Annotated in this window: 33 protein-coding genes (1 of these 33 running past the window's edge); 19 read left to right on the top strand and 14 right to left on the bottom strand. The window is 69.2% G+C overall.

The window, feature by feature from the left end; genetic code table 11:
• The 4 genes in view from AB0M65_RS11300 to AB0M65_RS11285 are tightly spaced (at most 36 nt apart) and all read left to right on the top strand, a layout consistent with a single transcriptional unit that may run on beyond the window.
• Positions 1–10,465, top strand: partial view of a type I polyketide synthase gene (locus AB0M65_RS11300; protein ID WP_364025045.1) — the 3' portion only. Its footprint begins 4,394 nt before the window's first position; the window shows 10,465 of its 14,859 coding nt (coding positions 4,395–14,859); its start codon lies beyond the left edge, outside the window; its stop codon occupies positions 10,463–10,465.
• Entirely contained in the window at positions 10,462–15,564 is a 5,103-nt protein-coding gene (locus tag AB0M65_RS11295; protein WP_364025042.1) for a type I polyketide synthase, read from the top strand. Before AB0M65_RS11300 ends, AB0M65_RS11295 begins: the two co-directional genes overlap by 4 nt.
• A 15-nt stretch (positions 15,565–15,579) precedes the next feature.
• A complete protein-coding gene (locus tag AB0M65_RS11290) occupies positions 15,580–21,615 on the top strand; it encodes a type I polyketide synthase (RefSeq protein ID WP_364025039.1) in 6,036 nt (2,011 codons plus the stop codon).
• A 36-nt stretch (positions 21,616–21,651) separates the two neighbouring features.
• The gene (locus AB0M65_RS11285) at positions 21,652–23,073 is read left to right on the top strand and encodes a class I adenylate-forming enzyme family protein (protein WP_364025036.1); all 1,422 of its coding nucleotides are present in this window, start codon (positions 21,652–21,654) and stop codon (positions 23,071–23,073) included.
• 872 nt (positions 23,074–23,945) lie between these two features.
• Here AB0M65_RS11285 and AB0M65_RS11280 read toward each other — a convergent pair.
• Positions 23,946–24,284 (bottom strand): hypothetical protein, encoded by a 339-nt coding sequence (locus AB0M65_RS11280; protein ID WP_364025034.1) that lies wholly within the window; start codon positions 24,282–24,284, stop codon positions 23,946–23,948.
• A gap of 207 nt (positions 24,285–24,491) precedes the next feature.
• Here AB0M65_RS11280 and AB0M65_RS11275 point away from each other — a divergent pair, with 207 nt between their 5' ends.
• Positions 24,492–27,224, top strand: a complete 2,733-nt coding sequence (locus AB0M65_RS11275; RefSeq protein ID WP_364025032.1) for an AAA family ATPase — start codon at positions 24,492–24,494, stop codon at positions 27,222–27,224.
• 62 nt (positions 27,225–27,286) lie between these two features.
• Here the strand turns inward: AB0M65_RS11275 and AB0M65_RS11270 are convergent, their stop codons facing one another.
• The 6 genes from AB0M65_RS11270 to AB0M65_RS11245 all read right to left on the bottom strand — a co-directional run bounded on the left by AB0M65_RS11270 (position 27,287) and on the right by AB0M65_RS11245 (position 32,533).
• Entirely contained in the window at positions 27,287–29,008 is a 1,722-nt protein-coding gene (locus tag AB0M65_RS11270) for a fatty acyl-AMP ligase (RefSeq protein WP_364025030.1), read from the bottom strand.
• 326 nt (positions 29,009–29,334) lie between these two features.
• Positions 29,335–29,748, bottom strand: coding sequence for a hypothetical protein (locus tag AB0M65_RS11265; protein ID WP_364025027.1), 414 nt, complete (start codon positions 29,746–29,748; stop codon positions 29,335–29,337).
• Between the two features lie 5 nt (positions 29,749–29,753).
• Positions 29,754–30,326: a DUF1453 domain-containing protein gene (locus AB0M65_RS11260; protein ID WP_364025024.1), complete on the bottom strand. Its 573-nt coding sequence runs from the start codon at positions 30,324–30,326 to the stop codon at positions 29,754–29,756.
• A gap of 159 nt (positions 30,327–30,485) precedes the next feature.
• Positions 30,486–31,091: a response regulator transcription factor gene (locus tag AB0M65_RS11255; RefSeq protein ID WP_364025021.1), complete on the bottom strand. Its 606-nt coding sequence runs from the start codon at positions 31,089–31,091 to the stop codon at positions 30,486–30,488.
• 203 nt (positions 31,092–31,294) lie between these two features.
• Positions 31,295–31,735, bottom strand: a complete 441-nt coding sequence (locus AB0M65_RS11250; protein ID WP_364025018.1) for an enediyne antibiotic chromoprotein — start codon at positions 31,733–31,735, stop codon at positions 31,295–31,297.
• A 195-nt stretch (positions 31,736–31,930) separates the two neighbouring features.
• Positions 31,931–32,533 (bottom strand): TetR family transcriptional regulator, encoded by a 603-nt coding sequence (locus AB0M65_RS11245; RefSeq protein WP_364025015.1) that lies wholly within the window; start codon positions 32,531–32,533, stop codon positions 31,931–31,933.
• Between the two features lie 59 nt (positions 32,534–32,592).
• On the opposite strand from AB0M65_RS11245, the gene AB0M65_RS11240 reads away from it, so the two are divergent.
• From AB0M65_RS11240 to AB0M65_RS11225, 4 genes are all read left to right on the top strand, one after another.
• A complete protein-coding gene (locus tag AB0M65_RS11240; protein ID WP_364025013.1) occupies positions 32,593–33,801 on the top strand; it encodes a cytochrome P450 in 1,209 nt (402 codons plus the stop codon).
• A gap of 82 nt (positions 33,802–33,883) precedes the next feature.
• Complete coding sequence (locus AB0M65_RS11235; protein ID WP_364025010.1) at positions 33,884–34,405, top strand: DUF1453 domain-containing protein; 522 nt, start codon at positions 33,884–33,886, stop codon at positions 34,403–34,405.
• Between the two features lie 513 nt (positions 34,406–34,918).
• The gene (locus tag AB0M65_RS11230; RefSeq protein WP_364025007.1) at positions 34,919–35,605 is read left to right on the top strand and encodes a papain-like cysteine protease family protein; all 687 of its coding nucleotides are present in this window, start codon (positions 34,919–34,921) and stop codon (positions 35,603–35,605) included.
• Positions 35,606–35,614: 9 nt separating this feature from the next.
• A complete protein-coding gene (locus AB0M65_RS11225; RefSeq protein WP_364025004.1) occupies positions 35,615–36,388 on the top strand; it encodes a hypothetical protein in 774 nt (257 codons plus the stop codon).
• Here the strand turns inward: AB0M65_RS11225 and AB0M65_RS11220 are convergent.
• Both AB0M65_RS11220 and AB0M65_RS11215 read right to left on the bottom strand, forming a co-directional pair.
• Complete coding sequence (locus AB0M65_RS11220; protein ID WP_364025001.1) at positions 36,375–37,313, bottom strand: helix-turn-helix transcriptional regulator; 939 nt, start codon at positions 37,311–37,313, stop codon at positions 36,375–36,377. The genes AB0M65_RS11225 and AB0M65_RS11220 overlap by 14 nt on opposite strands.
• A 102-nt stretch (positions 37,314–37,415) precedes the next feature.
• Entirely contained in the window at positions 37,416–38,603 is a 1,188-nt protein-coding gene (locus AB0M65_RS11215) for a cytochrome P450 (protein ID WP_364024998.1), read from the bottom strand.
• 122 nt (positions 38,604–38,725) lie between these two features.
• Here AB0M65_RS11215 and AB0M65_RS11210 point away from each other — a divergent pair, with 122 nt between their 5' ends.
• The 7 genes from AB0M65_RS11210 (at position 38,726) to AB0M65_RS11180 (ending at position 46,590) form a co-directional block, all read left to right on the top strand.
• Positions 38,726–39,838, top strand: coding sequence for a M20 family metallopeptidase (locus AB0M65_RS11210; protein ID WP_364024995.1), 1,113 nt, complete (start codon positions 38,726–38,728; stop codon positions 39,836–39,838).
• 390 nt (positions 39,839–40,228) lie between these two features.
• Positions 40,229–40,501, top strand: coding sequence for a hypothetical protein (locus tag AB0M65_RS11205; RefSeq protein WP_364024992.1), 273 nt, complete (start codon positions 40,229–40,231; stop codon positions 40,499–40,501).
• Positions 40,502–40,542: 41 nt separating this feature from the next.
• On the top strand, positions 40,543–42,363 hold the full coding sequence (gene glmS / locus AB0M65_RS11200; protein ID WP_364024989.1) for a glutamine--fructose-6-phosphate transaminase (isomerizing): 1,821 nt from the start codon (positions 40,543–40,545) through the stop codon (positions 42,361–42,363).
• A 67-nt stretch (positions 42,364–42,430) separates the two neighbouring features.
• On the top strand, positions 42,431–43,570 hold the full coding sequence (locus AB0M65_RS11195; RefSeq protein ID WP_364024987.1) for a serine hydrolase domain-containing protein: 1,140 nt from the start codon (positions 42,431–42,433) through the stop codon (positions 43,568–43,570).
• 538 nt (positions 43,571–44,108) lie between these two features.
• A complete protein-coding gene (locus tag AB0M65_RS11190) occupies positions 44,109–44,870 on the top strand; it encodes a DeoR/GlpR family DNA-binding transcription regulator (protein WP_364024984.1) in 762 nt (253 codons plus the stop codon).
• A complete protein-coding gene (locus AB0M65_RS11185) occupies positions 44,867–45,760 on the top strand; it encodes a sugar ABC transporter permease (RefSeq protein ID WP_364024981.1) in 894 nt (297 codons plus the stop codon). Before AB0M65_RS11190 ends, AB0M65_RS11185 begins: the two co-directional genes overlap by 4 nt.
• Entirely contained in the window at positions 45,757–46,590 is an 834-nt protein-coding gene (locus AB0M65_RS11180; protein WP_364024978.1) for a carbohydrate ABC transporter permease, read from the top strand. The genes AB0M65_RS11185 and AB0M65_RS11180 overlap by 4 nt, the downstream gene beginning before the upstream one ends.
• A 130-nt stretch (positions 46,591–46,720) precedes the next feature.
• Here AB0M65_RS11180 and AB0M65_RS11175 read toward each other — a convergent pair whose 3' ends face one another.
• Positions 46,721–47,182 carry a MarR family transcriptional regulator gene (locus AB0M65_RS11175; protein ID WP_364024975.1) on the bottom strand — a complete coding sequence of 154 codons (462 nt, stop codon included), beginning with the start codon at positions 47,180–47,182 and terminating at the stop codon, positions 46,721–46,723.
• Between the two features lie 60 nt (positions 47,183–47,242).
• Here AB0M65_RS11175 and AB0M65_RS11170 point away from each other — a divergent pair, with 60 nt between their 5' ends.
• Positions 47,243–47,611: a VOC family protein gene (locus AB0M65_RS11170; protein WP_364024972.1), complete on the top strand. Its 369-nt coding sequence runs from the start codon at positions 47,243–47,245 to the stop codon at positions 47,609–47,611.
• 101 nt (positions 47,612–47,712) lie between these two features.
• Here AB0M65_RS11170 and AB0M65_RS11165 read toward each other — a convergent pair whose 3' ends face one another.
• The 4 genes from AB0M65_RS11165 to AB0M65_RS11150 all read right to left on the bottom strand — a co-directional run bounded on the left by AB0M65_RS11165 (position 47,713) and on the right by AB0M65_RS11150 (position 56,158).
• A complete protein-coding gene (locus AB0M65_RS11165; protein WP_364024969.1) occupies positions 47,713–49,077 on the bottom strand; it encodes a GH1 family beta-glucosidase in 1,365 nt (454 codons plus the stop codon).
• 11 nt (positions 49,078–49,088) lie between these two features.
• Positions 49,089–50,366, bottom strand: a complete 1,278-nt coding sequence (locus tag AB0M65_RS11160) for an ABC transporter substrate-binding protein (protein ID WP_364024966.1) — start codon at positions 50,364–50,366, stop codon at positions 49,089–49,091.
• 30 nt (positions 50,367–50,396) lie between these two features.
• A complete protein-coding gene (locus AB0M65_RS11155) occupies positions 50,397–54,047 on the bottom strand; it encodes a BTAD domain-containing putative transcriptional regulator (RefSeq protein ID WP_364024963.1) in 3,651 nt (1,216 codons plus the stop codon).
• Between the two features lie 98 nt (positions 54,048–54,145).
• Positions 54,146–56,158, bottom strand: a complete 2,013-nt coding sequence (locus AB0M65_RS11150; protein WP_364024960.1) for a BTAD domain-containing putative transcriptional regulator — start codon at positions 56,156–56,158, stop codon at positions 54,146–54,148.
• 360 nt (positions 56,159–56,518) lie between these two features.
• Between AB0M65_RS11150 and AB0M65_RS11145 the strand changes: the two genes are divergently transcribed.
• Both AB0M65_RS11145 and AB0M65_RS11140 read left to right on the top strand, forming a co-directional pair.
• Positions 56,519–56,770, top strand: a complete 252-nt coding sequence (locus AB0M65_RS11145; protein ID WP_364024957.1) for a hypothetical protein — start codon at positions 56,519–56,521, stop codon at positions 56,768–56,770.
• An 83-nt stretch (positions 56,771–56,853) separates the two neighbouring features.
• Positions 56,854–57,489 carry a response regulator transcription factor gene (locus AB0M65_RS11140; protein WP_364024954.1) on the top strand — a complete coding sequence of 212 codons (636 nt, stop codon included), beginning with the start codon at positions 56,854–56,856 and terminating at the stop codon, positions 57,487–57,489.
• Positions 57,490–57,671: the final 182 nt, after the last annotated feature.

Raw genomic sequence — 57,671 nt, 5'->3', positions numbered from 1 at the left:
ACGTCAGCGCCGTGCCGACGGGCAGCACGCGGTGTCGATGGCTTGGGGCGCTTGGGAAACCGGGATGGCGGGGGAGACCGACCTCGACCGGATGGCACGCGGCGGCGTACTCGCGTTGAGCACCGAACACGCGCTCGCCCTGTTCGACTGGATGCTGACCCAGCCGGACGGCCATTTCGTACCCGCCCGCCTCGATCTGTCCACTGTGTCCGATGACGTGCCGCTCCTGCGTGGTCTGGTCCGCAGGCCGGTTCGCCGCACGGCGAACGCGCGGGGCTCGGTCGCCGAACGGCTGGCCGCGATGCCGTCGGACGAACGCCGCGCGAAGCTGCGTGAGCTGGTGTCCGGTGAGGCCGCCGCCGTCCTGGGCCTCGCCGTCCTGGACGCGACGGACGCCCGTAAGGCGTTCCGCGACCTGGGTTTCGACTCCTTGACGGCCGTCGAGCTGCGCAACCGCATCGGCACCCTGACCGGGCTGCGGCTGCCCGCGTCCCTGGTTTTCGACTACCCGACCGTGGCGGCGGTGGCCGATCACCTCGACGGGGAACTGTCGGGCACGCGAGCCGTCATCCTCGACCAGCGGACGGCGGCCTCGGACGGCGAGCCGATCGCGATTGTCGCGATGAGCTGCCGCTATCCCGGCGGCGTGACCACGCCGGAGGAGCTTTGGCAGCTGCTCGCGGCCGGGGGTGACGGGATCTCGGCGTATCCCGCCGACCGCGGCTGGGAGATCGGCGGCTTGCTCGAAGACGGCTATGCCCGCGAGGGTGGTTTCCTTTACGACGCCGCGGAATTCGACCCCGCCTTCTTCGGGATTTCGCCGCGTGAGGCGCTGGCGATGGATCCGCAGCAGCGGCTGCTGCTGGAGGCGTCGTGGGAGGCCCTGGAGCGGGCGGGGATCGACCCTGCCTCATTGCGGGGCAGCCGGACCGGCGTGTTCGCCGGGCTGATGTACCACAACTACGCCGCCCGGCTGACCGAGATCCCGGACGAACTGTCCGGCTTCATCGGCAACGGCAGTTCCAGCAGCATCGCGTCCGGCCGGGTCTCGTACGCGCTCGGGCTGGAAGGCCCCGCGCTCACCGTCGACACGGCGTGTTCGTCGTCCTTGGTCGCCTTGCATCTGGCGGTGCAGTCGTTGCGGCGCGGGGAAAGCTCGCTGGCACTGGCGGGCGGTGTGACCGTGATGGCTGGTCCGGACACGTTCGTCGGGTTCGCCCAGCAAGGTGGCCTCGCCCGTGACGGCCGGTGCAAACCGTTCGCCGACACGGCCGACGGGACCGGCTGGTCGGAAGGTGTCGGCCTGGTCCTGCTCGAACGCCTCTCGGACGCGCGGGCCAACGGTCACCAGGTGCTCGCCGTCGTGCGGGGTTCCGCGGTGAACTCCGATGGCGCGTCGAACGGCCTCACGGCGCCGAACGGCCCTTCGCAGCAACGCGTCATCCGGCAGGCACTCGCCGACGCCGGTGTCGCCGCCGCGGACGTCGATGTGGTGGAGGGGCACGGAACGGGCACTCGGCTCGGGGACCCGATCGAGGTGCAAGCGCTGCTGGCGACCTACGGCCAGGACCGTCCGGCCGAGCGGCCGTTGCTGCTGGGTTCGCTGAAGTCGAACCTCGGCCACACGCAGGCCGCCGCCGGTGTCGCCGGGATCATCAAGATGGTGCTCGCGATGCGTGCGGGTGTGGTTCCGAAGTCGCTGTACTCCGACGTCCCGAGCACGCAGGTCGATTGGTCGGCAGGCGCGATCTCGCTGCTGACCGAATCCGCTTCACTGCCCGAGTTGGATCGTCCGTGGCGCGCCGGGGTGTCGTCGTTCGGGATCAGCGGGACGAACGCGCACGTGATCCTCGAACAGGCCGGACCGGAACAGTCCATTTCGGACTCCCCGGTCGTGGCGACGGACGTCGTTCCGTGGGTCCTGTCGGCGAAGTCCGGGGAGGCGCTGCGAGCACAAGCCGCGCGGCTGAGTTCGGTCACCGACCTGGATCCGGTCGATGCCGGCCTTTCCCTGGCGTTGTCCCGGTCCCGCTTCGACCATCGCGCCGTGCTCACCGGGGATCTGCCCGGCGGGCTGGCGGCTTTGGCGGCGGGGAAGAACCCTTCCGCGCCTGTCACAGGGGGCAAGCTAGCCGTGGTCTTCACCGGCCAGGGCGCGCAGCGGCTCGGGATGGGGCGCGAGCTGTACGAGGCGTTCCCGGTGTTCCGGGAGGCTTTCGACGCGGCTTGTGCGGAACTGGACCGGCATCTTCCGGAGCCGATCAAGGACGTGGTCTTCGCGCAAGGCGACCTGCTGGACCGGACGATGTTCACCCAGGCCGGGTTGTTCGCTGTCGAGACCGCGTTGTTCCGGCTGGCTGAATCCTGGGGCCTGAAGCCGGACTTCCTGGCGGGCCACTCCATCGGGGAGCTGGTGGCCGCGCACGTCGCCGGAGTGTTGTCGCTGCCGGACGCCGCGAAGCTGGTGGCCACGCGAGGTGGGTTGATGCAGGCCCTGCCCGCAGGCGGCGCGATGCTCGCCGTGGAGGCGTCCGAGGCCGAGGTCGCCGAGGTGTTGGTGTCCGGGGTGGACATCGCCGCGGTCAACGGCCCGACGTCGGTGGTCGTCTCCGGTGACGAGGCCGCGGTCGCCGAACTGGAGAAGGTCTTCGCCGAGCGCAGGACCAAACGCCTTCAGGTCAGTCACGCGTTCCATTCGCACTTGATGGAGCCGATGCTCGACGAGTTCCTTGCGGTGGTGCGGGAACTGACGTTCCATGACCCGAAGACGCCGGTAGTGTCGACCGGCGATGTCCGCGACCCGGGTTATTGGGTTTCCCAGGTGCGCCAAGCGGTCCGGTTCGCCGACAGCATCACGGCGATGGTGGCCGACGGCGTCACCACGGTGATCGAGCTCGGCCCCGGCGGCGTGCTGTCGGGGATGGGCCAGTCGTGCACGGACGCCGCGGTCTTCTTGCCCGCACTCAGGTCTGACCGGTCCGAGGCGGCGACGTTCACCAAGGCCTTGGGTGACGCCCACGTGCGCGGTGCCGAACTCGACTGGACCGGGGTCTTCGCGGGCCGCGGCGGACGGCGGATCGACCTGCCGACCTACGCGTTCCAACGCGAACGCTACTGGCTGGCGCCGACCGCCCTTGCGGGTGAACCCGGCGGGCTGGGGCTGCTCGCCAGCCCGCATCCGCTGGTCGGCGCCGTCGTCGAACTGCCGGACAGCGGCGGCGTCGTGCTGACCGGCCGGATCTCGACGCGGCTCCATCCCTGGCTCGCCGGGCACCGGGTGCGGGGAGCGGTGCTGCTGCCCGGCGCCGCGTTCGTCGAACTCGCCGTCGTGGCAGGCGACCACCTTGGCTACGACATCCTTGACGAACTCACGCTGGAAGCTCCGCTCGTGCTGGCGGAAGAAGACGTGGACCTCCGCGTGACGGTGGAAGCCGACGGCGGGGTCTCCGTCCATTCGCGGCACGGCGGGGACTGGACCCGGCACGCGCGGGGCACGATGAGCGGCGGCATCATCACTCCGCCGCGTGAGGAGCCTTGGCCGCCGGCCGACGCGGACGCCGTCGTCCTCGACGGTCTCTACGCGGGGCTCGCCGAAGCCGGTCTTGAGTACGGTCCGCTGTTCGCCGGTCTGGGTGCCGCGTGGCGCCGTGGGCTGGACGTCTTCGCCGAGGTCTCACTGCCTTCCGGTACCGCTGTCGACGGGTTCGCACTGCATCCGGCCCTGCTGGACGCCTGCCTGCACGCCATCGCGCTCTCCGACGCGGCGGGTGAGGGGGTCGCCCTGCCGTTCGCCTGGTCCGGAGTACGGCTCTACGCCACCGGTGCGACCGAACTGCGGGTCCGGATCTCCGCACAGGGCGAAGGAACGGTCGCCCTGCTGGTGACCGACCCCGATGGCGCGCCCGTGCTGTCGGTCGGCTCCCTGGTCCTGCGTCCCCTCGCCACCGAGGTCTTCACCACGCACGCGGACTCGCTGTACCGCGTCGAATGGCAGGAAGTCGCCGCGGGAGAAGGCACCGACGTCGCGATGGAGCGGTTGGTGGTCGAGCCCGGGCAGGACCCGGAAGCGGCTGTCTGCGCGGTGTTGTCCCGGTTGCAGGAGGGTGTGCCGCTGGTCGTGGTGACTCGGCGTGCGGCCGGTCTGCCCGGTGAAAGCGTCGATCTCGGTGGTGCGGCCGTACGGGGTCTGGTGCGGTCGGCGCAGTCGGAGAACCCCGGCCTGTACGTGCTCGTCGACACCGACGGCGCGGACCTGCCCGAAGGCGTGCTGAGTCTCGGTGAGCCGGAAGTCGTGCTCCGAGACGGGAAGATCCTCGTGCCGCGCCTGGCCCGGCACTCCGGCGAGGCGGGTGAGTTCCCGCTGGGTGCCGCCGATCGGGTCTTGATCACCGGCGGGACCGGTGGTCTCGGCGCGGTGGTGGCCCGGCATCTGGTGGCCGGGCATGGTGTCCGCGATCTCGTGCTGGTGTCACGCCGGGGACCCGAGGCGCCGGGCGCGGAGGAACTCCGGGCGGACTTGACCGCGCTGGGGTCCATTGTGGACGTCGTGGCGTGCGACGTCGCCGACGAGGACGAGCTGGCCGCGGTGCTGGACGGCGTGACCGCGGTGATCCATACGGCGGGGGTGCTCGACGACGGCGTGATCGGATCGCTCGACCCGGCGAAGGTGGCCACTGTGTTCGGCCCCAAGGTGCGGGCCGCGCTGAACCTGGACCAGCTCCTCCCCGAAGACGTCAAACTGGTGTTCTTCTCGTCCGCGGCCGGGATGTTCGGCAACGCCGGGCAGGGCAACTACGCGGCCGCGAACGCTTGCTTGGACGGAATCGCCCGCGATCGGCGGTCGAGTGGGCTCCCCGCGGTGTCCCTGGCCTGGGGTGCTTGGTCGGAGACCGGGATGGCGGCCGGACAGGACGGGTTGTCCACTGTGGACGCCCTGACCTTGTTCGACACCGCGCTCGCCCAGGACGAACCGCATCTGGTCCCGATCCGGCTCGACCTCGGCGGAGAGCTTCCGCCCTTGCTGCGGGGCCTCACGCGGGGTCCGAGCAGGCGGGTGGTCACCGGACGGCAGCCGTCGCCGAAGACGTTCGCCGGGCGGCTGGCCGCTTCGCCCGCCGCGGACCGCCGTGTGGTGCTGCTGGAACTGGTGCGGGCCGAGGTCGCCGAGGTGCTCGGTTTCGACGGCCCCGCCGCGGTACAGAAGGACGGCGTGTTCCGGGATCTGGGTATCGATTCGCTGACCGCGGTCGAACTGCGGAACCGGATCGCCGAACGCACCGGGCTGACGCCGCCCACGACGCTGGCCTTCGACCATCCGTCGTCCTCGGCGGTGGCCGATTACCTCCACGCCGAGTTGTTCGGCGCCGAGATCGTCGAGAACGCGACCACCGCCGACGTCACCGACGAGGCGATCGCCATCATCGGTATGAGCTGCCGGTTCCCCGGCGGGGTGGGGAGTCCGGCCGAGTTCTGGGAGCTGCTGCTCAACGGGGGCGACGGGATCGCCGGGTTCCCGGCCGACCGCGGCTGGGACCTCGACGGGCTCTTCGACGACGATCCGGACAACCCCGGCACCTCCTACGTCCGCGAGGGTGGTTTCCTGACCGGTGCCGGGAACTTCGACGCCGGGTTCTTCGGGATCTCGCCGAACGAGGCACTCGCGATGGACCCGCAGCAGCGCTTGCTGCTGGAAACCGCGTGGGAGGCGTTCGAATCCGCGGGTATCGCGCCGGAATCGTTGCGTGGCAGCAAGACCGGCGTGTTCAGCGGCATGATGTACCACGAGTACGCCTCCAAACTGGTCGAGGTACCCGAAGGGGTGGAAGGCTTCCTCGGCACCGGGAACTCGGGCAGTGTGGTATCCGGCCGGGTCGCCTACACCTTCGGGCTGGAAGGCCCCGCCGTCACCGTGGACACGGCGTGCTCGTCGTCGCTGGTGGCCCTGCACTGGGCAATGCAGTCGCTCCGGCGCGGGGAATGCTCGCTGGCACTGGCTGGCGGCGTGACGGTGATGCCCAACGCGACCACGTTCACCGGGTTCTCCCGGCAGCGTGGCCTCGCGCCGGACGGGCGGTGCAAGCCGTTCGCGGAGGCGGCCGACGGCACGAACTGGTCCGAAGGCGTCGGGCTGCTGATGGTGGAACGGCTGTCGGACGCGCTGGCGAACGGACACCAGGTGCTGGCGGTGGTGCGGGGTTCCGCGGTGAACCAGGACGGCGCGTCGAATGGCCTGACGGCGCCGAACGGCCCTTCGCAGCAGCGGGTGATCCGGCAGGCGCTGGCCGACGCCGGATTGTCCGCCGCCGACGTCGACGTGGTCGAAGCGCATGGCACGGGTACGAAACTGGGTGACCCCATCGAGGCACAAGCCCTGCTGGCCACCTACGGACAAGGCCGCACCGGAAGCCCGCTCCTGGTCGGTTCGGTGAAGTCGAATATCGGGCACACCCAGGCCGCGGCCGGTGTCGCCGGGATCATCAAGATGGTGCAGGCCATGCGGCACGGGGTCGTGCCGAAGACACTGCACGTCGACAAGCCGTCGAGCCACGTCGACTGGTCGGCTGGCGCGGTCTCGCTGCTGACCGAAGCCACCCCCTTCCCCCGGGTGGACCGGCCATGGCGCGCGGCGGTCTCGTCGTTCGGGATCAGCGGGACGAACGCGCACGTGATCCTGGAGCAGGCGCCGGAACCGGCCGTCCAGCGGTCATCGATCGTCCTGGCCGACGTGGTGCCGTGGGTGCTGTCGGCGAAGTCCGAAACCGCGTTGCGGGCACAGGCGGGCAAGCTGCGTTCGGCCGTGGCCGGCCTGAACCCGGTGGACGTGGGGCTGTCGTCGGTGACGACTCGCGCCCGGTTCGAGCACCGTGCCGTGATCACCGGCGCGGGTGACGAACTGCTGTCCGGACTGGCCGCGCTGGCCGCGGGCGAACCGCATCCCGGCGTGACCACCGGGACGGCGATACCCGGAAAACTCGCGATCGTGTTCACCGGCCAGGGCGCCCAGCGCGCCGGGATGGGGCGTGAGCTGTACGCGGCCTTCCCGGTGTTCCGCGAAACCTTTGACGAGGTCTGCGCTGAATTGACTACGCACGTCGGCGCTTCCGTACGCGACGTCGTCTTCAACGGGGCGGACCGGCTGGACCGGACGCTGTTCACGCAGGCCGGGTTGTTCGCCGTCGAGGTGGCGTTGTTCCGGCTGGCCGAGTCGTGGGGCCTGAAGCCGGATCTGCTCGCCGGGCATTCGATCGGGGAACTGGTGGCCGCCCACGTGTCCGGGGTGTTGTCGCTGGCCGACGCCGCGGTACTGGTCGCCGCTCGCGGCCGGTTGATGGAGGAGCTGCCCGAAGGCGGCGCGATGCTGTCGATCGAGGCGACCGAAGCTGAGGTCGCCGAGGCACTGGTGTCCGATGTGGACATCGCGGCGGTCAACGGCCCGCGTTCGGTGGTGGTCTCCGGTGGCGAAGACGCTGTCGCGCGCCTGGAACAGACCTTCGCGGGCCTGGGCCGCAAGGTACGGCGGCTCCGCGTCAGCCACGCGTTCCACTCGCGGCTGATGGAGCCGATGCTGGACGACTTCCGCGCGGTGGCCAAGGGGCTGGTGTTCGGCGAACCCCGGATCCCGATCGTGTCCACGGTGACCGGACGAGTGGCGTCGGAAGAACTGCGTGACCCCGGCTACTGGGTCGCGCACGTCCGCCAGGCCGTCCGGTTCGCCGAAGGCGTCGCGACACTGGTCGCTGAAGGCGTCACCACGGTCGTCGAACTCGGTCCCGGCGCGGTCCTTTCCGCGATGGGGCAGGCGTGCACCGACGAGGCCGTGTTCCTCCCCGCGCTCAAACCCGAGCGGTCCGAACTGGCGACGTTCACCCAGGCACTCGGCGAGGCCCATATCCGCGGCGCGGAACTGGACTGGGAAGGCGTATTCGCCGAACGCGGCGGCAAACGGATCGAACTACCCACCTACGCCTTCCAGGGCAGGCATTTCTGGCTGACCGGCGGTCTCACGACCGGCGCGGCCGGACTGGGCCTGACCGGGACCGGACATCCGCTCGTGGGCGCCGTGGTGGAACTTCCCGGGTCCGAAGGTGTCGTCCTGACCGCCCGCGTCTCCCCGCGGAGCACGCCGTGGCTGGCGGAGCACCGGGTGCGGGACGCGATCCTGTTCCCCGGCACGGCGTTCGTCGAACTGGCGAGCACCGCGGGCGGGCACGTCGGCTGCGGGGTCGTCGGCGAACTGGCCATGGAGGCGCCGCTGGTCGTCCCGGACGCCGGGGCGGACCTGCGGGTCACCGTCGGCGCGCCGGACGAGGACGGCAAACGGGAAGTGCGGATCCATTCCCGCACGGACGACGAGCCGTGGACCCAGCACGCGGCGGGCACGGTTGCCGAGAGCGTCGAGGAGCCCGCACTCGTGGACTGGTCGATCGCCGACGCGGAACCCCTTGCGCTGGAAGGCTTCTACGATGGTTTGGCGGTGGGGGGCCTCGACTACGGCCCGGTGTTCGCCGGACTGGACGCGGCCTGGCGGCTCGGCGACGACGTGCTCGCCGAGGTTTCCCTGCCGGACGGCACCGACGTCGCCGGATTCGCCCCGCACCCGGCCTTGTTCGACGCCGCACTGCACGCGATCGCCCTGTCGCCCGCCGTCGGCGGTGACGGCAAGGCCAGGCTGCCGTACGCGTGGTCCGGTGTGCGGCTGCACGCCACCGGGGCGACGGCCGCCCGGGTCCGGGTCACCCCGGCCGGCGTGGACACCGTGTCGCTGGCCTTGACCGCCGCGGACGGCACGCCGATCGCCACCGTGGCTTCCCTCGCGCTGCGGGCGATGTCGTCCGGCGCCGCCGACTCGCTGTACCGGGTCGGCTGGTCGGAACTCACCCCGGCCGGCGGGATCGACGCGACGGAGCGCCTGTTCGTCAAGCCGGGGCAGGACCCGGAAGCGGCTGTCTGCGCGGTGTTGTCCCGGTTGCAGGAGGGTGTGCCGCTGGTCGTGGTGACTCGGCGTGCGGCGGGTTTGCCTGGTGAGAGTGTCGATCTCGGTGGTGCTGCCGTACGGGGTCTGGTGCGGTCGGCGCAGTCGGAGAACCCCGGCGTGTACGTGCTGATCGACACCGACAACCCGGACCAGGTCGAAGGAGCGTTCGCCGAACCGGAAGTGGTTGTCCGCGAAGGAAAGGCGTTCGCGCCGAGGCTTCTGCGGCAGCGAGGCGCGACGAGTGGCGAGTTCCCGCTGGGGGCCGCCGATCGGGTCTTGATCACCGGCGGGACCGGTGGCCTCGGCGCGGAAGTCGCCCGGCATCTCGTGGCCGGGCACGGTGTCCGCGACGTCGTCCTCATGTCACGCCGTGGTGCCGAGGCGCCTGGTGCGCTGGAACTCGAGGCCGAACTGGTCGCGGCCGGGTCCACTGTGGACATCGTGGCCTGCGACGTCGCGGATCACGCCGGACTGGCCGAAGTGCTGGGTGGCCGAGGGGTGACCGCGGTGATCCACACGGCGGGGGTGCTGGACGACGGCGTCGTCGGTTCGCTGGATCCCGAGCGGGTCGCGCGGGTGTTCGGGCCGAAGGTGCGAGGCGCGCTGAACCTGGACGACCTCCTCGGCGACGAAGTGAAGTTCGTGCTGTTCTCGTCGGCGGCCGGCGTCTTCGGCAATGCCGGACAGGGCAGTTACGCGGCCGCGAACGCCTGCCTCGACGGGCTGGCACGGGATCGGCGGGCACGCGGGCTGCCCGCGGTGTCGCTGTCCTGGGGTGCCTGGTCCGAGGCCGGTATGGCCGCCGGACAGGACGGGCTGTCCACTGTGGACGCCTTGGCCCTGTTCGACCTGGCGTTGATCCAGGACGAGGCCCACGCCGTGCCGATCCGGCTCGACCTGTCCGGCGAAACCTCGCCGTTGCTGCGCGAGCTGGTCCGCACACCGGCGCGGAAGGCACGCCGGGAGAGTGGATCGTCGTCCGCCGGACTGGTCGCGAGCCTGACCGGGCTCGACGTCGTCGCACGGCGGGAACTGGTGCTGGACGCGGTCCGCCGTCAGGTCGCCGCCGTCCTTGGCCACTCCGATCCCGCGGCGATCCCGGCGAACCGGGGATTCCTCGAACTCGGCGTCGACTCGCTCACCGCGCTGCAGATCCGCAACCAGCTCGGCGACCTGACCGGGCTGACGCTGCCGACGACGCTGATCTTCGACTACCCCACCAGCGACGTACTCGCCGAGCACCTGCTCGACGAGCTGGCGGGGGTGACCGGCGCCGACCCGGTCCGCGCCGCGCACACCGACCTCGACCGGCTCGAAGCCGCACTGTCCGCCGGGCAGCTCGGTGACGATCGGACGGTGCTGGTCGACCGGCTGCGGTCGATGGTGTCGAAGTGGGGCGCCGCCGATCGGACGGACACCGCGCAGGACCTGAGCTCCACCACCGCGGAAGAGCTTTTCGGTTTGCTCGACAACGAACTGGGGACCTCGTGACCAACGAAGAGAAGCTGCTGGACTACCTCAAACGGGCCACCGCGGATCTGCGTGAGGCGCGGGGGAAACTGGCCGAGGCGCAGGAGCGCGACCACGAGCCGATCGCGATCGTCGGGATGGGCTGCCGGTACCCGGGTGGCGTCGGTACGCCGGACGAGCTGTGGCGGCTGGTGGCGGACGGCCGCACCGGGATCACCGAGATCCCGGCGGACCGGGGCTGGGAGCTGGACGCGCGCGGCGGTTTCCTCGACCGGGCAGGCGAATTCGATCCGGACTTCTTCGGGCTGTCGCCCCGGGAAGCGGTCGCGATGGACCCGCAGCACCGGTTGCTCCTCGAAGTGTCTTGGGAGGCATTCGAGGCCGCCGGGATCGATCCGGCGACCCTGCGTGGCAGCCGGACCGGCGTGTTCACCGGGCTGATGAACAACACCGACTACGTCTCGCGGGTGGCCGTCGTCCCGAAAGGCGCCGAAGGCTTCCTCGGCACGGGGAGTTCCGGCAGCATCGCCTCCGGCCGGGTCGCGTTCACCTGGGGCCTGGAAGGACCGGCCGTCACAATCGACACGGCGTGTTCGTCGTCGCTGGTCGCCCTGCACTGGGCCATGCGGTCGCTGCGCGGCGGGGAAACCACGCTCGCGCTCGCGGGTGGCGCCACGGTGATGCCCACCCCCGGCACCATCCTGGAGTTCTCCCGGCAACGCGGGCTCGCGGCGGACGGCCTCTGCAAGGCGTTCGCGGACGCGGCGGACGGGACCGGGTTCTCCGAAGGCGTCGGAGTCCTGGTGCTGGAACGGCTTTCGGACGCCGAGCGCAACGGACGCCGGATACTGGCCGTGGTGCGTGGTTCGGCGATCAACTCCGACGGCGCGAGCAGCGGGCTGACCGCGCCGAACGGGCCGTCGCAGCAACGCGTGATCCGGGACGCCCTCGCCGACGCGCGGCTTTCGCCGTCGCAGCTGGACGTCGTCGAAGCCCACGGCACGGGTACGACGCTGGGCGACCCGATCGAGGCCCACGCCCTGATCGCCGCCTACCGGCGGGGCCGCGCGGCCGACCGTCCGCTGCTGGTGGGTTCGGTGAAGTCGAATATCGGGCATACGCAGGCCGCGGCCGGTGTCGCGGGGATCATCAAGATGGTGCAGGCGATGCGCCACGGTGTCGTGCCGCGGACACTGCATGTCGACCGGCCTTCATCCAAAGTGGACTGGTCCGAAGGCGTCGTCTCCCTGGTGACCGAGCAGCGGAAGTGGCCGGGGACCGGGCAGCCGTTCCGGGCCGCCGTGTCGTCGTTCGGCCTCAGCGGCACCAACGCCCACGTGATCCTCGAACAGGCTCCCGAACCCCGCGTCCCGGATCGGCCGGTGGTCTCGGCCGAGGTGGTGCCGTGGGTGCTGTCGGCCCGATCCGAACCGGCGTTGCGGGCGCAGGCCGCGAAGCTGAGGCCGGTCGCCGAGTCGGCGCCGGTCGACGTCGGGCTTTCGCTGGCGGTGTCGCGGTCCCGGTTCGAGCACCGCGCGGTGATCAGTGGCGACCTGACGGGTGGGCTCGCGGCTTTGGCGGCGGGAGAGAGCCATCCCGCGCTGGTGCGAGGGACGGTGACGGCGGGCAAACTCGCCGTGGTCTTCACCGGCCAGGGTGCGCAAAAGGCGGGCATGGGCCGCGAGCTGTACGAAGCGTTCCCGGTGTTCCGGGACGCTTTCGACGAGGTCTGCATGGAACTGGACCGGTATCTGCCCGAGCCGATCCGGCAGGTCGTGTTCGAGCGGCCGGATCTGGTGGATCGGACGGTGTTCACGCAGACCGGCTTGTTCGCCGTCGAAACCGCGTTGTTCCGGCTGGCCGAAGCGTGGGGCCTGAAGCCGGACTTCCTGGCGGGCCACTCGATCGGCGAGCTGGTGGCGGCGCATGTCTCCGGGGTGCTGTCGCTCCCGGACGCCGCGAAGCTGGTGGCCACCCGTGGCCGGTTGATGCAGGCCCTGCCCGAGGACGGGGCGATGCTGGCGGTCGAGGCGACCGAGGCCGAGGTCGTCGAGAGTCTCTTGCCCGGCGTGGACATCGCCGCGGTCAACGGCCCGCGTTCGGTGGTCGTCTCGGGAACCGACGACGGCGTGGCCGAGGTCGAAGCCGTCTGGGTCGCCCGCGGCCGCCGGGTCAAACTGCTGCAGGTCAGTCACGCGTTCCATTCGCACCTGATGGAACCGATACTGGACGAATTCCACGCGGTGGCGAAGGAACTGACGTTCCACGCGCCGAAGATCCCGGTCGTTTCGGACGGCGATGTCCGCGACCCGGAGCACTGGGTTTCCCATCTGCGCCGACCGGTCCGGTTCGCCGACGGCGTGACGGCGATGGTCACCGACGGCGTCGCGACGGTCCTCGAACTCGGGCCCGGTGGTGTCTTGAGCGCGATGGGCCAGGCGGTGACCGACGACGCGGCCTTCCTGCCCGCCCTGCGCACCGGCCGGTCCGAGGTCCTCACGTTCACCCAGGCATTGGGCGAGGCCCACACGCGTGGCGCCGAAATGGACTGGCACGGTGTGTTCGCGGGACGTGGCGGCCGGGTGATCGACCTGCCGACGTACGCGTTCCAGCGCGAGCACTTCTGGCTGACGGAAGCCGCGGGCACCGGCGATCCGGCGGGCCTCGGCCTCACCAGCGCGACGCATCCGCTGGCCGGTGCGGTGGTGGAGCAACCGGACTCCGACGGTGTCGTGCTGACCGGCCGTCTCTCCGACAAGACCCTCCCGTGGCTCGCCGACCATCGCGTTTTCGGTGCGGTCCTGGTGCCCGGCAGCGCACTCGTCGACCTGGCCTTCGCCGCTGGCGACCACGTCGGCTGCGACGTCCTCGACGACCTCACCCTCGAAGCACCCGTGGTCCTGACCGGCACCGGGGTGGATCTGCGGGTCACCGTCGGCGGCAAGGACGACGACGGGCGCAGGCCGCTGAGCGTCCACACGCGGGCGGCGGGTGCCTGGATCCGGCACGCGACCGGCCTGCTCGCCACCGGGGCGGACGTGCCCGCGGAGCAGGCGGACTGGCTGCCCGCCGACGCGGAACCCGTTGACCTGGAAGGTTTCTACCAGGGTTTGGCGGAGCTGGGCCTTGACTACGGCCCGGCGTTCGCCGGAATGCGCGCGGCCTGGCGATCCGGCGACGAGGTGTTCGCCGAGATCGCGTTGCCCGAGGACATCGAGACGGACGGGTTCGGGCTGCATCCGGCGTTGCTCGACGCGGCGTTGCACGGGGCCGCACTGGCCAAGGCGATCAGCGGGGACGGCGCCGTCCGGCTGCCGTTCGCGTGGTCCGGGGTCCGCCTGCACGCCACCGGCGCGGCGGCCGCCCGGGTCCGGCTCACCCCGGCCGGACCGGACACGGTGTCGCTCCGGCTGGCCGACGCGGCAGGCAACCCGGTCCTTTCGGTCGAGAGCCTGGTCTTGCGTGCTTCGAGCGCGAAAGACGTCGGCGGGACGACCGACTCGCTCTACCGCGTCGACTGGATCCCGGCCGAGTCCGGTTCGGCCGAGCCGTCGGAGGCAGAGTTCGTCGTCGTTCCTGCGGATCTCGCGCCGGACGAGGCCACCGAATGGGCACTCGACCGGATCCGGGATGGTTCGCGGCTGGCACTGGTCACGCGGAACGCCGCCGGACTGCCCGGTGAGCGGGTCGACCTGGGTGGTGCCGCGGTGCGCGGGCTGACGCGGTCGGCGCAAGCCGAGAATCCCGGCCGGTACGTGCTGATCGACACCGACGATCCCGGCGGAACCGTGCCGCGTGCGGTGCTGGGCTTGGACGATCCGGAAGTCGTGATCCGGGACGGGAAGTTCTTCGTGCCCCGGCTGGTCCGGGATTCCGGCGAAGCGGGCGAGTTCCCTTTGGGTGCCGCCGATCGGGTCTTGATCACCGGCGGGACCGGCGGGCTCGGTGCGGTGGTGGCCCGGCATCTGGTGGCCGGACACGGTGTCCGCGACGTCGTGCTGGTGTCACGCCGGGGCGCCGAGGCCCCCGGCGCGAAGGAACTGGCCGCCGACCTGACCGACCTCGGCGCGAAGGCCGACCTGGTCGCCTGCGACGTGGTGGACCGGGCCGGACTGGCCGCGGCGCTGGACGGCGTGACCGCGGTGATCCATACGGCGGGCGTGCTGGACGACGGCGTGCTCGGATCGCTCGACCCGGCGAAGGTGGCCAGGGTGTTCGGGCCGAAGGTGCGGGCCGCGCTGAATCTGGACGACCTTCTGGCCGACGACGTCAAGCTGGTGCTGTTCTCGTCGGCAGCCGGTGTGTTCGGTAACGCCGGACAGGGGAACTACGCTGCCGCAAACGCTTGCCTCGACGGTCTTGCCCGCGATCGGCATACGCGGGGGCTGCCAACGGTGTCGCTCTCCTGGGGTGCCTGGTCCGAGGTCGGCATGGCGGCCGGACAGGACGGACTGTCCACAGTGGACGCCCTGGCCCTGTTCGACACCGCACTCGGCCGCGGCGAGCCGCATCTCGTCCCGATCCGGCTCGACTTGTCCACAATGGACGCCGACGAGGCACCGCCGTTGCTGCGTGGCCTCGTCCGCCGATCGAGCCGCCGGGCGGCCGGGGTCCCGGCGCTGACCTTGGCGGGCAAGACCACCGAAGAGCGCCGGGAGATCCTGACCGACCTCGTACGCAGGCACGTCGCCGACGTACTCGGGCACGCCGATCTGGCGACGGTGGCACCCGGCCGGGTGTTCAAGGACCTCGGCTTCGACTCCCTGACCTCGGTCGAGCTGCGTAACCGGCTCAGCCGCGCGACGGGGATCCCGCTCCCGGCCACCGTGGTCTTCGACCATCCGAGCACCGAAGCGATGGTCGAGCATCTGCTGGACGTCGTCCCCGGCGACGAGCGGGGAGAGCCGTCGCTGCTCGACGTGCTCGGCACGGCCGAACGCCTGATGACGACAGCGACGCCGGATCCGCGGGAGCGCGCGAAGATCGGCGCCCGGCTGAAGCTGCTCGCCGCCGCCTGGGATCAGGACGACGAAGAAGACGCGGAACTGACCGGACGGCTCGACACCGCTTCGGACGACGAGATGTTCGAGTTCATCGGCCGAGAGTTCGGCATCAACTGATCTGGGGGAAGCCCGATGTCCAACGAGGAAAAGTTACGGCACTTCCTCAAGCAGCTCACCGCCGACCTGCACCAGACCAAGGGACGGCTGCGTGAGCTGGAAGCCCGTGCACGCGAACCGATCGCGATCATCGGCATGGGTGCCCGGTTCCCCGGCGGGATCACCGGCCCGGACGATCTGTGGCGGCTGGTCGCCGACGGCCGCTCCGCGTTCACCGAGGTGCCGGCGGAACGCGGCTGGGACGAGGCGCCGCACTGCGGCTTCCTGACCGGGGCAGGGGAATTCGATCCGGCGTTCTTCGGGATCTCGCCACGCGAGGCGGCGGCGATGGACCCGCAGCACCGGCTCCTGCTGGAGGTGTCGTGGGAGGCGTTCGAACGCGCCGGCCTCGATCTCGCCGCCCTGCGGGGCAGCCGGACCGGCGTCTTCGCCGGGCTGATGAACAACACCGACTACCTCTCGCTCGTCGGCGGTCTGCCGCCCGGCTCGGAATCCTTTCTCAGCACCGGGGTCACCGGCGCCATCGCCTCCGGCCGGGTGTCGTACACCTTCGGGCTGGAAGGCCCCGCCGTCACCGTCGACACGGCCTGCTCGTCGTCGCTGGTGGCACTGCACCTCGCCGTCCGGTCCCTGAGGGAGCAGGAATGTTCGCTCGCGCTCGCGGGTGGGGCGACCGTGATGTGCACACCCGGCGCGATCGGTGAACTCGACCGGCAGCGGGGCCTCGCGCCCGACGGCGTCTGCAAACCGTTCTCCGACGCCGCCGACGGGACGGTATTCGCCGAGGGCGCCGGAATGCTGGTGCTCGAACGGCTTTCCGACGCGCGACGGCTCGGCCATCCGGTGCTCGCCGTCGTGCGTGGCTCGGCGGTCAACCAGGACGGCGCCTCCAACGGCCTCACCGCGCCGAACGGACCCTCACAGCAGCGGGTGATCGAAGACGCGCTGGCCGACGCGGCGCTCACGGCGAGCCAGGTGGACCTGGTGGAGGCCCACGGCACCGGCACTTCGCTCGGGGACCCCATCGAAGCCCACGCGGTGCTGGCCACCTACGGACAGAACCGGTCGGCGGACGACCCGGTCCGGCTCGGCTCGTTCAAATCGAACGTCGGGCACGCGCAGGCCGCCGCCGGGGTCGGCGGGGTCATCAAGGCCGTGATGGCGATGCGGCACGGCGTACTGCCCAAGTCGGTCGGCGTCGACCGCCCGTCCACCAAGATCGACTGGTCGGCCGGGGCGGCCGAACTGCTGACCGAGCACCGGCCGTGGCCATCGGCCGACCGGCCGCGCCGGGCCGCGGTGTCCGCGTTCGGGCTCAGCGGGACCAACGCCCACGTGATCCTGGAACAGGCGGAACCGGCCGAGACCGAGGCGTCCGGCGGTCCCGTGATCGTGACCGATGCCGTGCCGTGGCTGCTTTCCGCGAAGTCGAGGACCGCACTCGGCGATCAGGCCGCGCGCTTCCGTGACCTGCTGCGGGAAACTCCGGACCTGGACCTTCGTGCCGCCGGGGCGACTCTCGCACTGCACCGGTCCACCTTCCCGTATCGCGCCGCCGTCGTGGCACCCGATCGGGAAGGGCTGCTCACCGGTCTGGACGACGTCGTCGCCGGACGGCCGCCGGTGGTCGCGGCGGGGCGGGGCAACGCCGTCTTCGTCTTCCCCGGCCACGGCTCGCAATGGATCGCGATGGGACGCGAGCTGATCGACGGCTCGCCGGTGTTCGCCGCCTCCGTCGCCCGCTGCGACGCCGAACTGAGCCACTACCTCGGCGGCTCGATCACCGACACACTTCGCGGGGTGGAAGGCGCGCCGTCACTCGACCGCCTGGACGTCGTGCAGCCGGCGCTGTTCACCATGATGGTGTCGCTGGCCGAACTCTGGCGTGCGCACGGCGTCGAACCGGCGGCGGTGATCGGGCACTCCCAGGGCGAGGTCGCCGCCGCGTATGTCGCGGGAGCACTCTCACTGCCGGACGCCGCGCGGATCGTGGCGTTGCGTAGCGAGGCACTGTCCACTTTGGTCGGTCACGGCGCCATGGTGTCGGTACTCGCCTCGGTGGATACCGTGTCGCGGCGCCTCGGGCGCTGGGGCGACCGGTTGTCCATCGCCGTGGTCAACGGGCCGGGAGCGTGTGTGGTCGCCGGTGAGTCCGAAGCGGTCGACGAGTTCATCGCCGACTGCGCCGCCGACGAGATCCGGGCACGCCGGATCCGCGGCGCGGACGGTGCCGGGCACTCGGCCCAGGTCGAGCCGCTGCGCGAACGCATCCTCGGCGATCTCGCCGAGGTGAAACCGCGGACCGGTGAGATCCCGTTCTACTCGGCACTCACCGGCACCCGCGTCGACACCGCCGGACTGGACGCGGATTACTGGTACCGCAACGCGCGGCACACCGTCCGGTTCGATCAGGCACTGCGCGCGGCCTTCGACGACAAGCACGATCTGGTCGTCGAGGTCAGCCCGCATCCGGTCCTCACGGTGCCGATGCAGGCCACCGTCGAGGACGGCTACGAGCAGGTGGCGATCGTCGCCACCCTGCGGCGTGACCACGACGGCCCGGCCGAATTCCTCAACGCGCTGGCACGCGCGCACGTCCACGGCGCCACCCCCGGCTGGCGCGAGGTGTTCCCCGGCGTCACCGCGATTCCCGGAGAACTGCCCACCTACGCCTTCGAGCGGGCGAACTACTGGCCGGATCCCGTGCGAGACGCCGGTGACCTGACGGCGGCGGGCCTGACCGTCGCCGGGCATCCGCTGCTCGCCGCCAGTGTCGTGCTCGCCGCTTCCGGCAGCGTGATCCTGACCGGCAGGCTGTCCCGGCGGACCCACGCGTGGCTTGCCGATCACGCGGCGTTCGGGACCGCACTGCTGCCCGGTACCGCGTTCGTCGAACTCGTGGCGCACGCGGGGGAGCAGGCCGGCTGCGGCCGGATCGAAGAACTGACCATCGAGGCACCCCTGGTCCTGCCCGACGACGAAGCCAGGGAGATCCAGGTCGTGGTCGGCGCCCCGGACGACGGGGGCGCGCGGCCGGTGACCGTCCACGCGCGACCGCGGTACCGCGACGAAGAGTCCGACTGGACTTCCCACGCCACCGCCACGGTTCTCCCGTCGACCACGGCACGGTCCGCCGACGCCGCCGTCTGGCCGCCCGACGGCGCCGAACGGATCGACGTCACCGGGCTCTACGACCGCCTGCGTGACACCGGCATCGAATACGGCCCGGCGTTCCAGGGACTGCGGGAACTCTGGGTGCGCGGGAACGAGGTCTTCGCTCACGTCGCCCTCCCGGAGGAGCACCGCTCCAGTGCGGCCGATTTCGGGCTGCACCCCGCGTTGCTCGACGCCGCCTTGCACTCGTTCGCCGCACTGGCCACGTCCGGTCGTGGCGCGGAGCCCGACGCCGGGTTCGTCGTACCGTTCTCGTGGAACGGCGTGACCCTGCACGCGACCGGGGCGGCCGCGCTGCGTGTGAGCTTCACGCCGTCCGGGCAGGACGGGCTGACCGTCGAGGTCACCGACGACGCCGGCTTCCCGGTGGCCACCGTGGACCGGCTGGTGGTCCGGCCGATCTCCCCGGACAAGCTGAGTGCCGCGGCGAGTGGTCACGTCGAGTCGTTGTTCGGTGTGGACTGGGTCCCGGTTCCCGTCGCCGGAACGGTCCCGCTCGGCGGACTGGTCACGGTCGGGACGGAGACGTTGCCGGGCGTGGCTTCCCATCCCGGGCTCGCGGAACTCGTCGAGACCGACGTCCCGGCCTTCGTGGTCGCGAAGCTCCCGCCCGCGCGATCCGGCGCCGGGGCGATCCGCGAGGACCTTGGCGACGTGCTGGACCTCGTCCGCGCGTTCCTCGCCGAGGAAAGGCTGTTCACCTCGGTGCTGGTCGTCGTGACGGAAAACGCCGTCGCCACGGGCACGGACGACGACGTGACCGGCCTCGGCCACGCCCCGGTCTGGGGTCTGCTCCGTTCGGCGCAGACCGAACACCCCGGCCGGTTCGTCCTCGCCGACCAGACGGTCGAGGGCGCCGAGCCGCTCGCGGCGGCGCTGGCCACCGGCGAACCGCAACTGGCCGTCCGCGCGGACGGCGTGTTCGTCCCGCGGCTGAGCCGGATACCGCGTCCCGAAGAGTCCACTGTGGACCTACATCCCGGTGGCACCGTCCTGGTGACCGGTGCGGCCGGCACGCTCGGCGCGCTGCTGGCCAGGCATCTGGTCGCCGAGCACGGGGTCCGGCAGCTGCTGCTGGCGAGCCGTCGAGGACTCGACGCCGAGGGCGCGCCCGAACTCGTCGCGGAACTACGCGCGGCGGGAGCGGAAGCGCGGTTCGAGGCCTGCGACGTCGCCGATCGCGACGCACTGGCCGCTTTGCTGGCAACCGTGCCCGACGAGCATCCGCTGACCGGCGTCGTGCACACGGCCGGAACCACCGACGACGGCGTCCTCGAATCCCTCGACCGCGGCCGTCTCGAATCCGTGCTGCGGCCGAAGCTCGACGCCGCGCTCGCGTTGCACGAGCTGACCCTGGAGCATGATCTCGCGTTGTTCGTCCTCTATTCCTCGGCCGCCGGGATCCTCGGCAACGCGGGACAGGGCAACTACGCGGCGGGCAACACCTTCCTCGACGCCCTCGCCCAGCATCGCCGGGCCGCCGGGCTGCCCGCGTCGTCGCTGGCGTGGGGTCTGTGGGAGTCCAGCATCGGCCAGGCGGGCCGGGTCGCCGACGACCCCGGTCGCCGGGAGACGGCGGGACTCATCGGCATGTCCGCGAAGGACGGCCTGGCGTTGTTCGACGTCGCCGTGCGGATCGAGCGCTCGACGCTGGTCCCGGTGCGGCTGAACCTCGCGGGCGCCGACCGCGACTCCGTGCCGTCCGTACTACGCGACCTGGTCCGGCCCTCCGGCCGCCGGGCGACGCCGAACGGGGACGCGCTGCGGCAGCGGGTACTGGCCGCGGCGCCGGAGGAACGGACGGAACTGGTGGCCGGGTTCATCCGGTCACAGGTCGAGGCCGTCCTCGGGCTGAGCGCGGACGCCGTCGAACCGGATCGCCGGTTCCTGGAACTGGGCTTCGACTCCCTGACCGCGCTCGAACTACGCAACCGGCTCGGCGCGGCGGCGGGGGTGCGCCTGCCCGCCACCGTGGTGTTCGAGAACCCCACTACGGCGGCGCTGGCCGGATTCCTGCGCGACGCGATCGAACAGGGCGCCTCGGGTCAGCCAGCCGACCGGCCCGCCGAGGCGGGTGCGTTCGGCACGATGATGCGCACCGCGGCGGAGACGGGCCGGATGGAGAAGTTCGTCCAGCTGCTCACCGCCGCTTCGGCGTTCCGGCCGGTGTTCGACGACGACGTCGAACTCGGCCTGGTCCGGCTGTCCACCGGGGAGAACGGCCCCAAGATCGTCTGCGTCCCTTCGGTACTGGCGATGTCCGGACCACACGAGTACGCGCGGTTCGCCGCGGCGTTCCGCGGGCAACGCGACCTCGTCGTGCTGCCCACGCCCGGATACCTTGCCGGAGAACGGCTTCCGGCGAGCGTGGACGTGCTCACCGCGGCGTTCGCGGACACGCTGCGGCGCGAACTCGGCGACGAGCCGTTCGTCCTCGCGGCGCATTCGTCGGGCGGGATGCCGGCGCACGCGCTGACGTCCCGGCTGGAAGCACTCGGGCGGCCGCCGTCGGCGCTGGTCCTGCTCGATCCCTATCCGCTGACCGGTTCGGTGTTCAGCGGCGTGGAAGGACGGCTGAGCGGCGAGACCGCTCAGGGGCGACCGGACGACGTCCTCGGCGACACGCGGCTGACCGCCATGGGTGGGTACTTCCGGCTCTTCCGGCCGTGGCGGCCGTCGCCGATCGCCACGCCGACCCTGCTCGTCCGCGCCACCGAGCCGTTGCCGGGGCTCGACACCTCCGGTGAGTGGCGCGCGGGCTGGGAGTTGCCCCACGACGTCGTGGACACTCCCGGCGACCATTTCTCGATGATGGAAGACCAGGCGCGCCGGACCGCCGAAGCCGTCGGGACATGGCTCACCGAACACGGCAGCTGAACCAGTTCACCAGACGATCACCTTGGGGGTAAGGCCATGGCGAAAATCTTCAGTCCGGACGCGGTGTGGACGCTGCCGGAGTTCGAACAGGCCGCACTCAACGTCGCCTACGAGCTACGGCTCAACGGGATCAACCCCGGCGACCGGGTGCTGCTCAAGGCGGGTAACTCGGCGGGCTACGTGTGCACGCTGCTCGCGCTCATGCACGTCGGCGCGTCGATCGTGCTCGTGGACCACAAGGAACGGCCCGACTCGACCGAACGAATCATTGTCCAGGCACAGGTCAAGACCTGCATCGTGGACGACGACGCGCCCATGCCCGCCGAGCCCGGTCCGGTGGTGAGCGTCTACCAGCTGCAGGTCGCGGCGACCGGCCGGGTGCCACTGGAACCGAAGCTGTCCATCGGCGACTGGTGCGAACGCCCGGACGGGCTGATCATGTGGTCGTCCGGCTCGCTGGGCAGCCCCAAGGGTGTGGTCAAATCCGGCGGCCGGTTCCTGCGCAACCTGGAGCGCAACCGGGAACAGGTCGGGCACCTGGCCGGTGACGTGCTCGTCCCGCTGCTGCCGTTCAACCACCAGTACGGATTGTCGATGGTGATGATCGCGTGGCTCGCGCGATGCTCGCTGGTCATCGCGCCGTACCGGCGGCTGGACCGCGCACTCCTGATGGCGACGCGCTGCGGCGGCACCGTTTACGACGCCACCCCGGCGACCTACCGGAGCCTGCTCAGCATCACCGCCTCCCGGCCCGAGCTGCGGGCCGGGCTCGACACCGTGCGGATGTTCTGCTCGGGAGCCGCCTCGCTGGACGACAACCTGTCCGTCCGGTACCTCGAGGAATTCGGCCTGCCCCTGCTCGACAGCTACGGCAGCACGGAGATGGGCAACGTCTCCTTCGCCACCCTGGACAACCCTGTCGCCACCGGGGTGGCGATGCGCGGGCTGGAGCTCGCCGTCACCGACGACGCGGGCGAGCGGGTGAAGGCTGGTGAGGTGGGGGAGATCCAGGTCCGTACGCCGGACCTGATGACCGGATACCTCGGCCAGGAAGGCGACGTCGAGCCGATCGCCGACGACTGGTACGCCAGCGGCGACCTCGGCTACCTCGACGAACAGGACAACCTCTTCGTCCTCGGCCGCAAACTCGCCGTCGACCGGATGGGGTACACCATCTATCCGGAGATCCTGGAGCGGAAGGTCTCCGGGGTGGGCGCGTCGGCCAAGGTCATCGCCGTCCCCGACGAACGCCGCGGCAACCAGCTGGTGTTCTTCGTCGAGGACGAACTCGGCCGGGAACCGGGCTTCTGGCGCGAGCGAATGGCCGGTGCGCTGGAACAGTGGGAACTGCCGAACCGGGTCGAGGTGCTCGACCGCTTCCCGCTCAACCGGAACGGCAAACCCGACCGAGGCCAGCTGCAGGACCTCGCGCTTGGCACGTCGCTCAAGTCCTCGTGAGTGTTTTGGGTCGTTCTAGCGACCCAAATCACTCACGAGACCCGACCCCCTCGGTACCGGCGCCCGTTGATCGCCTCGCCGGTTCTGGTGCCGTACGTCGCTCACGGGAAGCCGCCTCACTTTCGTGAGCCGTCCCGCGTTCGTGAGGCACCTCGCGTTGGTGTGACCGGTGGGTCTGGTGGCGCAGGTGAGGCGTGGTCGGGGTGATCGTGAGCGGTAAGTCGTGTTTGAACGCGACTTACGACTCACGAGGCGTTCGGTGGCTCGGGTACTGGCGCCCGTTGGTCGCCCCAAGTACAGGAAGGTCCCCTTCCTTGCGCCTAGGTACAGGAAGGGGGCCTTCCTGTACTTGGGAAGGTGTGAAGGTCGAGTTTCCTCGGCTCAGCCGAGGGAAGGAGTCCTTCACGCGCGACCACTGTGCCTGCTGGTGCGCCAGGGACCACAGCGGCGACCTGAAAGGCCCCCTTACTACCTTCAGGGTAGGCAAGACGGCGCCCGGAAGGCGCCCGAACCGCGCCCGGAAGGCACCGAAGATCAGCGGGGGTAACCCGCCCGGGTGGCCGCCACCCTCCCCCGCAGACCCGATAACCGGAGTGAAATCGTCCGATATACGGGGGCGTAACAGGTAATCGGTAACGCTGTGAATCCGTGCCGACCGCTTACGTGAGCCCGGGCGTACTTCCTTTCCGGGATTTGGCACGTTGATGCCAATGACGTGGACGTTGGTGTAGTGTCGCCTCCGGGGGATAGGCCGGGATGCTGGCCTACGTAATCGGTGGTACTGGGGATGAAATGACCGGCTTTCGTCAAGTGTGGAATTTGTGTAAAGACCGCGCGTATCGGTGAAACCCGAATTGGATCGACCGCGATAATCATTTGGGGTGATGGCGGCGGCGGCCGGGATCGATGGCGATCTCGGCGGCGGCTGCGGCAATGGTCGGCACAATGGGGGTGACAATGCGTGCTGTCGTATTATTGTTGGCCCTGCTCGTCGCCGGGCTGACGACGGCCGGCATGATCCGGCCGACAATGGTGACGGACCACGGGACGCCGGTTGCCGGCGCACCGTCGTCCTTACCGGAATGTTGCCATTCGGTAAATCGATTGTCCGTCCATCCGGATGCCTCCGACGGGGCTTCCGCCGGGACGGGCCTGGACTGCGCCGTCGTGCCCGCACTGGGCGGCGTCGTGTCGTCCGATCGGATCTGCACCGGCCGTTCGCTTTCCTGTCGTGCGAACGAAAGAGGCCCTCCAGGTTCGGTGCGCTGTCGCACCGCATGGGTGTGAAGCCGAGAGGACGGGTCTCGCCTGGGGATGTTCGGCAAAGCCGCCGGAAACCGGTGGGGTTCCGCCCTGCTCCGCGCACCGTGAACAGCGTGAAATGTTCGTCAACGGTTTAGCTGGGTCTTGGGGGATTCATGAGTTTTGTCAATGCCTTGTTGGAGAGAGCGCAGCCCATGGCGGCGCTGAGAAGCAAACTGGACGAGAACACGAAGAAGATTCGGGGAAGCACCGTCGTGCTCACCGGCCCACCAGGGAGCGGCAAGACGACATTGCTTCAGGACTTCGCCTATCAAGCCGCCGTCTCCGGCGCCGTCGTGCTGAGCGCGGTGGGGGCGAAGCTCGTGCAGGACGTCCCCTTCGGAATGATCCGGCAGCTCTGTGACGGCATGGCGATGCCCGAGCTCGAAGAAGTAACCCGGCTGACCGGCCATTCGGGTGAAATCGATTCGGAAGGGGCGACGGCAAACGTCGCGTACGATATCTGCGCGCGACTGCTGCAAGTTTCCGCGTGCACCCCGTTGCTCATCAGCATCGACGACGTGCAGTTCGCCGACGAGGCGTCCACGCTGTGCCTGCAGCTGCTCGACGGCAGGCTGCACACCGCGCAGATCATGCTGGTGGTCGCCGAATCGCCGCATGAGCGGGGCCGGAAGACCGACTGGCTGCGTCAGCCCCGGTCCCTGCGGCTGAAGGTGCCACTCCTGTCGCCGTCGGCCGTCGAGCAGCTGGTCACCGCCAGGTATCCGGATCCGGAGTTCGCGGCGGCCTGCCTGCGGGTCACCGGCGGCAATCCGCTGCTGCTGAACGTCCTGCTCGGCGAGGAGCAGCCCGGTACCGAGCCGATCGGGCGCAGTCCCGGTTACCGGCAGGCGGTGACCGCGGTACTGGGCCGGTACGGCGCCGTGACGGTGGCCGTCGCCAGGGCGATGGCGGTGCTCACCGAGTCCGCCGCACCCGCGCTCGTCGCGGACCTGCTCGGCCTGGACGAGAAGATCGTGAAGGCGCGCGTCCAGGAGCTGGAACAGGTCGGGCTCGCGGCGGGTGACCGGCTGCGGGACGAGGCGATCTGCGCCGCCGTCCTGGACGAGATGCCCGTCGACGAGCTGGGCCGGATGAACCTCCAGGCGGCGGAGCTGCTGTACCACGACGCGGCGAGGCCTGACCGGATCGCGAAGCTGCTGCTGGACGCGCAGGACGCGGAGGAGCCCTGGATCGTCGGCATCCTGACCGAGGCGGCCGCCGAGATCTCCACGCCGGAAGCGGCGGACTTCGCGCGGCGCTGCCTGGACATGGCAAGGCGGATCTGTGTCGACGACCGGCAGCGTGCCGACATCGCCGTCCGGCGTGCCGCGATCGAATGGCAGCAGCCCACCTTCAAGATCACCCGGCACACCCGGCAGATCGGCGACATGGTCGACGATCTCCGCGCGGGTGCGCACCGTTCCGTGACGTTGATCCACTACCTGCTCAGATACGGGCAGTTCGGCGAGGCGGCACGGGCCGTGTCGGCGCTCGCTTCGGCGGGCCAGACCCCGGACGCGGCCGAACTCGCGGCACTGCGGCTGATGCTCGCCGCGACCTACCCGCCGCTGGCGAAGGCGCTGCGGCCCTCGGCCGCCGACGAGGAGAGCGGCGACGCGTGGCTCGCACTGCACGCCGGGGCGACCGGGCGCAGTGCCACGATGCTCTACGACGTACTCACCCAGCGGATCGACGGGAATCCCCTGGTCGGTGCCGGGCAGCTGCTCCGCACGGTACGGCTGGATTCGTCGTCGTTCGAGCAGGTGGAGAGCATCCTGCTGGCGCTCGTCTACGCCGACGAGCTCGCGACGGCCGCGTCGGCCTGTGAGCACATGCTGGTCAGGGCAAGGCATGTCGGCAGCGCCGCCTGGCAGGCCAGGCTGCACAGCCTGTTCGCCGAGATCGCGCTGCGCCAGGGCGACCCGAAGCGGAGCCTGGAGCACGCGGAGCTGTCGCTGAGGCTGTTGCCGCGGCAGGCGTGGGGTGTGGCCATCGGCCTTTCGCTGTCCTGCCTGATCCTCGCGTCGACCCGGCTGGGGCGGTACCAGGCCGCGGCCGATCACGTGCACCAGCTGGTCCCCGACGACCTGCTGAAAACGAGGTTCGGGCTGCACTACCTCTACGCCAGGGGCGAGTACCACCTCGCGACCAGTCAGCTGCACGCCGCACTCGAGGATTTCATGGCCTGCGGCGATTTGATGCGGGAGTGGGCGATCGACTCGCCCGGCCTCCTCCCGTGGCGAACCGGGGTCACCAGGGTCTACGCGGCCATCGGCGAGCACGACCGCGCCGTGCAGATGGTCGACGCGCAGGCCGAGAGACTGAGACCGGGGCAGTCGCGGGGCCGCGGCATCACCCTGCGGTACCGGGCCGCGGTGAGCGAGCCCAAGAACCGGCCGCGGCTGCTGCGCCAGGCGGTCGAATGCCTGCAGAACGGCCAGGATCAGCACGAGCTCGCGCACGCGTACGCCGATCTGGGCCGTGCTTACCAGGTTCTTGGCGACCATCAGCGATCCCGGATGATGTTCCGGCAGTCGGTGCAGCTGGCCGACGCCCGCGGTTTCGCGCCCCTCAAGGAACGGCTGGCCAAGGAGTTCCCCAACGGTGCCCGCGGGGAGGCCGAGGCCAAACTCGGCGCGGTGATGCCGAAGGTGCTGAGCGAGTCGGAGCGCAAGGTGGCGTTCCTGGCCAGCCACGGCTACACCAACCGGGAGATTTCGGAGAAGCTGTTCGTCACCATGAGCACGGTGGAACAGCATCTGACCCGGATCTACCGGAAGCTCAAGGTCGCGGGCAGGCATGACCTGCCGGCGCGCCTCGGCGGTGCCGTGGCGCGTGGTGGCTGAACGTCCGCTCTCCGAGGGCGGGGCAACCGGGAGCCGGTCGTGACGGGCTCCCGGCTGTCCCGTCATCGGAAGGAGTCCGGCGTCGGGTCGTCGTGCATCACTCGCAACCCTCCGTCGAGGAACTGCTCGCGCATGGCCACCCGGCGGGTCTTCCCGCTGGTGGTGCGCAGCACGGATCCCCGTCGCAGCAGCACCACCCGGTCGGCCGTGACGTCGAGGGCCATCCGCAGACGCTGCCGGATCCGGTCGGCGATCTTTGCCAGGTCGTGCTCGTCCGGCCTGCCGCGAACCTCTTGCAGCAGGACGAGATCGTCGCGGCCGGTGCTGACCGCCGCGCCCAGTTCGACAGCGTCGCCGAGTTCGATCCGGATCTCCTGTTCGATTTGCTGCGGCAGCAGGATCCGGTCGCCGAGCCGGATTACCTCGTCGAGCCTGCCGAGCACGAACAGCTGGTCGTCGTAGGACACCCCGAGATCGCCGGTGTGCAGGAAACCCTCGTCGGCGAAACCGCGCTCACCGCGGTGCGCCCAGTAGCCCTTGCCGATACTCGCGCCACGCAGCCGGATCTCGCCGGCGTGCCCCGGCGGGAGCACCGCGCCGGTGACCGGATCGGTGATCCGGAGCTCGAAGTCGGTCACCGTGCCACAGCTGACGATCTCGCGGCCCTTCCCACGGTCATCGGTGGGGACGAACCGGCCGCGCTCCAGCATCGCCGCGTCGACCAGCCGGACGTCGGGTGCCCGATCGCTGATCCCGGTGACGTAAACGGTGGCCTCGGCCAGCCCGTACACCGGGCACGGCGCGCTTTCCCCGAAGCCGGTGACCGCGAAGCGACGCTGGAAATCCCTGAGCGTGGCGGGATTGATCGGCTCGGCGCCGTTGAGCGCGCTCCGCCAGCCGGAAAGATCCAATGTGGACAGTTGTTCGTCGGTCACCTTGCGCAGGCACAGCCGGTACGCGAAGTCCGGACCGGCCGAAAGCCGTACGCGGTAGCGGTCGATCATCTGCAGCCAGGCCAAGGGCCGTTTGAGAAAGGTCGTCGGGGCCATCACCACCGAGGAGCCGCCCATCAGCAGCGGCAGCATCACGATGCTGAAACCCATGTCGTGATACAGCGGGGTCCATCCGCCGAATCTGACGTTCTGCCTGCCGCCGAGCGCCCGGTGCTGCGCGGCGGCGTTGGCGATCAGGTTGCCATGGGTGATCAGGATGCCCTTCGGATCCGTCGTGGAACCCGACGTGTACTGGAGCATCGCGATCGTCTCGGTGTCCACGCCGGGACGTGACCAGGCGGTGGCGGGCGGCAGATCGACGGCGTCCGCGGCGAGGCACCAGAGCGGGCCTGGCAGGGCCTCGGCCGCCCAACCGGCCACAGTGGACAGTTTCTCGATGGTGGTGATCGCCGCCACCGCACCCGCGTCGGTGGCGATATGGGCCAGCCGCTCGCTGTGCTGGCGGTATCCGCCGGGTGCGGGAGCGGGGACCGCGATGACACCCGCGTAGAGACACCCCAGGTAGGCGGTGAGGAAGTTCGGGCCGTCCTGGCACAGCACCAGAACCCGGTCACCCGGCCGGGTTCCGCTCGCCAGCAGCGCCGCGACCCGGCGTGCCGCGTGGTGGAGTTCCCCGTAGGTCAGCGAACCCGCCGGTTCGGCAGCGGCAGGATCCTCGACGTGGATCACCGCAGTCTGGTCCGGATGCCGTCGGGCGGCGGCGGACAGCAGGTCGATCACCGTGCCCGAAGTACGGACGGTGCTCGTTTCGGGAGTGGCTAGAGAGGTCATCCGGCGCCTTCCGCTGTCTATTACCACAATTCCCGGAATGTCCGGCACAGTGAATTCGGCACTGTCAATTTCCGGCACAGTGAATTCGGCACTGTGCGAACGGCGAAACGAATTCGCGTGCCGCCCGTCGCCGGGTTTCGGCTGATAACGGAATCGTGGTCCGGACCGGCATTCCACTCAACCCCCTATCTCCCCCTTAGTGGGTCGCACCAGGGGTGGTATCGGGAGTACGGTTCGAAGCTTTCGCGCGCATGACGGAGAGGGCGTACCGGACCTGTGGGGGTGGACAGGTTGGGGATTTCCGGTACGCCCTCAGACCGGTGGGGTCAGCAGACGGCGTTCAACGCCTCCACATGGCCCGCGATCGCCTTGACAAGGTCGACCACCATCAGGGCTTCGTGCAGCCGGTCCCGCTGGAGCTGGAGATAGCTCTCGGCGATCGTGGTGAGCACCGGAACCAGTTCCTTGTCCTTCGTACCGTCGGAGAGTTGCTGGAAGAGAGTGATCTTGCGGTGGATCACTTCGGCGATCTTGTCCTTCGACAGGCTGTCCGGCACCCAGACCGCCTCGGCGATCGCCTTGGCGCAGGCTTCGTCCCTGGTCATCGAGCCGCTCACCGCCGCGGACGGGCCACCGGTGCCGGTATCGGCGGCCGTCCCCGGCTCCCGGCAGCCCGCCAGCATGGTCACCGAGATCGCGAGGGCCGTCAGGCAGGACAGTGCTCGACGAGTGCCGCGCACCGTCGTCAGCCCGCTCGGCCGGAGGTGTTCTCCACCAGGTCGCCGCGGTCCTTCGAGACCTCGGCCCCGGTGCCGCGCAGCCGGGCGCCCCTGATCGCGACGGCGAGGGTGCGGACCAGCACCATCGTCATGGCCATCAGGACGAAGAACGCGGTGACCGCCTCGACGTCGATCGAGTTGTCCTGCAGGAACTCGCCGACCTCCTTGGCGAACGAGGTGACGTTCTCCACCGCCCAGATGAAGGTCAGGCGCAGCACCAAGACGATCAGCCAGATGGCCACGTAGGGCAGTCCCGCCCTGGTGTAGAGCTTCTTGTTGGCCGGGTCGCGTTCCACCGACATGGTCAGCATCAGGCCGACGCCGATGGCGAGCCCGATGGTCGTGCCGATAGCGGCGGTGACCAGGTTCGGCGTGGTGAACGTGAGGTCACCGATCACCAGGTAGGCCACATAGCCGACCATCCCGAGCGGGGCCAGCAGCTTGATCACCCCGAGCCGGTGCCGCCCGGCCTGCGTCGCGAGGACGATCACGATGAGGATGCCGCTGAGTATCAGCGCGTCGCGCATTCCGTCGCTCATGGAGCACTCCCTATTCCATCCGGCAACACAAGGTCTTTTCCGATGTGCCAACGCTAGGACCCCGGATGGTCCGGCCACATCCACGCGACGATCGAAGTACGCACTTCCTTTAGGAGGTACGGAATCACCGCGGCGTACCGCCGAAGGGATGACCGCGGCTCAGAGCCAGCCGAAGCGGTCGGCGATCCGCGCCGCCTCGGCCCTGGTGCCCGCGCCGGTCTTGGCGATGGCCGAGGACAGGTAGTTGCGCACCGTCCCGCGGGACAGATGCAGTTTCTCGGCCACTTCGGCGATCGTGCCGCCGTCCGCGGCGATCCGGACGACCTGGCTTTCCCTGTTGGTCAACGGATTCGGCCCGGTCACCACGGACCGCATGGCCAGCGCCGGGTCGATGACCCGCTCGCCGTCATGCACCCGGCGGACCGTGTCGAGCAGGTCCTCCGGCGGGATGTCCTTGAGCACGAACCCGACCGCGCCCGCCTCGATGGCCCTGGTGAGATAGCCGGGCCGGTCGAAACCGGTGCACATGACCACGCGGCAGCCCGGCGACCGGACGCGGAGTTCCGCCGCCGCGGTGAGGCCGTCCACCCTCGGCATCCGGACGTCGAGCAAGGCGACGTCGGGTCCGGTGCGCGCGGCCGCGTCGGCCACTTCGTCACCGTCACCGACGACCGCTACCACCTGGATGTCCGGCTCCAGTTCGAGCAACAGCGCCAGCGCGCCTCGGACGAGTACTTGATCTTCGGCGATCAGCACACGGATCATCGACCCCCCATCCCCCGGAAACAGTGCCGTGTTCGCAACGTAACAGCGAAATCACCGGCTGTGGGAGGCCGAGGCGAGGGTGCGACCGCAAGTTGACGTGACGCGGGGGTGGATTGTTTTCGTTGGTCCACTTGACAGTCCACCTTTCGGCGGACCGCCGTGACGGCCGCCCGGCGCCGGGCGGCCGTCACTTGGCACTGTGGTTACTGGAAGTAGATCTTCGTGGCGGAAAGCACGGCGCCGGTGTTCGACGCGCCGATGCCGCACTGGACCGTCGCGCAGTCGACCGGACCCCACGGCTGGCCGTCGCGGGTGTAGCCCTGGAAGGCCTTGTGCACGGTGTAGGGCGTGACGCCGGTGCCGGCGGTGTCGGTGATCAGGCCGACGATGTTCTTGCCGTCGCAGACGACGAGACCGTCGGGCAGGCTCGCACACTCGGTGACGGCGACCTGCTCTTCGGCGGCGTAGTCGCTGACGGTCACGTTGATGGTCGCGCCGTCGGACAGGCCCGTCGACGGGTCCGCGCTCACCGACGGGTCGGCCGCGGCGAACGCCGTCGAGGACAGCCCGCCGAGCAGAGCCAGCGACAGGGCGGCCACCGGAACGGCACGGGAAAGGAAACGCGACTTGGTTGCGGAAGCCATGGCGAAATACCTCACTCTGGTTTCGAGAAAACGGATGTGATCGGCGATTCGCGCGAGTCCGGCTTTTTCGGCCTGCTGCTTTTCGCGCTGAACGAAAAGTAGCAGTCGTGCCGGTTTCACTGATACTGACATCTGTCACTATTTGCCTGATGACCGATGTCATTGCACGTTATTCAGGAATTGTGTTCGCCTTTTTTATCCGCGCAGGGAACCGATGAGGCGCCGGATCACCTGGGAGTATTCGTCCTTGACCCGGGCCTTGTCCTCGTCCGGTGCTTCGGCGAGCGCCAGGCCCGCCGCGCCGAGGATGTGGAAGATGACGCGCGCGGTCGGCGCCACGGGCAAGGGCGCGAAGTCGCCGTTTTCCACCAGCGGCCGGACGATCTGTTCGATCAGCCCGTAGCCGTATTCCTCTTCGCGTTCGGTCCACTGCCGCCAGCCCAGTGCGATCGGGGCCTCCTGCCACACCAGCCGTCCGTAGACCGGGTCGCAACAACGGTCGAGAAACCTTTCCAGGCCGGACATCGTGGCCTGCCATGGATCGGCCGCGTTCGCGTGCGATTCGGCCACGTTGCCGGTCATCCCGGTTTCCAGCTGGTCGAACACCGCCTGGAAGAGTGCGGTCTTGTTCGCGAAGTGGTGGTAAACCGCGCCCCGGGTGGCCTGGATGTCCGCGGCGATGTCCTCCAGCGACGTCCCGGCGAAGCCGTGCTCGGCGAACCGGCGGGTGGCCGCTTCCAGCAGTGCGGCCTTGGTGGCCTCCGAATACCGCGTGCGCCGGCTCTTGACAGAAGACATGCGCGGAGAATACAACATGCGCAGTGTATGTTACCGACACTGAGTAGGTGGGGGCCTCCATGTCCGAGACGAAAGTGCTGTTCAATCCGCTGGAGCCCGGTTTCGCGGACGACCCATACCCGGCCTACCGCCGGATGCGCGAGATCGATCCGGTGCACCAGCACCCGTTCGGATTCTGGATCCTGACCGAGTACCAGGACGTCGCGGCGCTTCTGCGTGCCGGGCTTTCGGTGGACGACAGGCTGGTTTCGGGCGGCCAGGTGCGTGCGCAGTACGACCAGCTGGACACCGACGACATGAACGTGCTCAACCTGTGCATGCTGGACGTGGACCCGCCGGACCACACGCGGCTGCGCACACTGGTGACCAAGGTCTTCACGCCGCGTTCGGTCGCCGCGCTGGAACCGGAGGTCACCCGGCTCGTCGACGTCTCACTGGACCGGATCGAGGACGCGGGGCGCGCGGACCTCGTCGAGGAACTGGCGTTCCAGCTGCCGTTCACGATGATCTCCCGGATGCTCGGCATGCCGCCGCACGACCACGTCCGCATCCGCGAGCTGAGCGCGACGATCGTCCGTTCGCTCGAAGCCGTCTCCGATCAGGAAGTGCTGCGGGCGATCAACGACGCCGGCGTCGAGATCACGTCGCTCATCCGGCAGCTCGTCGCCTGGAAACGCGCGAATCCGGGGGAGGACTTGCTGACCGCGCTCATCGCCGCGGAGAACGACGGCGACAAGCTCAGCGACGACGAGATCGTCGCGCAGGTCGCGTTGCTCTACATGGCGGGCCACGAAACGACGGCCAACCTGATCTCCAACAGCGCGGTGGCGTTGCTGCGCAATCCGGATCAGCTCGCCCTGCTGCGGGAACGCCCGGAGATCGCGGGTAACGCCATCGAGGAACTCCTCCGTTACGACAGCCCCGTGCAGCAGGCTCGCCGGGTCACCACGAAGCCGTACTCGGTGCGGGGCAAGGAAATCCCGGCCGGCACTTTCGTGCTCGCCTGTCTCGCCTCGGCCAACCGGGACCGCCGCTTCTGGGGCCCGGACGCCGACGAACTCCGGCTCGACCGCGCGAACGCCCGGCGTCACGTGTCCTTCGGCGCGGGCCCGCATCACTGCCTTGGCTCGTCGCTGGCCAGGCTCGAAGGCCGCGTCGTGATCCAGCGCCTGGTGAGCCGCTTCCCGAAGCTCGAATTCGACGGCGAGGTCAAGTGGAACGGCCGGATCAACCTGCGTGGCCCGGCAATGATCCCGATCGCGGTGTAGCGCCACCCTCATTTGCTTTTATGGCATGGTGGTGCTAATTTAGGTTCGTGCCCAAAGCACTTCTGGGGGAAGGGGATCCGAGGTGAACGGCTGGCTCTTGGCAGGCCTCATCATCGGTGTGGTCGTCGTACTGACCATGCGGGTCATCGGCGAACCGCTCAACTGGCGTGACCTGCTGGCGCCACCCATCGTGCTGATCATCATCGGCGTGGTGGGCATGGCGAACTTCGAGGAACTCAACGGCGGCGACGTCGCCTGGGTGGTCGGCGGTTCCGTGATCGGTTTCGCGTTCGGCGCGGCGCGTGGCGCCACAGTCAAGCTCTACGAGAAGAAGGGCGAGCTCTGGCAGAAGTACACCGTCTGGAGCCTCGTGCTGTTCGTGGTGGGTGTGGCGACCACCTTCGGTTTCGGGCTGGTCGCCGTCAAGTTCGGCATGCACCCCGAAGCCCGGCCCTACCAGCTCGCGATCGGGATCAGCTTCGCCGGTGAGGCCGCCGTGCTCTTCCCGCGCGGCCTGGCCATGGACGCGCCCTTCGCCAAGGACAAGGAACGCCCTTGGGACAAGTGGGCGAAGGAACGTCCCTGGGACCGGCTCAACCGCTGACCCCGTTCGCGCTTCGACCCGCTCGCGGTCCTGAGGCTTGAAGTACAGGAAGGCCCCCTTCCCTGCGCCTGGCGCAAGGAAGGGGGCCTTCGTGTACTTCAGGGCGCGGTGGTCGTGAGTGGGGCCGGGCCAGTCGTGAGTGCCACTCGCGACGACCGTGCTCGGCCACCTGCCGCCTCGGCCGGGTTCTCGTGAGTGATCCGGGTCGTTCTAACGACCCAAAAACACTCACGACGAAAAGTCGCCTTCGTCCCACGCCTGTCCCTGATTCACAGTCCGCGTGAACGCCCTGTGAATCTTGCGCGACCACCGCGCTTGTTTCCCCACGAGGCCGCGGTTTCCTGGCCATCGGCGTGACCCGGGTGCTGTGAACGATCACAGCCTTTCCCCGCGACCGCGCGAGGGCGTTGTCCCCGCGGGCGGGGCGGCGCACCGTGATCTCGGCCGGAGTGCCTCGCCGGCCGACGGCACCTTGATGTGCCTCTCCCCATCCCCATGTCAAAGGAGACATCTGTGAAGAGCCTATCGAGCCGGCGGGTGACCCGGGCCGCGCTGGCGACCGGCGCCGCCGTCTTCGCGTTGAGCATGCTGCCCGCCACCGCGCTCGCCCAGCCCGGTGGCGACGGGGACCGGCCCAGCGGCCTCATCCAGACCCAGACCCACTCGCAGGTGCGCGAGATCGCCCCGGCGGCGGGCACCGCGACGACGTTCGCCACCACCGCGGCCTCCAAGCAGCTGAACTACACCCAGCAGGTCCAGCAGAACAACCAGTGGTGCTGGGCGGCGGACGGGTCGAGCATCGAGCGGTCGCAGGGCGGTTCCGCCACCCAGGCCCAGTTCTGCGCCGCGGGCAAGGGTTCGTCGGGCGGGTACTGCCCCAACCAGGCGGCCCAGATCTCCGAGATCGTCCGCGGTTTCCGGGGCACCGGTTTCTCCGCGCAGGACGCGGGTGGTCCCATCGGCTTCAATTCGGTCGTCAGCCAGGTCGACGCCGGGATCCTGAACCTGACGGGGATCTACTGGACGTCCGGCGGTGGTCACGCCGAGGTGATCTACGGCTATGACTCGGCAAACCAGTCGATCATGGTCGGCGACCCGTGGCCGAGCTACCAGCGCTACCAGACCTGGAACTACAACCAGTACCGGAGCAACGGTCAGTTCCGCTGGAACGACACCATCGTCAACATCCGGAAGGGCTGATCAGCGGTCATGAACAGGATCTGCCGGAAGTTCTCCAGTTGTCTCGTGGTCGCCGTCGCGATGCTCGTGCCTGCCGCGCTGCCCGCCACGGCGAGCGAAGGAGTCGTCCCGCCCTCGGACGGCGACCTCGCCGCAGCCGTGCGCGTCGCCGGTCAGCCGGGTGCGATCGGTCTCGCGAAATCGAACTTCCGGCAGGTCGACCGCATCGAACCACGACAGATCACGGTGAGCGACCGGGGTGTGCCGGTCTACACCCTCAATCCCGATTTCGTCCGCGGCACGGCCGGGGCACCGGCGGGTGTCCTGAAAGCCGTCGCCGTGACGGCCACCGCCGATTCCGGCCAGAAGGCCACGGTGCAGGCGATGCCGGAAGGCCAGGGAACGTGGGTCGCGGCGGGTGCCTTCTCCGGCAACGACGAAGAGACCTTGAGCGCACGGCTTCGCCCGGGTTCGGTCCTGCTCAACGAGCCCCAGATCAACGGCTGGTACGACCTCGGCCGCAACGACGTGGTGCTCCTGCAGGCGAGTCTTCCCCAGTCACCGGTGGGGAAGTCCGCCCCGCTTTCCGAGTATCAAAAGGCTGTGCACGGCCGGTACGCGGACAAGATGCCGGGCTCGGATTATCAGCGCAATCAAGGAATCGGCTTCGCCCAGGCAGACGGTCAGCCCGTCGACAGCGGCCTGCCGGTGGCGATCGTGGCCGGTTTGATCGCCGGGGGAGCGGCCGTGCTCGCCCTCGCGGTGTTCGTGGTGTGGCGGAAGCGTCGCCTCACTCCCAGATGAGGTCGATTCCGGCGATCCCGACGTCGAGATCTTCGAAGTAGGCACTGACCGTGGCTCCCGGGCCGCAGAACAACGGTTCGTTGACCACTGGCGGGAGTTCTTCGCGCTCCCGCACGGTTTTGACGCAGCGGGCCGGGATCGCGTCGGGGTCGAAACGCAGCCGGAGCAGGTACGCCGACATCCGGGATCGCACGGTCCGGTGAAAGCAGGTCGAACGGACCGACGCGGCCAGGCGCAAAGTGAAGGCGAAAGTATGCGTTTCCCCTTCGGTGAGACCACGATCGAAGAGGAGCTCGAACACCATTCCCGGTGACGAGGCGCTTCTTCGCACTCTGCCTCTTCGGCAGCCGTCGGTGGCGATGACGGACGTCGCCTCCATGTCCGTGCCCTCTTCATCCTGATGGGTCACCACGAAGCCGTCCGCGCCGGATTCCCGTGCCCGCACCACCATCGTCGAGGTGATCTCCACGGTCCGGCCTTCCGCCGTCAGGGTCAGCAGATCGACCACGGTCACCACGTCGAGTTTCGCGTTCCCCACCGTGCCGGGCGAATCGTTCAGCTCGTCCAGCAGTGCGCAGGTCTCCGCCCAGCTCTGCCGCAGCTCCGGCAGCGACGGCCTGCGGTCGCCTTCCCGCCGATGCGGGCCGATCAGGACGATCAGACTGTCGGACGGGAGGCCCAGCACCGTTTCGAGGGCGCGGACGACGTCGAGTGATCTGGGCGTCGACGGATGCCGGAGCCCGCGCTGCCAGTAGCTCAACGTCGACTCGGCGGCGGAAACGCCGCGTGCCGCCAGATGCGCGCGGATGCGGGAGAGGGAAAGGCCGCGCTGTTCCACCGCTTCGGAGAGGGCCCGGTGGAAAGGTCCGGACCTGACCGCGTTCGGGACCGGTGCCGTGCCGGACTCCTTGCGTTGCTGGTGCATTTGACACCTCGATGACCGCCGGGTTGGCGATCAGCATGCGCAGTCCGGCACCACTAGACAACCGTCTAAGGTCGAAAACCGGACTTTCCGGCCGCGCCCTGGTCAGGAGAATGCGAGACGCAGGCCGTCGAGCCCGCGTAACGTCACCTGCTTCACCCAGACCGGCTCCGAGGTCCGGTGGAAGGCGCGGCCGGTGCCGAGCAGCGTCTCGAACAACACCCGTCCTTCCAACCGTGCTAGCGGAGCGCCGAGGCAGTAGTGGATGCCTTGTCCCAGCGCGAGATGCTTCGGCGAAGGACGGCCGACGTCGAAGCTGTCCGGTGCCTCGTGCGTGCGGGGATCGCGGTTGGCCGCGCCCAGCAGCACGACCGTCTGCGCGCCTTCGGTGACGGGCTCGTCGCCGATGGTGGCGTCGCGCAACGCGGTCCGCGTCGTGAGCTGGACAGGGGAGTCGAACCGGAGCATTTCCTCGACCGCGTTCGGGATCTTCGACCGGTCCCCGGCCAGCGCCCGTAACTGGTCCGGATGGTTCAGCAGCGCGAGGATCCCGTTGCCGATCAGGTTGGTCGTCGTCTCGTGCCCGGCGACCCGCAGGAGCATCGCGGTGATCACCAGTTCGCCTTCGCTGAGCCGGTCGCCCTCGTCGGACACCGAAACCAGGTCGGAAAACAGGTCGCCGGTCGGCCGCTTTCGCCGTTCCTTGGCCAGTTCCCGGAAATACGCGACGAACTCGCGCCGGGCGGCGACCGCCGCGGTGACCGTCTCCGGCGCGATCAGGAACGCCGGATCGAGCGCCCGGCCCATCGCGTGCGACCACTCTTCGAACCGGCCGCGGTCGGCGAGGGGCACCCCGAGCAATTCGCTGACGACGACGACCGGCAGTGGCCTCGCGATCTCGGTCATCAAGTCGAATTCGCCCAGTTCGAGGGCTTTCGCGACGAGCTCCTTCGACAGGTCTTCCAGCCGCGGGGCGAGTTGTTCGATCATCCTCGGCGTGAACGCCTTGGAGACCAGCCGCCGCAGGCGCGTGTGGTCGGGCGGGTTGAGCCCGAGGAACGAGCGGATCACCCGGCCCTGCTCGTCCACCGGCTCTTCCGTGTCTGGGTTCGGCAGCACCTCCGGTTCCGGATGGCCGAACGCGGAGTTCCGCAGCAGGGCGGACGCCTCCTCGAACCCGGTCACCACGAAGAACCCTTCGTTCACCTTCAGCACCGGGCCGCTGTCGGCCACCTGCCGGTAGAAGGGGTATGGGTTGGCCCTGGTTTCCGGGTTCAGCAGGTTCTCGAGCATCACCCGATCCTAGGCTCAGCCCGCCAGGATGAGCGAGGTCGAGACCGGCGCCGCGAGCCCGTGGTACACAACACCGGACGGCACCACGATCCAGACGGAGGACCATGCGCGAGGGGGTTCGGGTGACAACCGAAGCGATGATCGAAGACCTCAGGAAACTCGTCGAAATCGAGTCCCCGTCGGGGGACATCGAGGCTTTGACGGCGTCGGCGGAGGCGGTCGCCGGGCTCATCGAGGGTCGCCTCGGCGGCCAGGCGACCTTGGTGGACAGTGCGGTGGGGACACACGTCCGGTGGTCCGGCGGTGGCGATCCGCGTGTGCTGGTCCTCGGGCACCACGACACCGTGTTCCCGATCGGCACCCTGGAACGGCGCCCGTTCGCGGTGGTGGACGGCCGGGTGACCGGACCCGGCGTATTCGACATGCTTGGCGGTCTGGTGCAGGCGATCCACGGCCTGGCGGCGCTCGACGATCTGTCCGGGGTCGAGATCCTGGTGACGGCGGATGAGGAAACCGGCTCGCACGGATCACGCGACCTCATCGAGGAACGCGCTCGCGCGTGCGGTGCGGTCCTCGTGTTCGAGGGCGCGGCCGACGGCGGGGGGCTGAAGACCGGCCGCAAGGGCTGCGGTTCGTTCCAGGTCTCCGTCAAGGGCCGGGCGTCGCACGCCGGTCTGGAACCCGAGGCCGGGGTGAACGCGCTGATCGAAGCCGCGCATCAGGTGCTGGCCATTGCCGCGCTCGGCGACCCGGCGGCGGGGACGACCGTCACCCCGACCGTCGCCTCGGCGGGAACGGCGAGCAACGTCGTGCCCGCCGCCGCGACCGTCGTCGTGGACGTCCGGGTCGAGTCCGCCGCCGAGAAGGCACGCGTCGAAGCCGGATTCGCCGCGCTGGCACCGCGTCTCGACGGCGCGGAGATCACCGTGCGTGGCGAGGTCCGGCGTCCTCCCATGCCCGAATCCGCCTCCGCGACCCTCTTCGCCGTCGCGGAACGACTGCTGCCCGGCGTCCCCGGGGTGGCGGTCGGGGGTGGAAGCGACGGCAACTTCACGGCCGCCATCGGCGTCCCGACCCTCGACGGCCTCGGCGCCGTCGGCGGCGGCGCCCACGCGGACCACGAGTATCTGCTGGTCGAGTCGATGGCCGAGCGGGCGAACCTCGTCACCGGCCTGGTGACGGCGATCCGCTCCTTTCGCGATCCCGACGCGGGGCGCAACCAGAGGACTATTTGAGGGGTAGGTCAAAGGTGGCGCCTGGGGTGACGCGGCACCGCACTCGCGTGCTCAAAGACGGAACTCGCGTGCTTGAAGGCGGAACTCGCGTGCTTGAAGACGGAACTCGCGTGCTTGAAGGGGGAACTCGCGTGCTCAGACCCCGCACACCGAGTTCGGCGTCCAGCACGTGAAATCCGTCTTTAAGCACGCGAGTTACGTGCTTGAGCACGCGAGTCACGCCTTCGCTCTGGCCGCCGACCCCGCGAACAAGTCGGTCACAGTGAGCCCGAGCACCACGCCACGATTGGCTTACCCCTCAATTGCGACAGAGAGCACACCTTGAAGAAGTGAAAGGCTAGTTCTTGCCCGATTTCGGGCAAGAACTAGCCATCCGGGGTGCCGATGTGCATGATGAGGGGCGTGGAGGACGCGGACATCGTCGAGCAGGTGGCCTTGTCGACGGGTCTGTCGACGGCCATCGCCACACGTGTCGTCGAAGACGTCCTGGCGTTCTACCGGCAGCCTGTCGAGGAGTACGTCCGGACGCGGCATGCCCGGTTGCAGGCCGAGGGCGGGAAGAATCCCGAGATCTTCCCTCGTATCGCCGAAGAACTGGGACGACGGCTCGTCGCCCCTCCCGATCTGTCCGAGCGGCAGCTGCGCCGCATCGTCTACGGCTGACGGATCACGCCCGTCTCTTTTCTTGGTGAGGTTGACTTTTCATGTGCGGAATCGTCGGATACATCGGTGGGCAGAACGCGGCCCCGATCCTGATCGAGGGGCTGACGCGGCTCGAGTACCGCGGTTACGACTCGGCCGGGATCTCCGTGCTGGGGACCAAGGGTGCCCAGGTGCACCGGATCGTCGGGCGGGTGCGGAATCTGACGGCTGCCCTGCCGAAGCGGCTCGCGGGCAAGGTCGGGATCGGGCATACGAGGTGGGCGACACACGGGCCGGCGACCGAGGCGAACGCCCATCCGCACGTCTCCGAAGACGGCCGGATCTCCGTGGTGCACAACGGGATCATCGACAACGCCGACGCTCTGCGCGAACAGCTCACCCAGGCCGGGGTGACCCTGACCTCGGAGACCGACACCGAGGTCCTCGCCCACCTCATCGCACGTTCGGGCGCGAAGACGCTCGAAGACGCCGTCGTCGAAGCCGTCTCCCGCGTTACGGGTACGTACGCGATCGCGGTGACCGACTCCGAGCATCCCGACCGTGTCGTGGTCGCGCGTAACGGTTCGCCGCTGATCATCGGGGTGGGTGACCGCGAGATGTTCGTCGCCAGTGACCTGTCCGCGCTGGTCCGGCACACCTCGCAGGTGGTGCACCTGGACGACGGCGAGTTCGCCAGCGTCTCGGCCACCGGCTACCGCACCTTCACCGTCGACGAGAGCGATACCGGCAAGGCCGCGACCGCGATCGACATCCAGGCCGACGACCTCGACCTCGGCGGCCACAAGCATTACATGTACAAGGAGATCCAGGAGCAGCCGGAATGCCTGGAGCGCATGATCCGGGGGCGGCTGGACGACCGGTTCGGAGTGTCCCGGTTGGACGGTCTGAACCTGACGCCTCGTGACCTGCGTGGCTTCGCCAGGGTGAAGATCCTCGGCTGTGGCTCGGCGTACTACGCGGGTCAGATCGGCGCGACCATGATCGAGGAACTGGCGCGGGTCCCGGCCGACGCGGAGGCCGCGTCCGAATTCCGGTACCGCAACCCGATCATCGAAGCGGACACCCTCTACATCGCGGTCAGCCAGTCCGGCGAGACCGCGGACACCGCGTTTGCCGTCGAAGAGGTCAAGCGCAAGGGCGGCCGGGTGGTCGGCCTCGTCAACGTCGTCGGTTCGACGATCGCGCGCGCCTGCGAGGGCGGGCTGTACCTGCACGCCGGTCCGGAAATCGCCGTCGCGTCGACGAAGGCGCTCACCAATATGGCCGTCGGGTTCGCGATGATCGCGCTGGCGCTCGGCCGGGTCCGCGATCTGTCCAATGCGGACGGACAGCGGATCGTCGCGGCCATCCGGGCATTGCCCGCGCAGATCGCGTCCATTGTGGAGGCCGAGTCCCGGATCGCCGAGCACGCCAAGACCTGTGCGGACGCCCGCAGCCTGTTCTTCATCGGCCGTGTCCGGGGTTTCCCGGTGGCGCGGGAGGGTGCGCAGAAGTTCAAGGAGATCTCGTACCGGCACGCCGAGGCCTATCAGACGTCCGAACTCAAACACGGCCCGCTCGCGTTGATCGACGAGTCGCTGCCGACGGTCGCGATCGTGCCGTCCGACGACCTCGCCGACCGCAACCTCGCCGCGGTGCGGCAGATCAAGGCACGCAAGGGCCCGGTTCTGGCGATCACGCACGACGACGTGGACTTCGGGGATCTCGACGTGCCGCGGTTCGTCGTCCCGCGTTCGGAGCCGGAACTCGACCCGATCCTGCTCACGATCCCACTGCAACTGCTGGCTTACCACGCCGCGCTGATCCTCGGCCACGACATCGACAAGCCGCGGAACCTCGCGAAGTCCGTCACCGTGGAGTGACCCTGATCTTCGGAGACCGGGGACTTCCCTGATGTCCCTACCGTCGCCGGTGGACATCATTTGTGACATGAGAATAGCAGCTGTCACAGCAGTTATCGCCGTCGCGGCGGCCCTCACGTCGGTGCCCGCCGCGGCGGCGGAGTCCGGCGTCGGAAAGCCGGACCCCGTCGCGCTGGCGGCGGCGATCGCGGATTTACCCGAAGACACGACGGGGGCACTGGTCCGCGTCACCGGTGACGCCGGGTCGTGGTCCGGCACCTCCGGTTACGCCGATGTCACCACGAAGACCCCGGTCCGGCCGGACGGGTTCTTCCGGATCGGCAGCACCACCAAGGTCTACACCGCGGTGATGGTGCTGCAACTGGCCCAGGAACACCGGATCGACCTCGACCAGCCGGTCCAGCGGTATCTGCCCGGTGTCCTCCCGGCGAGTTATCCGCCGGTGCCGGTGCGCACCCTGCTCGACCACACGTCCGGACTGCCGTCGGTGGACATCCCCGGGCTCTACGAGCCGGGGTGGATTCTCGCGCATCGTTACGAGCACTGGAGCCCACGTCAGGTCGTGGACACCGCGCTGCGTCATCCGATCGACTTCCAGCCGGGTACGGCGCAGAAGTACACGAACACCGCCTACGTCACCGCCGGGATGATCGTCGAGAAGGTGACCGGCCGGTCCTACGCCCGCAACCTGCGCGACCGCGTCACCGCGCCGCTCGGCCTCTGGCGCACCTACTACCCGGAGGACGACCCGCGCCTGCCGAACCCGGCCGCACGCGGTTACCTCGCCACGGATCGCGGGCTCGTCGACGTGACCGAGATGAACCAGTCGATCCCCGGTGCCGCGGGTGCGATCATCTCCACCGCTGAGGACCTGGACAAGTTCATCACCGGCCTGCTCGGTGGGCGCCTGCTCGAACCCGCCATGATGCCCCGGCTGTACGCCGTCCCGGACGTGCCGATGGTCGGCGGCGGGCGGGCGGCCTACAGCCAGGGCCTGATGAAGCTCGAACTGAACGGCATCGTCGTCTGGGGAAAGACCGGCAGCCGGTACGGCTACGCGAGCGGCGTCTTCGCCACCGCCGACCTCAAACGGAAGGTGGCTTATTCGGTCAACCCCACGGTGAAGTCGCCGGACGGGCAACCGGTCACCGTCCTGAAGATCGCCGAGGCGGCGAGCAGGAGCCTGCCGGACGAGGGCACGCCCTAGGTTTGGTCCAGCAGGCGCCACAAATGGTCGGCGGGGTGGTTGCGCTGCCAGGTAGCGGAAGTAGCGGGTGAGGAACGGGACGACCCGAGTGTCCTTTGTGTACTCCTCGTGGGAGCGCAGTGCGTGCGGCATCGGCATATGCGGCCACAGGTCCGCGTGCGGAGCCTCGACGGCCCGAAGTAGCCGTCCGGGGCCTGGGTGGCGATGACCGCGTCGATCCAGCGGCGCGTGTCGGCCAGCACCCGCGCGTCCCCGGTGACGTAGCCGAGGTCGCCAGCCGGTGTTGTCGAACGCGAGGCGCAGCAGGGGAGCGAATACAACGTTGTAAATCCGCCGTTAGGGAAGTGCGGCTACCCGAATGAGCAGACGTGATGTCCGAAAGGGCAACCGGCTCCGGCGCCGGTGAGCCCGCCCCTGTGTCCTCAATGGACAGGAGGCCGCCGCCGGTCCGCGGGTAGCCGGGTGGTTGGCTGTCGGACCGGCGGGAAACCAACTATTGTCGCCATGCCCGTATCTTCGCCAGGCCAGGAGGTGACCGTTGTACGCCGAGGAGCGGCAGCGCGCCATTCTCAAGCAGGCCCGGCAGAACGGCAGGGTCGACGTGGCGTCACTCGCGACGACGTTCGAAATCACCAGCGAGACCGTGCGCCGCGACCTCACCGCACTGGAACGCGGCGGGATGGTGCGGCGCGTGCACGGCGGGGCGATCCCGGTCGAGCGGCTGGGTTTCGAGCCCGGACTCGCCGCACGCGACGCGGTGATGACCGGTGAGAAGGAGCGGATCGCCGCCGCCGCACTGGAGCAGGTCCCCGACGAGGGCGCGATCCTGCTGGACGCGGGCACCACGGTCGGGCGGCTGGCGAGCATCCTCCCCGCCGATCGCGAACTGACCGTGGTCACCCACTCGCTGCCGAACGCGTTCGTCCTCGTGAACCGCCCCAACATCACGTTGATGCTGGTCGGCGGCAGGCTGCGTGGCCGCACCTTGGCCGCCGTCGACGGCTGGGCGCTCAACGCACTCAAGGACACCTTCGTCGACGTCGCTTTCATCGCCACCAGCGGACTTTCCCTCGAGCGAGGGCTCACCACGCCGGACACCGCCGAGGCGATGGTCAAACGCGCGGCCATCTGCTCCGCGCGGCGCACGGTGCTGCTGGCCGATCACACCAAGATCGGCAACGATCACTTCGCCCGGTTCGGCGACCTCGGCGACGTCGACACCCTGATCACCGACACCGGCGTCGACCCACAGGTGGCCGACGAGATCGCCCGGACCGGCATCAAGGTGATCGCCGTTTGAGGCGTACGGGCGAGCGGCTCGCCGGCTACCTGATGACGGCGCCGTTCTACCTCCTTTTCGGCGTCTTCGGCCTTTTCCCGTTGCTGTACACCGTGTGGGTCGCACTGCACCACTGGCATCTGATCAACGGTGACACCGGATTCGCCGGACTGGACAATTTCGCCGTCCTGCTGGGGGATCCGCATTTCTACAACGCGTTCTTCAACACGGTCAGCATCTTCGTCCTTTCGACCGTGCCGCAACTGATGGCCGCGCTCGGGCTCGCGGCCCTGCTCGACCGGCCGCTGCGCGCGCGGACCCTGTGGCGCGCCAGTGTCCTGCTGCCCAACGTCGTCTCGGTGGTCGCGGTGGCACTGGTGTTCAGCCAGCTGTTCGCCAAGGACTACGGCGTCGTCAACTGGGCGCTCGGGCTCGTCGGGATCGACCCGGTGGACTGGCGATCGGACCGGTTCGCGTCGCATGTCGCGGTGAGTGTGATGGTGATGTGGCGCTGGACCGGCTACAACGCGCTGCTCTACCTCGCGGCGATGCAGTCCGTGCCACAGGAACGGTACGACGCCGCCATGCTCGACGGCGCTTCGCGGTGGCGGACGTTCTGGTCGATCACCGTGCCCGCCATCCGGCCGACCATCGCCTTCACTGTGGTGGTCTCGACCATCGGCGGGCTGCAATTGTTCGCCGAGCCGCAGTTGTTCGACGACGCCGGCACCGCCGGAACCGGCGGGGCAGGCCGTCAGTTCCAGACGCTCGCGATGTACCTGTACGAGAAGGGGTTCGGCGAGTTCGACGCCGGATACGCGGCCGCGATCGCGTGGCTGTTGTTCCTGTTCTCGGCCGGGTTCGCGCTGGTCAACTTCTCGCTCGTGCGCAAGATGCGGGGCGGTGAGTGACCGTGGCGTCGAGGGAACGCGGCGGGTTCGTCGTCCATGGCCTGCTGCTCGCGGTGGGAATCGCGTCGATCTTCCCGTTGTACTGGTCGTTCGTGGTTTCGTCGAAGGACAATTCCGCGCTCGGCGAGACCACGCCACCACTGCTGCCCGGCGGCAACCTGTTCGAGAACGTCCGTGAAGTCTTCACGACCGTCGACTTCTGGCTGGCGATGCAGAACTCGCTGATCGTCGCCGGCACCGTGACCGTGTCGAACGTGCTGCTCTCCAGCCTGGCCGGGTTCGCCTTCGCCCGACTGCGATTTCCGGGCCGTGACACGCTTTTCCTGGTCGTCATCGGCACCGCCATGGTGCCCGCGCAACTCGGCGTCATCCCGCTTTACCTGGTGGTCGGCGAATTCGGCTGGTACGGGCGGCTGGAGGCGGTGATCGTACCGGGACTCATCGGCGCGTTCAGCGTATTCTGGATGCGGCAGGCCTGCGAGGAGGCGATCCCCGGCGAACTGCTCGACGCCGGGCGCATCGACGGCTGCTCGACCGTACGGTTGTTCCGGCACGTGGCCATGCCCGCCATCCGCCCGCAGGCCGCCGTACTCGCGATGCTGACGTTCATGACCGCCTGGAACGACTTCTTCTGGCCGCTGGTCGTACTCGACCCCAACGAGAACCCGACCGTCCAAGTGGCACTTTCGCGGTTGGCGAGCGGCTATTTCACCGACTACTCGCTCATGCTCACGGCCGCGACGCTGGGTGTGCTGCCGGTGATCGTGCTGTTCATCCTGCTGGCCAGGAAGGTGGTCAACGGCGTGATGCGTGGCGCGCCGCGGGGCTGAAGTTGATCTGGGGGCCGTGAGTTTTTTGGTTTTCGTGGTCCCACACGCCCTTCCGGCTCCGGAGGTCACAGGGACTGTCATGCGGGACTGTGTGGATGCTGGATCATCTAACGCGCCAAAATCCACACAGTCACCGGATGCGGTCGTTGTCCTCGCGCAGGGAATGGATCATGCTCCGCAGGATCCGGAACGCGCCTGCCTGCTCGGCCTCGGTCATGCCTGCCAGCATTCTCACCTCGACGGACCGGACCGCGGCGGTCGCCTTCTCGAGTCTCCGTCGGCCGCGAGGTGTGAGCCGCGTGGGAAGCACCTTCCCGACGGGTGCCTCCGTGGGCCTGGTCACGTGGCCCTCTCGTTCCAGGGTCTGGAGCAGCACGTTCATCGACTGCCGCGTCACGAACGCACCCCGCGCGAGTTCGGAGTTCGACAAGCCCGGTCGTTGAGCCAGCAGTTCGAGGCACGAGTAGTGCGTCACGCTCATCTCGAGTGGCCGCAGCACCTCCTCCATGGCTGCGCGCAGCGCGCTCGACGCTTCTTTCAGGAGGTAGCCCAGTGACGTCTCCAGGTCGACGCCGACATCGTCTTGACTCATGTCAGTATTCTGACATAGATTGACCCGTGTCAGAAAACTGACACGTAATGAAGGAGCATCATGCCTGTCACCGGACCCGACTTCATCTCGCTTCAAGCGCGCGACCTCGACGCGTCGCAGGCGTTCTACGAGCAGTACCTCGGCCTCGTCCGCTCACCGGCGGGACCTCCGCACGCCGTCGTCTTCGAGACGAAGCCGATCGCGTTCGCACTTCGCGACGTCGTTCCCGGCACAGATCTCGCCTCCGCTGCCCAGCCCGGCATCGGTGCCGCGATCTGGCTCCACGCCACGGACGTCCAGGCCATTCACGATGCGCTCGTCGCCGACGGTCACACCATCGTCTCCGCGCCGATCGACGGCCCCTTCGGCCGGACATTCACCTTCGCCGACCCCGACGGTTACCAGGTCACTCTCCACGACCGCGCGTGATCGTCTGCGAAGAGTGGGTCGTGAGTGATTTGGGTCGTTCTATTGAGGGGTAAGGCAAAGGTGGCGTCTTCGGTCAGCCGTGACAAGGCCGAGACCCCTCACTAAAGCCCGTTGCCCGCCACCACGTGCGCGAAGAACCGCGCACTGTCCTTGAGTACCCGTTCCTGCGTCTCGAAGTCGACGTGCACGAGGCCGAACCGCTGCGTGTAGCCCATGGCCCACTCGAAGTTGTCCAGCAGCGACCAGGCCAGGTAACCGCGGACGTCGGCACCGCGCTCGATCGCTTCGTGCACGGCGCCGATGTGCTCGGCGAAGTAACGGACGCGCTTTTCGTCGTGGACGTGCCCGTCCACCACCTCGTCCTCGAAGGCGGCGCCGTTCTCGGCGACCACCAATGGCAGGCCTGGGCAATGCTCGTGCAGCCACAGCAACAGTTCGGTGAGCGACTCCGGCCGCTGCTCCCAGCCGATCGAGGTCACCTCGCCGCGGGGCGGCAGGACGTCCATACCTCGCAGGCCCGGCAGCGGGCAGTTGCTGTCGGCCTCGGGGTCGTCGAGCGGGATGGCGCGGGCGGGCGCGTAGTAGTTGACGCCCAGTACGTCCAGCGGCTGCGCGATGATCTCCAGGTCGCCGTCCGCGATCGCCGGTTCGAGTGTGCCGAGATGCGCCAGGTCTCCGAGAAGCTCGGGCGGGTAGCCGCGGCCGAGCAGCGGGTCGAGGAAGAACCTGTTGTGCAGGAAGTCGAATCTGCGTGCGGCCTCGCGGTGCGCGGCGTCGTCCACATCGGTCAGTACGGGTGCGAAGTTGAGCACGATCGACACTTCCTGCTCGCCGCCGCCGTTCGCGCGCAGCGCCTGCGTGCCAAGGCCGTGCGCGAGCAGGAGATGGTGCGCGGCGACCAGCGCGGCACCCTCGTCCCGGATACCCGGTGCGTGGTCACCGTTGCCGTAGCCGATGAACGCGGCGCAGAACGGCTCGTTGATCGTGGTCCAGTGCCGGACACGGTCACCGAGTGCTTTGTGGACGGTCTGCGCGTAGCCGGCGAAGAGGTTCGCGACGTGGCGGGCGGGCCAGCCGCCCTCGTCCTGCAGTGCCTGCGGCAGATCCCAGTGGTAGAGCGTGGTCATCGGGGTGATCCCGCGCTCCAGTAGCTTGTCGACAAGGCGATCGTAGAAGGCGAGCCCGCGTGGTTCGAGCGTGCGGCCGTCCGGCATCACCCGCGACCACGCGACGGAGAACCGGTAGAACGGCACGCCGAGTTCGTCCAGCAGGGCGACGTCTTCGCCGTAACGCCGATAGTGCTCGCAGGCCGGTTCCCCGGTGGCGCCGTCGAGTACCCGGCCAGGTTCGGCGGCGAAAGTGTCCCAAATGGACGGTCCACGGCCGTCCGCCGTGGTCGCGCCCTCGATCTGGAACGCCGCGGTGGCCGTGCCCCAGCGGAAGCCCGCCGGAAACCTGCGTGTCACGCCGCCCCCGCTCAGTTGGCCGCCGCGGCGCGGCCTTCGGTCGCGGCCTGGGACCAGGCCGCATCGATGCTCTGCCGTCCTTCTTCGACGCGGCCTAGCGCATGCCCGTACACGGGTCGCACCTCGCCGTCACGCAGGCCGCGATAGTTCGGCCGCAGGGCCTCGGCGGACGCGGCGAAGATCTTGCCGACCGGCGCGTCGCTGAAGTACTCGCTGGTATGGGAAAGCACGGCCCCGTCCTGGTAAGCACCCAGCACGCTCGGCAGCAGGCCGCTGTCGAGGAAGATCCGCTTCTGCTGTTCTGGCGCGGTGAGCCAGACGGCGAGATCGTACGCCTCCTTGCGGTGCTCACCCTGTTTCGGGACGGTCAGGAACGAACCACCCCAGTTGCCCGCCTTACCCGGCACCGAGGTGACGTCCCATTTACCTGCCAGTTCCGGGCCGCCCGCCTCCTCGATCTGGGTGAGCATCCAGGCGGGGCAGGTGATGGCGGCGAACCGGCTCTGCTTGATCGCCACCGTCCACGGCTGGGTGAAGGGGGTGACGGCGGCCGTCTGCTTCTTCAGCGCCATGCTGCCCGCGAGGTCGAAAGCCTTACGCACGTTCGGGTTTGTGTCCGCGATGAACCGGTCGTCGGCCGCGGCGAAGTAGTTCTCCCGCGACTGGTTGAGCATCGCGGTGTAGATGGTGCCCGCCGAATCGGCGAATTTGGCACCCGGCACCTTCGCGCTGAACCGGGTACCGGCCTCGGCGAACTTCTCCCAGGTCGGCCACAACGCGGCCACCTGGTCCCGGTCGGTCGGCAGTCCGGCGTCCGCGAACAGGTCCCGGCGATAGCAGAGCGCGAGGCTGCCCATGTCCGTGCCGAGGCCCAGCACGAACTTCCCGCCGTTCGCGGTGCCCTGGTCCCATTTCCAGGAAGGCCAGCCGGCCCGCAGGTCCTGCGCGCCGAATTCGGAGAGATCGGTGAACTTGTCCGTCGACTGGCGGAACTTCGGGAGATACTGCTCCTCGATCGCGACGACGTCGGCGGTGCCGCGCCCGGCGCCGAGGCCGGTGGCGAACTGCCGGTGGTGTGTCTCGAAGTCCGCGACCCGGCCCTCGACCGTGATCCCCGGATGCGCTTTCTCGTAGTCGTCGAAGAGTTTCTCGTAGCCGAATTCGCCGAACGTGGCGACGGTGAGCTTGATCGGTCCGCCTGGCTCCGGCTGCTTTCCCGAACAGCCGGTCAGCAGCAGGGTGAAGGCCGCCAGCCCGGCCACCAGCCGGAATCCACGCGGGCGGGTCATGGCTCTCCTAGGGCGTGTCTGGAAGGGACGTCACGCGAGCCTTCGGGGCAATCGGTCGCCGACGGTCAGCCGCGACTCGGCGTGCAGTTTGGTAAGCACGCGGGACACCAGCGACTGCACGGTTCTCCTCGGCAGGCTCAGCTCCGCCGCGATCTCCGGATTGGACAGTTTCGAAGCCACCAGCTGGGCGATCCGGATCTCCAACGGCGACAGCGCGCCCGCGTGCCGGGGACCGCGCTCGGCCCGGCTCAGCACGCCGTAGGGCCGCAGCCTGCTTTCGGCCCGGCGAATGCTCCAGGTGGCGCCGACCGGTCCGAGTACTTCGCACGCCTCGGTGAGCGCCTGCGTGGCGGATTCGAGGTAGCCGGCCTTCGCGAGCAGTTCGGCGGCGTCCTCCAACGCGGCGGCGAGTTCGATCGGGCGCCGGACCTCGCGGTAGTGATCGGCCGCGGCCAGCACGCCCCGCGGGTCGCCGTCGATCAAGGCCCGGCATCGGTTCGCGGCCGCGGTGGCCCGCGCCGGCACGGTTTCCTGGCTCGCTTCCTCGGCGCAGACACCGAGCGCTTCACGCGCGACGCCGTCGTTCCCGGCGGCGAGCGCGACGCGGACGACGTCCGGCAGCCATTGGTGGCGCAGCATCATCCGGGCGTAGCCGGGACGCAGGACGGGCGTGAACAGCCGAAGCGCGTCGTCGAGCCGGTCCTGATGTTCGGCCGCCATCGCCTGGGCGGCGAGGTAGAAGTCGCAGCTTTCGCGCTCGGCGGAGTTCGAAGGTGAATGCGCCTCGGCCGCGTCCAGATGTGCCCGGACGGAGACCCGCTCGTCGCGATGCCCCGCGATCAGCGCGGCGACGCCGTGCAGCAGCAGGGCGGCGGCACCCGCGTCGCGCACGCCGTTGAAGGTGATCGCCGGACCGTCCTCGGTGACCGAGTCCAATTCGGCCAGCGCCTCGTCCCAGCGGCCGGTCCAGTAGTAGTGCACGGCGGCCGAGACCTGCGGCCCGGTCGGCAGGCCGTGCCGAGCGGCCGTCTCGTACCCGGCGTGCAGAGTGGCGTCGGCCTCGGCGAGCCGATCGAGGTTCTGCAGGGTGAACAGGCGGTTGTCCAGCAGGTCGAACCGCAGGGTCGCGAGCTCCGCCTCGTCGCCGGCGGTCGCCAGCGCGGCGTCGATCGCGCTCAGCGCGCTGTCGTGTTCGCGGCGGATCGAGTGCACGAGCCACAGCGTCTGCTGCGCGTGCGCGGCCGGATAGCGCTCGTTCGTCGCGGCGGCCTCGGCGTGCAGCAGCCGCGCCGTCCGTTCGGTCTCGTCCAGATCGACGAGGTTGCCGCGGCGGAAGTTCGCGAGCAGCGTCCGGGTGCGGGTGCGCCACAGCTCCGGCATCGACTCGTCCTCGGCGGTGTCGCCGAGTGCTTCCAGCGCACCCGGGATGTCACCGCGGCGGTACCGCGACGCGGCGAGGATATGCCGCATCTCGGCGAGATCCACCCGGTCGCTGACCGTCTCGACCGCTTGTTCCGCTTCGGTCTCTGTATCCCGTTCGAGCCGGAACAGCACGCGTACCAGCACGGCGATCAGCTTTTCCCGCTGCTCCGGGGTGGGTATCGTGCTGTCGAGCGCACGGCGGACGAGGTCGGCGGTGATCCGCGGCGCACGATTCGACACCGCGATGTGGTTGCCGGTGAGCCATTCGACCAGCCACGGGTCGAACGGCACCGGCTCGGCCGCCAGCTGCTCGGCGACCCGTTTGACCGGCGCGCCACCGCGGGCGAGTGCTTCGGCGGCGCGACGGTGCAAGGTGGCGCGCACTGGTTTGGCGATGCCGCCGTAGAGCGCCTGCCGCTGGAACGGATGGTGGAACGCGAGTTTGTCGCCGGCGTACTCGATCACCCCGGCGGCGGTGGCTTGTTCGAGCTCCCGCAGGACTTCCAGCGGTGTCTTGCCCGCGAGCGCGGCGAGGTCCTCGACAGCGAACTCCGCACCCAGCAGCGAAGCGGTCCGCAGGAGCCGCGTCGTCCCGGGGTCGAGGCATTCCAGAGTGCGGCCGACCGCGGCCAGTAGTGAGCGTGGCGCGTTCTCGGTGCCGTCCAGCGTCACCTCGGCCACACCCGCGCTGATCCGCACCGAGCCGGTTCGGACAAGGTCGTGCGCGATTTCCCTGGCGTAGAGCGGATTCCCGGCCACGCGGCGGACCAGCGGGCGCAGGCTCTCACCCAGTTTCGCCGCCAGGATCATTTCGAACACCGCGCCGATTTCGTCGTCGGACAGCACGTCGACCGGGATGACTTCGCCGTCCCTTGCCTCGACGCCGCGACGCAGCCGGGCCAGGTCCCGGCGGCCGTGCCCGGTGCGGGAGGCGGCGACCAGCAGCAGCGGCAGCTGACGGGTCGCGGCGGCGAGACGGTGCCACAGCAGCACACTCGCCTCGTCGGCCCAGTGCAGGTCGTCGATCACCAGCACCAGCGGGCCTGCCGCGCAGGTCTCGTCGACCAGCGCCAGCAGTTTGTCCACAGTGGACAGGATCGGGTCGGCGGGACCCCAGGGCTCCCGTGCGGGCTCGGCGTGCAGTTCCCCGGCGAGCTCGGCCCTCACCGGATCGGCGGAGCCGTGGTGCACACCGAGACATTCCATCATCACCTGCAGCGGAAACCGTTGCTGGAGCTCGTCGGCCGCGGTCCAGGCGAGCTGGCAGCCGCGTGCCCCCGCGCCGGCCAGCCCGGCGATCAGCAGTTCCGATTTGCCGATACCCGGTTCACCTTCGAGCCAGACGGGACGGCCACGTCCGGCGAGCACGTCGGTGACAAAACCGTCCAGCCGCTCGACCTGCCGGGACCGGCCCGGCAGATACGACGCGCCGCCGCGTTCGATGGCCTTGGCCACCGGCGGCGGCACGATCAGTACCGGAGCGGCTTTGGTGGTGACGGGTTTTTCGGTGCCGTCCAGGATGCGCTGGTGCAGCTCCCGCAGTGGTATACCGGGCTCGACCCGAAGTTCACTTTGGAGGATCTGCCTTGCTTCGCGGTAGACGGTCAGCGCCTCGGTCTGCCGTCCGCTGGCGTGCAGGGCACGCATGAGCGTTTCGTGCAGCGACTCACGCAACGGGTGCCGCCGGACCAGCTCGGTCAGTTCGGCCACCAGTTCGTGGTGGTCGCCGAGGCCGAGCAGTGCCGTGGCCCGCAGTTCGACGGTGGTCAGCTGGAGTTCGGCGAGCCGGACGCGTTCGGCTTCGGCGAAGGGGCCGGGCACGCCGGAATAGGCCTCGCCGCGCCAGCTGCCGAGCGCGGTGGTGAGCAGGGCGGCCGCACCACGCTGATCACCGCGGGTGAGCAGCCGCCGGGCTTCGAGGGCGTCCTGCTCGAACCGGCGAATGTCGAGCTGTTCCCGGTCCAGCCGCAGTACGTAACTCGACCCGGACGAGTGCAGTACCTCGTGCGCGGCACCGCCCGCCTTGCGGATGGCCCCGCGCAGACCGGAAACGTAGGTGTGGACACTGCCGGTGGCGCTGGCAGGCGCCGAGCCGCCCCAGACGTCGGAGATCAGTTCACCGAGCGAGACCGGCCGGCCGCGGCGTGCGGCCAGGGTGGCGAAGACCGCGCGCTGGCGTGCCGGGCCGAGCTTCAGCTCGGTGCCTTCGAGCCAAGCGCGAGGCGGCCCGAGCAGCTCGACGCGCAGCCCGTTCGTCACGTCGGCTCCCCTTCTCATCCGCTACCGAAAGTGGCCGGATCACTACCGTGTCACTCGCAGTTCAGGACGTCCGTGCGACGAACCGGTTGCGTACCCGCTCACCGAATTCCGGTGTGGGCGAGCGCGTGCAGTGGCGCACACCAGGGCCGCCCGGCCCGGGCGGCGCTCATGGCGGGCTCGGGCAGCAGCAGCCCGGCGAGCCGGGCGGTCAGGCTCTGGTGCTGCTCCTCGGTGAGGTTCTGCTGGTGGGAAAGCGAATGGAGCAGCTCGACCGCGAGCCCGGTCGACAGGGCGCCGACGTTTTCGAGCAGCCACTGCGGAATCCACCGCGCTGTCAGTTCGTCGCCCGCCTGGAGCAGCTGCTCGGCGACGTGGTTCGCGGGTGCCCCGGAGCCCACCATGGTGGCGGCGATCTCCTGACGCAGCATGGTGCGGATGGCGGGCGGCGTGTTCGCCGCGAAGACCGAGCGCACCAGCGGGACCCGGAAACGCAGGCGGTCCTCCTCGGGTTCCAGCACGTGTGCGGCGAGTGCCTCTTCGACCGTTTCGATGAGCGCCCGCGGTTCACGGCCGGAGACGGCGGCCAGATCGGTGACCGTGAACGACGAGCCGAGCAACGCGGCCGACGTCAGCATTCGCTTGCAGGTCAAGGAAAGTGTGGTGAGGTGAGCTTCGACAACGGTGACGACGCCGTCGGGTGGCGTGGTCGTGATCTCGCGGCCGGCGGCGAACTCGGCGAACAGTTCGCGGAGGTACGCGGCGTTGCCGGCGGTGTACGCGGCGGCGAACCCGAGCACCTCTTCGCCGGGGTCTCTCGCCAGGGTCTCCTCGGCGAGCGCTTCGACGGCCGGGCCGTCGAACGGCGGGAGCGAGACGATCTCGCCGTCCAGCCGCGAGCGGAGGACGTCGAGCGTGCGGCGCCGGGGGAGCGGGCGTGCGGAGCCGATCAGCAACAACGGCAGCCGCGCGGCAAGCCGGTGAAGCTGTTGCCAGGCGAGCAGGCTTTCCTCGTCGGCCCAGTGCAGGTCCTCGAAGACGAGCACCAGCGGCCCGTCCTCGCACAGTCCGGTGACCGTCCTGCTGAGACTCTCGAGTGCTTCGCCGCCGAGGCAGTCGGCGATGAGGCTGAGCGGGACAGCGCTGCCGAGTTCGTCGGCTTCGACCCAGCGCGTATACCTTTTCGCCGGGGCGAGGGCCTCCGCCAGCAGTGTGCTCTTGCCGCTGCCCGCCTCGCCGTCCAGCCACAGCGTCCCGCCTCGGCCCTGGGTCAGCAGGGTGGACAGACGGCGGCGCAAGCGGCCCAGTTCGAACTCGCGGCCGACGAAAACGGACGGCCGTCCGGGCAGGGCACGGGTGGGCGACGGATCGCCGTCCACCACCCGCTGCCGCAAGGCCAGCAGGTCCGGGCCGGGTTCGAGACCGGACCGCTCGATGATCGTCTCGCGGGCGCGGTCGAACGCGGCCAGCGCCTCGGCCTGGCGACCGGACCGGAACAACGCGGTGATCAGCATGCGGTGCAGGCCTTCGCGCAATGGATGACGCTCGGCCAAGGCGGCCAGCTCATCCACGAGTTCGCGGTAACCACCCAGGTGCAGGGCGACCTCGGCCTGGCGTTCGACCGCGGACATCCGCAATTCGTCCAGCCGGACGCGTTGGCTTTCGGCGAACGGGCCGGGGATCCCGTTCAGCGCGGTGCCCCGCCACAGTCCGAGCGCGGTGCGCAGCGACTCCAGTTCCCGATGGTGCGCACCGGCGAGCCGGTGGCCGCGGGCCCGCTCCAGCTCTGCTTCGAAGACATGCACGTCCACCTGCTGTTTCGGCAGGTCGAGGCGGTACCCGGCGCGGGTGGCGACGAGTGGTTCGCCCGCGGGTTCGAGCGCGCGGCGCAGCGCGGACACATAGGTGTAGACGATGCCGGTGGCGCTGTGCGGAGGCCGCTCGCCCCAGACGGCGTCGATGATCTCCTCGCGCGGGACGTAGTGACCGGCGCGCAGCGCGAGCGCGGCGAAGACCGCTTGCCGTTGTGCGGGGCCGAGGGCGATCTCGCCGGTGCCGTGCCAGACGGGGGAGCCGCCCAGCAGACGCACCGTCAGCGAGGGAACCTCGTCCATGACCTGCCGCCTGTGCGTCCGACTACCTCGATGATCATCCTTGCGGGAAAAATCCTATCCCCGCCGCTGTGGGTTTCGCAATCAATCGGGCACGCATCGTGTGGGTTTCGTCCGCCGAGGACAAGACGTCTTCGGGCCGTGCCTGCACAGTTTCCGATCATCGCTGTTCACCGCGGTGAACGTGGCCCCGGTTGGTTGCCCGTTCATGTGGTTTTCACGGGACTTTCGTCGTGGGAGGTCGTGAGCGCGAGTGGGCAAAGCCACGCGTTCTCTTGGGCAGAAAGTCGTCCTCGCGCTGGTTCATGCCTTGCGCGGCTGTGCATGCTGGGTGGGTCCATCAGCGAAAGCAGGCCGGTTGCGGTGAGCCAGGCACAGGAGCCCTTCGACGGCGATGTCGTGCTCGACCTCGCCCGCGGCGGCGGATTGGTGCTCGACGCCGACGAGGCCGAGGAACGGGTCGACGAGCTTCGCCGGACGCTGGCGTTCGGCTACGCCCTGCTGGCCGATCCGGATTTCGCCGGGCACGAGGGCAGGCTCCGCGAGCTCCTTGGCGAATTGCCCAAGTACGTCGAAGCGTTTCAGCTGGCCACGAAGTCCTTCACGCCTCGTTGAGGACTCGTGGAGAGTTCGTGAAGAGCTCCTTCGCAGACTGTGTCCATCCGACTGGGGCCGCGGATCAAGCGGAGGGGACAGAGGTGGACACGGAAACGCGAGAGATCATCGTGACGGTGCACGCGCCCGACCCGATCACCACCGCCGGGCTGGCTAGCCAGCTCGGTGAGCAGCCGGGTATCGAGGTCCGTGACTGGGACCAGCGCGGCGAGACCGACGTGCTGGTGTTCGCCGCGGAGTGGCTGACACCGGAGACGGTGCTGTGGCTGCGGAGGCTGGCAGCCGAGGTGGGCAAACCCGTGGTGCTCGTGGTGAGCCAGATCGGCGAGGCCGAACTGGTGCCCGCGATCGAATGCCGCGTGGTGGCGGTGCTGCCGAGGTCGGCGACCACCGGTGAGCGGCTGGCACACGCGGTCCGCGCGGCCTCGACCGGCGGCGGGGTGCTGCCGCCGAGCCTTCTCGGCGAGCTGCTCAAGCACGTCGAGCGGCTGCAGCGTGAGGTACTCGACCCGATGGGTGTCAACACCGCCGGGCTCACCACGCGGGAGGTCGACGTGCTGCGTTTGATGGCCGATGGGATGGACACCGTCGAGATCGCCGGCGAGCTCTCCTACTCCGAACGCAGCGTCAAGCACATCATCCAGGGCATCACCGGACGGCTGAACCTGCGCAACCGCCCGCACGCCGTCGCCTACGCGGTGCGTGCGGGTGTCATCTAGATGATTGATTTCGTGATAGGAGGCTGGGCCACTCCAACCAGGGGGTCCTGACTAGTTACCCCTCATTGCCACTCACGATTCCACGTAACCCAAGGGTAGTCGCGGTGTCTTGAAGGCCCCCTTTGAGACGTTGATCGTCTCAAAGGGGGCCTTCAGGACATGCCCGCGACCAAGGGCGGCTG

The organism is Amycolatopsis sp. NPDC051071, from assembly GCF_040682875.1.
In the GTDB taxonomy this organism is placed as follows: Bacteria; Actinomycetota; Actinomycetes; order Mycobacteriales; family Pseudonocardiaceae; genus Amycolatopsis.
This window is presented reverse-complemented; position numbering and strand designations above follow the sequence as displayed.

What these genes read in the sequence shown, in the direction of transcription:
- AB0M65_RS11205 (WP_364024992.1), top strand. Translation starts at nt 40,229, where the DNA reads ATGATGAGGGGCGTGGAGGACGCGGACATCGTCGAGCAGGTGGCCTTG.
- AB0M65_RS11170 (WP_364024972.1), top strand. Translation starts at nt 47,243, where the DNA reads ATGCCTGTCACCGGACCCGACTTCATCTCGCTTCAAGCGCGCGACCTC.
- AB0M65_RS11195 (WP_364024987.1), top strand. Translation starts at nt 42,431, where the DNA reads ATGAGAATAGCAGCTGTCACAGCAGTTATCGCCGTCGCGGCGGCCCTC.
- AB0M65_RS11150 (WP_364024960.1), bottom strand. Translation starts at nt 56,158, where the DNA reads ATGGACGAGGTTCCCTCGCTGACGGTGCGTCTGCTGGGCGGCTCCCCC.
- AB0M65_RS11225 (WP_364025004.1), top strand. Translation starts at nt 35,615, where the DNA reads ATGAACAGGATCTGCCGGAAGTTCTCCAGTTGTCTCGTGGTCGCCGTC.
- AB0M65_RS11285 (WP_364025036.1), top strand. Translation starts at nt 21,652, where the DNA reads ATGGCGAAAATCTTCAGTCCGGACGCGGTGTGGACGCTGCCGGAGTTC.
- AB0M65_RS11220 (WP_364025001.1), bottom strand. Translation starts at nt 37,313, where the DNA reads ATGCACCAGCAACGCAAGGAGTCCGGCACGGCACCGGTCCCGAACGCG.
- AB0M65_RS11240 (WP_364025013.1), top strand. Translation starts at nt 32,593, where the DNA reads ATGTCCGAGACGAAAGTGCTGTTCAATCCGCTGGAGCCCGGTTTCGCG.
- AB0M65_RS11275 (WP_364025032.1), top strand. Translation starts at nt 24,492, where the DNA reads ATGAGTTTTGTCAATGCCTTGTTGGAGAGAGCGCAGCCCATGGCGGCG.
- AB0M65_RS11215 (WP_364024998.1), bottom strand. Translation starts at nt 38,603, where the DNA reads ATGCTCGAGAACCTGCTGAACCCGGAAACCAGGGCCAACCCATACCCC.
- AB0M65_RS11160 (WP_364024966.1), bottom strand. Translation starts at nt 50,366, where the DNA reads ATGACCCGCCCGCGTGGATTCCGGCTGGTGGCCGGGCTGGCGGCCTTC.
- AB0M65_RS11255 (WP_364025021.1), bottom strand. Translation starts at nt 31,091, where the DNA reads ATGATCCGTGTGCTGATCGCCGAAGATCAAGTACTCGTCCGAGGCGCG.
- AB0M65_RS11245 (WP_364025015.1), bottom strand. Translation starts at nt 32,533, where the DNA reads ATGTCTTCTGTCAAGAGCCGGCGCACGCGGTATTCGGAGGCCACCAAG.
- AB0M65_RS11290 (WP_364025039.1), top strand. Translation starts at nt 15,580, where the DNA reads ATGTCCAACGAGGAAAAGTTACGGCACTTCCTCAAGCAGCTCACCGCC.
- AB0M65_RS11250 (WP_364025018.1), bottom strand. Translation starts at nt 31,735, where the DNA reads ATGGCTTCCGCAACCAAGTCGCGTTTCCTTTCCCGTGCCGTTCCGGTG.
- AB0M65_RS11270 (WP_364025030.1), bottom strand. Translation starts at nt 29,008, where the DNA reads ATGACCTCTCTAGCCACTCCCGAAACGAGCACCGTCCGTACTTCGGGC.
- glmS (WP_364024989.1), top strand. Translation starts at nt 40,543, where the DNA reads ATGTGCGGAATCGTCGGATACATCGGTGGGCAGAACGCGGCCCCGATC.
- AB0M65_RS11260 (WP_364025024.1), bottom strand. Translation starts at nt 30,326, where the DNA reads ATGAGCGACGGAATGCGCGACGCGCTGATACTCAGCGGCATCCTCATC.
- AB0M65_RS11175 (WP_364024975.1), bottom strand. Translation starts at nt 47,182, where the DNA reads ATGAGTCAAGACGATGTCGGCGTCGACCTGGAGACGTCACTGGGCTAC.